43 protein-coding genes and 2 pseudogenes (1 of these 45 only partly in view) are annotated in these 44,371 nt (G+C 64.0%); 19 read left to right on the top strand and 26 right to left on the bottom strand.

Going from position 1 to position 44,371, the window contains the following annotated elements; translation table 11 throughout:
• Positions 1–528: hypothetical protein (locus AU465_RS24500; protein ID WP_192254029.1), on the top strand; the 528-nt coding region annotated here is incomplete at its 5' end.
• Between the two features lie 166 nt (positions 529–694).
• On the opposite strand, the gene AU465_RS24495 is transcribed toward AU465_RS24500, so the two are convergent.
• The 4 genes from AU465_RS24495 to AU465_RS24480 all read right to left on the bottom strand — a co-directional run bounded on the left by AU465_RS24495 (position 695) and on the right by AU465_RS24480 (position 4,769).
• A complete protein-coding gene (locus tag AU465_RS24495) occupies positions 695–1,285 on the bottom strand; it encodes an ABC-type transport auxiliary lipoprotein family protein (RefSeq protein WP_192254056.1) in 591 nt (196 codons plus the stop codon).
• Between the two features lie 88 nt (positions 1,286–1,373).
• Positions 1,374–2,747, bottom strand: a complete 1,374-nt coding sequence (locus AU465_RS24490) for an MlaD family protein (protein ID WP_192254025.1) — start codon at positions 2,745–2,747, stop codon at positions 1,374–1,376.
• A gap of 14 nt (positions 2,748–2,761) precedes the next feature.
• The gene (locus AU465_RS24485; protein WP_192254023.1) at positions 2,762–3,580 is read right to left on the bottom strand and encodes an ABC transporter ATP-binding protein; all 819 of its coding nucleotides are present in this window, start codon (positions 3,578–3,580) and stop codon (positions 2,762–2,764) included.
• Position 3,581: 1 nt separating this feature from the next.
• Entirely contained in the window at positions 3,582–4,769 is a 1,188-nt protein-coding gene (locus AU465_RS24480; RefSeq protein ID WP_192254021.1) for an ABC transporter permease, read from the bottom strand.
• A 77-nt stretch (positions 4,770–4,846) separates the two neighbouring features.
• Between AU465_RS24480 and dgcA the strand changes: the two genes are divergently transcribed.
• The gene (gene dgcA / locus AU465_RS24475) at positions 4,847–5,830 is read left to right on the top strand and encodes an N-acetyl-D-Glu racemase DgcA (RefSeq protein ID WP_192254019.1); all 984 of its coding nucleotides are present in this window, start codon (positions 4,847–4,849) and stop codon (positions 5,828–5,830) included.
• Here dgcA and AU465_RS24470 read toward each other — a convergent pair.
• Positions 5,801–7,015 (bottom strand): MFS transporter, encoded by a 1,215-nt coding sequence (locus tag AU465_RS24470; RefSeq protein ID WP_192254018.1) that lies wholly within the window; start codon positions 7,013–7,015, stop codon positions 5,801–5,803. The two genes, dgcA and AU465_RS24470, sit on opposite strands and share 30 nt — an antisense overlap.
• Positions 7,016–7,164: 149 nt before the next feature.
• Complete coding sequence (locus tag AU465_RS24465; protein ID WP_192254055.1) at positions 7,165–7,962, bottom strand: UDP-2,3-diacylglucosamine diphosphatase; 798 nt, start codon at positions 7,960–7,962, stop codon at positions 7,165–7,167.
• Positions 7,963–8,113: 151 nt separating this feature from the next.
• Between AU465_RS24465 and AU465_RS24460 the strand changes: the two genes are divergently transcribed.
• The 4 genes from AU465_RS24460 to AU465_RS24445 all read left to right on the top strand — a co-directional run bounded on the left by AU465_RS24460 (position 8,114) and on the right by AU465_RS24445 (position 13,191).
• Positions 8,114–8,893: an SDR family oxidoreductase gene (locus AU465_RS24460; RefSeq protein ID WP_192254016.1), complete on the top strand. Its 780-nt coding sequence runs from the start codon at positions 8,114–8,116 to the stop codon at positions 8,891–8,893.
• 174 nt (positions 8,894–9,067) lie between these two features.
• Positions 9,068–11,392 carry an NADP-dependent malic enzyme gene (locus tag AU465_RS24455; protein ID WP_192254012.1) on the top strand — a complete coding sequence of 775 codons (2,325 nt, stop codon included), beginning with the start codon at positions 9,068–9,070 and terminating at the stop codon, positions 11,390–11,392.
• A gap of 121 nt (positions 11,393–11,513) precedes the next feature.
• On the top strand, positions 11,514–11,924 hold the full coding sequence (locus AU465_RS24450) for an MAPEG family protein (RefSeq protein WP_192254010.1): 411 nt from the start codon (positions 11,514–11,516) through the stop codon (positions 11,922–11,924).
• A gap of 49 nt (positions 11,925–11,973) precedes the next feature.
• Positions 11,974–13,191, top strand: coding sequence for a DUF2865 domain-containing protein (locus tag AU465_RS24445; RefSeq protein WP_192254008.1), 1,218 nt, complete (start codon positions 11,974–11,976; stop codon positions 13,189–13,191).
• Here AU465_RS24445 and gltX read toward each other — a convergent pair.
• A complete protein-coding gene (gltX, locus tag AU465_RS24440; RefSeq protein ID WP_192254006.1) occupies positions 13,109–14,482 on the bottom strand; it encodes a glutamate--tRNA ligase in 1,374 nt (457 codons plus the stop codon). The genes AU465_RS24445 and gltX overlap by 83 nt on opposite strands.
• Positions 14,483–15,204: 722 nt before the next feature.
• Here gltX and AU465_RS24435 point away from each other — a divergent pair.
• The 4 genes from AU465_RS24435 to AU465_RS24420 are packed head-to-tail and all read left to right on the top strand — an operon-like array spanning position 15,205 to position 19,862.
• On the top strand, positions 15,205–18,996 hold the full coding sequence (locus AU465_RS24435) for a vitamin B12-dependent ribonucleotide reductase (RefSeq protein ID WP_192254004.1): 3,792 nt from the start codon (positions 15,205–15,207) through the stop codon (positions 18,994–18,996).
• Positions 18,997–19,003: 7 nt separating this feature from the next.
• Positions 19,004–19,207 (top strand): type II toxin-antitoxin system HicA family toxin, encoded by a 204-nt coding sequence (locus AU465_RS24430; RefSeq protein WP_376774893.1) that lies wholly within the window; start codon positions 19,004–19,006, stop codon positions 19,205–19,207.
• A gap of 1 nt (position 19,208) precedes the next feature.
• Entirely contained in the window at positions 19,209–19,415 is a 207-nt protein-coding gene (locus tag AU465_RS24425; protein ID WP_192254002.1) for a type II toxin-antitoxin system HicB family antitoxin, read from the top strand.
• Positions 19,416–19,475: 60 nt separating this feature from the next.
• The gene (locus AU465_RS24420) at positions 19,476–19,862 is read left to right on the top strand and encodes a VOC family protein (protein WP_192254000.1); all 387 of its coding nucleotides are present in this window, start codon (positions 19,476–19,478) and stop codon (positions 19,860–19,862) included.
• Positions 19,863–20,047: 185 nt separating this feature from the next.
• On the opposite strand, the gene AU465_RS24415 is transcribed toward AU465_RS24420, so the two are convergent.
• The 3 genes and pseudogenes from AU465_RS24415 to AU465_RS37855 form a co-directional block, all read right to left on the bottom strand.
• Entirely contained in the window at positions 20,048–20,590 is a 543-nt protein-coding gene (locus tag AU465_RS24415; protein ID WP_192253998.1) for a DUF2314 domain-containing protein, read from the bottom strand.
• Positions 20,591–20,937: 347 nt separating this feature from the next.
• Positions 20,938–21,795: pseudogene (locus AU465_RS24410) on the bottom strand (glycoside hydrolase family 25 protein); the annotation flags it as partial.
• Between the two features lie 140 nt (positions 21,796–21,935).
• Positions 21,936–22,077: pseudogene (locus AU465_RS37855) on the bottom strand (glycoside hydrolase family 25 protein); the annotation flags it as partial.
• A 317-nt stretch (positions 22,078–22,394) separates the two neighbouring features.
• Between AU465_RS37855 and AU465_RS24405 the strand changes: the two are divergent.
• Positions 22,395–23,366: a Tim44 domain-containing protein gene (locus tag AU465_RS24405; protein ID WP_192253994.1), complete on the top strand. Its 972-nt coding sequence runs from the start codon at positions 22,395–22,397 to the stop codon at positions 23,364–23,366.
• Positions 23,367–23,429: 63 nt separating this feature from the next.
• Here the strand turns inward: AU465_RS24405 and AU465_RS24400 are convergent, their stop codons facing one another.
• Together AU465_RS24400 and AU465_RS24395 are read right to left on the bottom strand one after the other, a co-directional pair.
• A complete protein-coding gene (locus AU465_RS24400; protein ID WP_192253986.1) occupies positions 23,430–24,221 on the bottom strand; it encodes a phosphodiester glycosidase family protein in 792 nt (263 codons plus the stop codon).
• Between the two features lie 56 nt (positions 24,222–24,277).
• Complete coding sequence (locus tag AU465_RS24395) at positions 24,278–25,150, bottom strand: undecaprenyl-diphosphate phosphatase (RefSeq protein ID WP_192253984.1); 873 nt, start codon at positions 25,148–25,150, stop codon at positions 24,278–24,280.
• A gap of 200 nt (positions 25,151–25,350) precedes the next feature.
• Between AU465_RS24395 and AU465_RS24390 the strand changes: the two genes are divergently transcribed.
• Positions 25,351–26,262 carry a hypothetical protein gene (locus AU465_RS24390; protein WP_192253982.1) on the top strand — a complete coding sequence of 304 codons (912 nt, stop codon included), beginning with the start codon at positions 25,351–25,353 and terminating at the stop codon, positions 26,260–26,262.
• A 19-nt stretch (positions 26,263–26,281) separates the two neighbouring features.
• On the opposite strand, the gene AU465_RS24385 is transcribed toward AU465_RS24390, so the two are convergent.
• The 3 genes from AU465_RS24385 to AU465_RS24375 form a co-directional block, all read right to left on the bottom strand.
• Positions 26,282–26,494, bottom strand: coding sequence for a hypothetical protein (locus AU465_RS24385; protein WP_192253981.1), 213 nt, complete (start codon positions 26,492–26,494; stop codon positions 26,282–26,284).
• Between the two features lie 129 nt (positions 26,495–26,623).
• Positions 26,624–27,019 (bottom strand): GFA family protein, encoded by a 396-nt coding sequence (locus AU465_RS24380; protein WP_192253979.1) that lies wholly within the window; start codon positions 27,017–27,019, stop codon positions 26,624–26,626.
• A gap of 131 nt (positions 27,020–27,150) precedes the next feature.
• Positions 27,151–27,399, bottom strand: a complete 249-nt coding sequence (locus AU465_RS24375) for a ParB N-terminal domain-containing protein (protein ID WP_192253977.1) — start codon at positions 27,397–27,399, stop codon at positions 27,151–27,153.
• Between the two features lie 144 nt (positions 27,400–27,543).
• On the opposite strand from AU465_RS24375, the gene AU465_RS24370 reads away from it, so the two are divergent.
• The 4 genes from AU465_RS24370 (at position 27,544) to AU465_RS24355 (ending at position 32,312) form a co-directional block, all read left to right on the top strand.
• Positions 27,544–29,184 (top strand): N,N-dimethylformamidase beta subunit family domain-containing protein, encoded by a 1,641-nt coding sequence (locus AU465_RS24370; RefSeq protein WP_192253975.1) that lies wholly within the window; start codon positions 27,544–27,546, stop codon positions 29,182–29,184.
• A 1-nt stretch (position 29,185) separates the two neighbouring features.
• On the top strand, positions 29,186–30,568 hold the full coding sequence (locus AU465_RS24365; RefSeq protein ID WP_192253973.1) for an aminotransferase family protein: 1,383 nt from the start codon (positions 29,186–29,188) through the stop codon (positions 30,566–30,568).
• Between the two features lie 212 nt (positions 30,569–30,780).
• On the top strand, positions 30,781–31,287 hold the full coding sequence (locus AU465_RS24360; protein WP_192253971.1) for a GNAT family N-acetyltransferase: 507 nt from the start codon (positions 30,781–30,783) through the stop codon (positions 31,285–31,287).
• Complete coding sequence (locus AU465_RS24355) at positions 31,284–32,312, top strand: histone deacetylase family protein (protein ID WP_192253969.1); 1,029 nt, start codon at positions 31,284–31,286, stop codon at positions 32,310–32,312. The genes AU465_RS24360 and AU465_RS24355 overlap by 4 nt, the downstream gene beginning before the upstream one ends.
• On the opposite strand, the gene AU465_RS24350 is transcribed toward AU465_RS24355, so the two are convergent.
• The 3 genes from AU465_RS24350 to AU465_RS24340 form a co-directional block, all read right to left on the bottom strand.
• A complete protein-coding gene (locus AU465_RS24350; protein ID WP_192253967.1) occupies positions 32,309–33,577 on the bottom strand; it encodes a cysteine desulfurase-like protein in 1,269 nt (422 codons plus the stop codon). The genes AU465_RS24355 and AU465_RS24350 overlap by 4 nt on opposite strands.
• A gap of 38 nt (positions 33,578–33,615) precedes the next feature.
• On the bottom strand, positions 33,616–34,683 hold the full coding sequence (locus AU465_RS24345; protein WP_192253965.1) for an aldo/keto reductase: 1,068 nt from the start codon (positions 34,681–34,683) through the stop codon (positions 33,616–33,618).
• A 340-nt stretch (positions 34,684–35,023) separates the two neighbouring features.
• Positions 35,024–35,542, bottom strand: a complete 519-nt coding sequence (locus AU465_RS24340; RefSeq protein WP_192253963.1) for a hypothetical protein — start codon at positions 35,540–35,542, stop codon at positions 35,024–35,026.
• A gap of 334 nt (positions 35,543–35,876) precedes the next feature.
• On the opposite strand from AU465_RS24340, the gene AU465_RS37515 reads away from it, so the two are divergent.
• Positions 35,877–36,041: a DUF1127 domain-containing protein gene (locus tag AU465_RS37515; protein ID WP_082954041.1), complete on the top strand. Its 165-nt coding sequence runs from the start codon at positions 35,877–35,879 to the stop codon at positions 36,039–36,041.
• Positions 36,042–36,091: 50 nt separating this feature from the next.
• On the opposite strand, the gene AU465_RS24330 is transcribed toward AU465_RS37515, so the two are convergent.
• Positions 36,092–36,595 carry a DUF1993 domain-containing protein gene (locus AU465_RS24330; protein ID WP_192253961.1) on the bottom strand — a complete coding sequence of 168 codons (504 nt, stop codon included), beginning with the start codon at positions 36,593–36,595 and terminating at the stop codon, positions 36,092–36,094.
• A gap of 144 nt (positions 36,596–36,739) precedes the next feature.
• On the opposite strand from AU465_RS24330, the gene AU465_RS24325 reads away from it, so the two are divergent.
• A complete protein-coding gene (locus AU465_RS24325) occupies positions 36,740–37,789 on the top strand; it encodes a DUF1176 domain-containing protein (protein WP_192253959.1) in 1,050 nt (349 codons plus the stop codon).
• Here AU465_RS24325 and AU465_RS24320 read toward each other — a convergent pair whose 3' ends face one another.
• The 7 genes from AU465_RS24320 to AU465_RS24290 form a co-directional block, all read right to left on the bottom strand.
• Positions 37,790–38,680, bottom strand: a complete 891-nt coding sequence (locus tag AU465_RS24320) for an alpha/beta hydrolase (RefSeq protein WP_246506354.1) — start codon at positions 38,678–38,680, stop codon at positions 37,790–37,792.
• Between the two features lie 32 nt (positions 38,681–38,712).
• Entirely contained in the window at positions 38,713–40,335 is a 1,623-nt protein-coding gene (locus AU465_RS24315) for an NTP transferase domain-containing protein (RefSeq protein ID WP_192253957.1), read from the bottom strand.
• A complete protein-coding gene (locus AU465_RS24310) occupies positions 40,332–41,036 on the bottom strand; it encodes an XdhC family protein (protein WP_192253955.1) in 705 nt (234 codons plus the stop codon). Before AU465_RS24310 ends, AU465_RS24315 begins: the two co-directional genes overlap by 4 nt.
• A 6-nt stretch (positions 41,037–41,042) precedes the next feature.
• The gene (locus AU465_RS24305; protein ID WP_192253953.1) at positions 41,043–41,381 is read right to left on the bottom strand and encodes an XdhC family protein; all 339 of its coding nucleotides are present in this window, start codon (positions 41,379–41,381) and stop codon (positions 41,043–41,045) included.
• Between the two features lie 70 nt (positions 41,382–41,451).
• On the bottom strand, positions 41,452–42,702 hold the full coding sequence (locus AU465_RS24300) for a vWA domain-containing protein (RefSeq protein ID WP_192253951.1): 1,251 nt from the start codon (positions 42,700–42,702) through the stop codon (positions 41,452–41,454).
• A gap of 5 nt (positions 42,703–42,707) precedes the next feature.
• Positions 42,708–43,631, bottom strand: coding sequence for an AAA family ATPase (locus AU465_RS24295; protein ID WP_192253949.1), 924 nt, complete (start codon positions 43,629–43,631; stop codon positions 42,708–42,710).
• 29 nt (positions 43,632–43,660) lie between these two features.
• The gene (locus AU465_RS24290; protein WP_192253947.1) at positions 43,661–44,155 is read right to left on the bottom strand and encodes a flavin reductase; all 495 of its coding nucleotides are present in this window, start codon (positions 44,153–44,155) and stop codon (positions 43,661–43,663) included.
• 179 nt (positions 44,156–44,334) lie between these two features.
• Between AU465_RS24290 and AU465_RS24285 the strand changes: the two genes are divergently transcribed.
• Positions 44,335–44,371, top strand: the 5' portion of a protein-coding gene (locus AU465_RS24285) for a branched-chain amino acid ABC transporter substrate-binding protein (protein WP_192253940.1). Its footprint extends 1,028 nt past the window's final position; 37 of the gene's 1,065 nt are visible here — the first part of the coding sequence; it begins with the start codon at positions 44,335–44,337; the stop codon falls past the right edge of the window.

Raw genomic sequence — 44,371 nt, 5'->3', positions numbered from 1 at the left:
ACGCTGCGCGGCACGCTCGATGTCGAGCGCCCCGCCGAAGCCCCGCGCCGCGATCCGAACGGCCGCACGCCGCAGGGTGGCTGGGTGCGTGATCTCCTGACCAACGCCTCGCGCGAGGAAGAGCTGAAGCCGGCGGCGCCCGCGGAAGCGCCGCGCGCGACCCCTGCCCAGCGCTCGCCGCTGCATGTCATGGAATCGCTCAACTCGCTGTCCGTCGACATCGCGCGCGCCATCGACCATGACGCCTCGATCGAGCTGTGGAACCGCTATCGCCGCGGCGAACGCGACGTGTTCACGCGCCGGCTCTACACGCTGAAGGGCCAGCAGACCTTCGACGAGATACGCCGCAAGTATCAGGCCGAGGCCGAGTTCCGCGCCGCCGTCGACCGCTATTGCGACGATTTCGAGAAGCTGCTCAAGGATGTCTCGCGCAACGACCGCGACAACATCATGGCGCAGACCTATCTGACGTCGGACACCGGCAAGGTCTACACGATGCTTGCCCACGCCAGCGGCCGCCTGCACTGAGCGGTCGTTAGGCGAGTAACAAAATGGCGGGACACGTTCCCGCCTTTTGTTTTATCCGAGCGGGCCGGCGCCGACGTTTGTTAGTCCAGCTTGTTGCCCAGCATCCTGTTCCGGCTTGGCGCGGAGATCGCTGTGGTTCGGGCAACGTGCCCCCAGCGGGCGACAATCAGATCACCGAGTCCGTCCAGCGGACGATGTCCTTAGCTGCCTGGCCAAACGCGTTGTCCAGCGCGCCGACATAGGCGGCGTTGCCGCTGCCCGAGACCGGCGCGCTCGCCGTGAAGCTCTTCGAGGCGCGCACCTCGCCGTTGCGGTCGTTGAGGATGCGCACGAACAGGTCGACGTCGGCATGCGCGCCGCCATTCACCCGGACTTCGAAGGACCGCACCTCGACGATGATCTGGTAATCGATCGCCAGCCCCTCGCCCGGCTTGCCGACGCCGGCAAAGCTGCCCGAGCGCTGGAAGGTCTCGGCGAGCCTTGCCTGCACGATCAGCGGCAGGCGGTCCGCCCATTGCGCGCCCTTGAGGAACTGGATCGACTGGTCTGACGGCCTGATGACGATGTTCTGGCTGTCCAGCGCCTTCAGCGCCGAAGGCTGGGCGATCAGGATCTGGCGGCGGCTATGGCCGTGCATGTCGACCGAAGGCGCGGAAAGCTCGAACGTATCGAGCGGCGCCGGCTTGCCTCCCAGCGCCGCGCAGCCAGCGAGCGTCAACACGAGCGCCGCGGCAGCGACCGACTTCAACCCTCTCACTGACTTCACGCGCGATCCCCGTTGTCCCCGGACCTTACGATCAACCTACAGCTGCAACCCATCTTCTTGGCGTTCGCGGCAGCCGAAGTCAACGCCGCGCCCTGCCGTCAAACTGACGGACCTCTCCCTCGCCGCCCGTCAGTATGCGTTGCGGGTTGCGGCTGAGATCGGTCACCGCCTCCTCGATGCGGTTGATCGAGCGCCGGCTGTCCTGCACCAGCGCCTCCACATTCTGCAGCCCCGAACCGGAGAAGCGCGCCAGATTGTCGGTGATGGTGCCGAGGCGGGCGTTCAGCGTATCGGCGACCTGCTTGAAGGATTTCAGCGTCGCTCTCGCATCGGCTATCACGCCGTTGGCCTCGCCGGATCCGAGCAAATGGTCGACCTTTTCGAGGATGTCATCGACGCGCACCGAGGCATCGTTGAGGCGCTGCGCGAGCTGGCGGGCATTCTTGATGGTGTCGTTGATGTCGTCGGAGCGGTTGGCGATCTTGTCGGTGACCTTGGCGATGTCGGCGGCCGCCTTGTTGGCGCTGTCGCTGGCCTTCTGGATGTTGGCCAGCGCCGTGCGCACTTCAGCCGGATCGATGCCGTCGAGCACGCCATTAACCTTGGCCAGCGTGCCTTGCGTCTGCTTGGCGAAATCGTTGATCGAGTTGACCGCCGTGTTGACGTTGTCGATGGTGGTATCAAATTGCTTGCTGGTTTCCTTAAGGTTCGCCGTAACCGTGTCTACATTGGCGACGATGCTCTTGATCCGGTCTTTGTCGACGGAGTTCAGCAAGCCCTCGGCCGCCGCTAACGTGCTGTCCAGCCTGCCGGAAACGGCCTTCAACTGGTCCGAAAGCGAACTTACGGCGGACAGGAACTTGTCGATGCCATCCGAATTCTTGGCCAGCGCGTCGGAGAAGGTCTCGACGTTCTTGACGGTCTGCGTCAGCGGACCGCGAACGTCCTTGGTGAAGCCCTCGAGCTCTGAAAGCACCTTGTCGGCACGGGTGAAGATGTTCTGCGCCGTCTGCAACAGGTTGGTCACGGCCGACGGATTGGCGACGATCTCCGGCACCCTGCCTTCTTTCTCGGCCTGGTCGAGCAGCTTCACTTCCTTGGGATCGGCGCCTTTCAGCTCGATATTGGCCTGGCCGGTAAGGCCGGCAAGCCCGATATCGGCCTGCGTCGATTTGGTGATCGGCGTCATACGGTCGATCTCGGTGTCGGCGATGGCGACGGTCGGATTGTCGACGTCGATATAGACCCGTTTGACGTCGCCCACCTTGACGCCGTTGAAGAGCACGAAGCTGCCTCGGCCGAGGCCGGAAGCCGAGCCCGGGATGCGCACACGCAGAAGAGTCGTCTCGCCCCGCTCGCCGATTGCGGCCGTCCAATAGACGAAGGCGAAGGCCGCGAGGATCGCGGCCAGCGTGAAGATGCCGACAATTACATAGTTGGCTCTGGTTTCCATTGCCCCACTTATGGCTATGCGCGCGCCGCAAGATCAAGTTGGCGGGCGCGTTTTCCGCGGAAATAGGATTTGACCCACGGCTCTTCGCTCTTCAGCATGTCGTCGATCGTGCCTTCGACCAGCACCCTCTTCTTGCCGAGCACCGCCACGTGGTCGCAGGCGGTGAACAGCGTGTCGAGGTCGTGCGTGACCATGTAAACCGTCAAATCCATCGTATCGCGCAGCTTGACGACCAGCTCGTCGAACTCGGCGGCACTGATCGGATCGAGGCCGGAGGTCGGCTCGTCGAGAAAGACGATGTCCGGATCTAGCGCCAGCGCGCGCGCCAGCGCCGCGCGTTTGATCATGCCGCCAGAAAGCTCGGAGGGGAATTTCTGCGCCGCGTCCGGCGGCAGCCCGACCAGCTCGACCTTCAGCATGGCGAGCTCGTCCATCAGCGCCTTCGGCAGGTCCAGATATTCGCGCATCGGCACCTGCACGTTCTCCAGCACCGTCAGCGCCGAAAACAGCGCGCCGTGCTGGAACAGGACGCCAAGCCGCATATCGATGCGCAGGCGCTCGACCTCGCTTGCCTTGTCGACGTCGACGCCGAACAGTCTGATGGTTCCGGATTGCTTAGGCATCAGCCCGAGGATGGTGCGCAGCAAGACCGACTTGCCGGCGCCCGAGGCGCCGACGAAACCCAGGATCTCGCCACGCTTGATGTCGAGCGAAAGCTTGTCGAGGATCAGCTTGTCTTCGATGGCGACGGTGACGTCCCGGACCGAAAGCACGATTTCGCTTTCATCCGCGTTTTGCGTCGTCTCGACCCCATTGCCGCTTGCGACTGCCATCTCAGAACTCGATCGCTGCGTAGAACATGGCGAAAAGCCCGTCGAGGATGATGACGACGAAGATCGACTTCACCACCGAGGCGGTCACATGGCGGCCGAGCGATTCGGCGCTGCCGCCGACCTTCATGCCTTCGACCGACGCGATGGTGCCGATGATCATGGCCATGAACGGCGCCTTGATCAGCCCGGCAAAGATAGTGCTGAGGTCGATGGCGACACGCAGCCGGTCGATGAACGCAGCCGGCGGAATGTCGGAATAGAGCCATGCGGCGATGATGCCGCCGCCAAGCGCGGCGAAATTGGCGATGATCGTCAGGCATGGCAGCGCAATCACCAGCGCGACGAGCCGCGGAAATACCAGCACGCCGATCGGGTTGAGCCCGATCACCTTCAGCGCATCGACCTCCTCGCGCATCTTCATCGAGCCGATCTCGGCGGTGATGGCGCTTCCCGAGCGGCCGGCGAGCATGATCGCCGTCATCAGCACGCCGAGCTCGCGCAGGATCAGCACGCCGACGAGGTCGACGACGAAGATGTCGGCGCCGAAATAGCTGAGCTGATAGGCGCCCTGCTGGGCGACGATGGCGCCGACGATGGCCGACATCAGCACCACCACGGGAATGGCGCCGACGCCCATGCGGTCGATCTGGTTGAAGATCGCGGCCGGATTGACCGCATGGCCGCGGCCAAGCTTCATCTGCGCGCCGCGGATGGTGGCGCCGAGGATGTTCATCGAGGCGAGGAAGTCGTCGCGCATCTCGTAGACGCGGCGGCCGACCAGCTCCAGCGCGCGCAGGATGATGTTGGGCGGGCCGGCCGGTCCCGATTCGGGCTCGCGCCGCACCGCCTCGCCGACGGCGCCGAGCAGGATCGAGGCGATCTCGCTCTGCCCCTGCACATGGACCTCGACGCCCTTCTTCTCGAAGGCGCTGGCCAGCCGATCGATCAGCCAGGCGCCGGCCGTATCCAACTTCTCGATCTTGGAAAGATCGAGCATCAGTGTCTTGGCGCCGTTGCGCTTTTCGATCTTGCGCATCTCGGCGTCGACCGATGCCACGGTCCGCGTCGTCCAGACACCGGAAAAGGCGCAAGCCAGCACGTCGCCTTCCTCGCCGACGGCGATGCGCGGCTGGTGATTGGCCTCACCGGCGGGCGTGCGGCTTGCGTCGCGTTTGCGGATGGTCAACATGGCGTCCTGTTTAGCGTGACGGGACTGGCGTGTCGATTTGCCGGCAGACCGGTGTCGCACAGCCGGAGAAGAAAAATATGGCGCGTGTCATTTCGGTCGAGGCCGAGCGATTCCCGATCGCGGGCACCTTCACCATCTCACGCGGATCGAAAACCGAGGCCGAGGTCATCACCGTGACGATCGGCGAGAATGGTCATGCCGGGCGCGGCGAATGCGTTCCCTACAAGCGCTACGGCGAGACCATGGAGGGCGTGCGTGCCGCAATCGAGGCGATGCGCGGCCAGATCATCGGCGGCATCGGTCGCGCCGCCCTGCTCGCGGCCATGCCGGCCGGCGCGGCACGCAACGCCGTCGACTGCGCCTTGTGGGGCCTCGAGGCCAAGCTGAGCGGCAGGCCGGTGGCGGACGCGATCGGCGCTGTTTCGCCGAAGGCGCTGGAAACCGCCTACACGCTGTCGCTCGCCGAGCCTGAGGCGATGGCCGCGCAGGCACGAGCCAATGCATCGCGGCCACTGCTCAAGGTCAAGATCGGCGGTGACAACGACACGGCAAGGATCCGCGCGGTGACGGAAGCCGCGCCGCAAAGCCGTATCATCCTCGACGCGAACGAGGGCTGGACGGATGACAACATCGCGGAAAACCTTGCCTTTGCCGCCGAGCACGGCATAGCGCTCATCGAGCAGCCGCTGCCCGCCGGCCGCGACGCCATCTTGCGCAAGATCGCGCATCCGGTGCCGATATGCGCCGACGAAAGCGTGCATGAGGCGAAGAACCTCGAAGCGCTGGTCGGCCTCTACGACGCCGTCAACATCAAGCTCGACAAGTCTGGCGGCCTGACCGAAGCGCTGATCCTTCGCGACCGCGCACGAGAACTGGGTTTCGGCATCATGGTGGGCTGCATGGTCGGCACGTCGCTTGCCATGGCGCCGGCCGTGCTGCTGGCTCAAGGAGCCGACTTCGTCGACCTCGACGGGCCGTTGCTCTTGGCGCGTGACCGCGAGCCCGGCCTGGTCTACCAGGGATCGCTGGTGTCACCCCCTGAGCGGGCGCTGTGGGGCTGAGCGCGCGGCAAGGCCGATCAGCACCAGGCCGATGATCGCGATCGGGATCATCGCCAGGAACCCGTCAACACCGAGACGGTCATAGAGCGGTCCGGAGGCAAGCGTCACCGCGGCCATGAAGAAGCCGTTGAAGAAAAAGGCGATGCCTTGCGCCGCGCCCGTGCGCTCTTCGGACACCGTTTCGCCGATCATTTTCTGCAAGCCGATCAGCACCATCGCCACCGACACCGAATGCAGCGCCTGGACGCCGAAGAAGCCGGCGATTCCCAGGCCGAGCGGCCAGACCAGTGGAAAGGCGATCCATCGCACGATCGAGCCGATGCCGGCGAGCACCATGACCCTGACGACCGAGACGGAAGCGAAAATGCGGTTGAAGAACACAAACATGCAGACCTCGGAGACCACACCCCAGGCCCACAGCAGCCCGACGACGGAATCGCCGATGCCGATCGACTTCCAGTAGATCGACACGAAGCCGTAGAGAAAGGCGTGGCTGGCGGTGATGATGCCGACGCCGAGCGTGAAATAGAGGAAATAGGCGTTGAAGAGGCTCGGGGCGGAATGCTGGATGTCGGTCGCCGACAACGGCGACGCCTTGCGGGGCTTGCCCATGCGCGGCGCCCACAGTCCCGCGACAAGGGCCGCGGCAAGGGCCACGAAGATGATCGCCGGAACAGCTTGAGGGCCCGTGGCTGCCAGGATGAAGCCACCCACCACATTGGCGCAGAGATAGGAGATCGAACCCCATTTGCGCATGGCGGTGTAGTTGGAGCCGAAGCGGCGCACGCCCGACAGCGCCAGCGAATCGGCCATCGGCGAATGCGGTGTCCAGGGGATCGTCAAAAGCAGCGAGATGGCGAGCACGATCGCATAGGTGGCCGGCAGGAAGTAGCCGGCTGAAAGGATCATCGATGCCGCGACCAGCGCGATATAGACATCGGCCCGATCCTTCGCCCGGTCGGCAAGCGCGGTGAGCATCGGCGTCGTCACGACGCGCAGGAACATCGGCGCGGCCAGGATGACGGCGATCTGTTCGGCATGAAAACCTTTTGCCTGCAGCCAGAGCGGAAAATAGGGCAGATGCGTCCCCTGCGACACGAACAATGTCGCGAAGATCAGGCTCATGCGCAGTTCGAAATGGGCGGGCTTGACGAGTTGTTCAGGCGATAGCGGCGGCAGCGACATGAATCGATCCAATTACGCTGCATTCCACGACCCGCAACGCGTTTCGATCCCTAACATGAGGCAAGGCGCGGCGGAACTGCCTGGACCAATCGATCAGGCTAAAGCTGTTGAAAGACAAGGAGCCTCGGCCCGAGAAGGCGCAAAGGCGCTCAGGCTGCCTTGACCGCCCTGCCCTTGAGATCGACGATATCGACGGGCACCGGCGCATCCTTGCCGGATGCAACCTCGGGCAGCACATGCGCCCAGGTCAGGATTTCCATGCGGCCGTCGAAATGCTCGACCACAGCCGTGCAGCTTTCCACCCAGTCGCCGGTGTTGATGTACTGCACGTCGCCATAGTTCTCGATCGCGGCATGGTGGATGTGGCCGCAGATGACGCCGTCGACATGCGAGCGCCGCGCCTCCTCGGAGAGCACCGTCTGGAACGAACCGATGAAGTTCACCGCCTTCTTGACCTTGACCTTGGCCCAGGACGAGAACGACCAGTAAGGCAGGCCCAGCAGATGGCGCAGCTTGGTCACGACCCGATTGACCAGCATTGCCGTGTCATAGGCATAGTCGCCGAGATAGGCGAGCCAGCGCTGGTTGTGCACCACCGTGTCGAACTGGTCGCCATGGATGACGAGCAGCCGCCTGCCGTCGGCGGTCTCGTGGACGGCGCGGTCGGCAACGACGATGCCGCCGAAATGCACGCCCTGGAACTGGCGGGCGAACTCGTCGTGGTTGCCGGCGATGTAGGTGATCAAGGCGCCCTTGCGCGCCTTGCGCAGCAATTTTTGCACCACGTCGTTGTGGCTCTGCGGCCAATGCCAGCTGCGCCGCAGGCGCCAGCCGTCGACGATGTCGCCGACCAGATAGATGGTATCGGCGTCGTGGTGGCGCAGGAAATCGATCAGGAAATCGGCCTTGGCCGCTTTCGAGCCGAGATGCACGTCGGAAATGAACATGGTGCGAAAAGTGCGGGGCTCTGGACCGGACATCGCGATTTCCACCTTTCTTTCGCGTGCCTATGCCTCGATTCATGCAACAACCGTATGACGGTTGCGGTTGGTCCAGCCCAGGCGGTAGCTTGCCGGCCTCAAAAAAGGAGAAACCACCATGGATCTCGGCATTCGCGGCAAGAAGGCCATCGTTTGCGCTTCGAGCAAGGGACTTGGGCGCGGCTGCGCCATCGCGCTGGCCGAAGCCGGCGTCGACCTCGTCGTCAACGGCCGCAACGCCGAGCTGCTGGCGAAGACCGCGCAGGAAATCCGCGAAAAATTCGGCGTCGAGGTGGTCGAGATCGCCGGTGACGTCTCGAAGCCGGAGGTGCAGAAGGCGCTGCTCGCCGCCTGCCCTGACCCGGCCATCCTGGTCAACAACAATGGTGGCCCGCCGCTTCGCGATTTCCGGGAGCTCGACCGCGCAAAGATCCTCGAAGGCGTGACGCAGAACATGGTGACGCCGATCGAGCTGATCCAGGCGGTGATCGACGGCATGGCCAAGCGCGGCTTCGGCCGCATCGTCAACATCACCTCGCTGTCGGTCTATGTGCCGATTCCGGGGCTCGACCTGTCATCGGGCGCCCGTGCCGGCCTGACCTCGTTCCTTGCCGGCGTGGCGCGCACGGTGATCGACCGCAACGTCACCATCAACAGCCTGTTGCCCGGCAAGCTCGACACCGACCGGCTGCGCGGCGCGCATGAGGCCGGGACGCCGGAAGACCCGGCGGCGGCAGCCGCGCGGAAGGCCCGCATCAGCGCCGATGTGCCGGCAAAGCGTCTCGGCACACCGGAGGAATTCGGCCAGATCTGCGCCTTCCTGTGCTCGGTCCACGCCGGCTATCTCACTGGACAGAACATCCCGGTTGACGGCGGCCTCTATGTCAGCGCGTTCTGACCGGGTCGGTCCCGCGGCTGCCGCCAAAACCAGAGGACCTTGCCTCAAACGGCTGAAATAACTCGCCTATTTCAGCTTCGGCAATGTGAACGCCGACAGAGTGATTTGGCGTCGCGAAGAATCGCCGCCGCGTGCTAAAAGGCTCGAAAGCAGGAAGCGCAGGGAGGGCCGCGAATGGACGGCGAGAGCAAGAAAACGGCCCGATCGGACCTCGACGAGGCCGCGCTCTTCTTCCACAAGTACCCCACCCCGGGAAAGCTCGAAATCCAGGCGACGAAGCCGCTCGGCAACCAGCGGGATCTCGCGCTTGCCTATTCGCCGGGCGTGGCCGCCCCTTGCCTCGAGATACGCGACGACCCGTCGACCGCCGCCGACTACACGGCGCGCGCCAACCTGGTCGGCGTCGTCTCCAACGGCTCGGCGGTGCTTGGGCTGGGCAATATCGGCCCGCTCGCCTCCAAGCCGGTGATGGAGGGCAAGGCGGTGCTGTTCAAGAAATTCGCCGGCATCGACGTCTTCGACATCGAGATCGACGCGCCCGAGATCGAGCGCATGGTCGAGACCGTCGCCGCGCTCGAGCCGACCTTCGGCGGCATCAACCTCGAGGACATCAAGGCGCCGGAATGCTTCGAGGTCGAGGAGCGGCTGAAGGCGCGCATGAGCATTCCGGTCTTCCATGACGACCAGCACGGCACGGCGATCATCGTCGCGGCGGCGGTGCTCAACGGGCTCGAATTCGCCGGCAAGACGATTGCCGACATCAAGATCGTGACCTCCGGCGCCGGTGCCGCGGCGCTCGCTTGCCTCAACCTCTTGGTCTCGCTCGGCGCCAAGGTGGAAAACATCTGGGTCACCGACCGTTTCGGCGTCGCCTACAAGGGCCGCGTCGAGGAGATGGATCGCTGGAAAGACCCTTATGTGAAGGACACGGAAGCGCGCACGTTGGCCGATGTCATCACCGGCGCCGACGTCTTCCTCGGCCTCTCCGCCGCCGGCGTGCTGAAGCCCGGGCTCCTGCAGCACATGGCGCCGAAGCCGCTGATCCTGGCGCTCGCCAACCCGACGCCGGAGATCATGCCGGAGGTGGCAAGGGCGGCCCGGCCGGACGCCATGATCTGCACCGGGCGCTCCGATTTTCCCAATCAAGTCAATAACGTGCTGTGCTTTCCTTACATCTTCCGCGGCGCGCTGGACTGCGGCGCGAGCGCCATCAACGAGGAGATGAAGATGGCCGCGGTCAGGGCGATCGCGGCCCTCGCCCGCGAAGAGCCTTCGGATGTCGCCGCGCGCGCCTATTCCGGCGAGACGCCGGTGTTCGGCCCGGACTTCCTGATCCCCTCGCCCTTCGACCCGCGCCTTATCCTGCGCATCGCGCCGGCGGTGGCGAAAGCCGCCTGCGACACCGGCGTCGCGACGCGGCCGATCGCCGATTTCGCCGCCTATATCGACAAGCTCAACCGCTTCGTCTTCCGCTCCGGCCTGGTGATGAAGCCGGTGTTCTCGTCGGCCAAGACCTCGAGCGCCAAGCGCGTCATCTACGCCGATGGCGAGGACGAGCGCGTGCTGCGGGCGGCGCAGGTAGTGCTGGAGGAAGGCATCGCCGAGCCGATCCTGATCGGCCGCCCGCATGTCGTGGAGGTGCGGCTGAAACGCTACGGCCTGCGCATCCGGCCGGGCGTCGATTTCGGCCTGATCAACCCGGAAGACGATCCGCGCTACCGCCACTATGTCGATCTCTTGATCGAGCTCGCCGGCCGCCGCGGTATCACGACGGAAGCCGCCCGCACCATGGTGCGCACCAACAATACGGTGATCGCCGCGCTGGCGCTGAAGCGCGGCGATGCGGATGCGATGATTTGCGGGCTCGAAGGCCGCTTCGAGCGGCATCTGCGCAATGTCACGCTGATCATCGGGCCGCGTCCCGGCATCAAGGACCGCGATCTCTCGACGTTGTCGATGCTGATCTCGCAGCGCGGCATCATCTTCCTCACCGACACCCATGTCTCGGTCGATCCGACGGCGGAGGAAATCGCTGAGATGACCGTGCTGGCGGCGGAAGAGATCCAGCGCTTCGGCATCGAACCGAAGGCAGCGCTTCTGTCGCATTCGGATTTCGGCTCGCGCGATTCGCCCGGCGCGCTGAAGATGCGCCAGGCGGCGTCGATCCTCGCCCGCATCGCGCCGGATTTGCAGTGCGATGGCGAGATGCATGCCGACTCCGCTCTTTCGGAGCATCTGCGCCAGCGCGTCTACCCGCATTCGCGGCTGAAAGGGGAAGCCAATCTCCTGGTGTTCCCGAACCTCGATTCGGCCAACATCACGCTGACGGCGCTGCGCGCCATGATGGACGCGCTGCATGTCGGGCCGATCCTGCTCGGCACCGACAAGCCCGCGCACATCCTGACGCCTTCGGTGACCTCGCGCGGCGTCGTCAACATGACGGCGCTGGCGGTGGTGGAAGCCGCGCACAAGGCGCAGGCGATCGCCAATCTGGGTTGAGGACCACTTTGGCCGTAAACACCGATGGTGCTTCATCGTAAGTTGGTGGCGGCCATCGCGGCCACACTGTCACGTTTCGATATTCAAGCGCGAAAGACGAATGGGCAGGTGCGAGGGTTGAATGAGCTTCGAACTAGCCATGCTCGCCGCAAGTTGCGTGCTCTGTTTCGTTCACATTGTTCTCGCCTCGCATTCGGCGAGCTTCCAGCGAGGTTACCGCTGGACGGCCAGCGCCCGAGACGCCGAAGTCCCTCCGCTCACAGGGATAGCGGGGCGCCTGGAAAGGGCACTGCGAAACTTCGTCGAGACATTTCCGGTGTTCGTGGCGGCGGTTTTTCTTGTCCACGCGGCTGGCCACGAGACCGCGCTCAGTAAGTGGGGAGCCGGACTCTATTTTTCGGCCAGGCTGGTCTATCTTCCGCTCTATGCATTCGGCGTTCCCCTGCTCCGCTCGCTCGTTTGGAACGTTGCGTTTGTTGGAATCGTCATGCTTTTGCTGGCATCGGTGTGGCCTTTACTAGGAAACAGTTAACCACGAACACGGTAGCCTTCCGGCCACAGGCAATCGGGGTTTCAGGCGAATGAAAGGCGCGGGGTTGAAGCTGACCCACCTTGCGGCGCTGCTTGCAGCGCTGGCGGGTTCAGCCGTGGCCGTGACCGAGCCGCAAGCAGCCTCCCGCACGTGCCGCCAACTCGAAGCCGAACTCGCCGCCGCAAGCGGGGGTGGGGGCGGCCCGGGCCTGATCCGCAAATATGACGACGCGATCGCCCGCCAGCGCGAGCAACTGGCGAAGGCGCGCAGCCGGGCAAGCGATGCCAATTGCGGCTTCACGCTGTTTTCGCGCAATGTCGGCCAATGCGCGGCGATCAATGCCTCGATCGAGCGCATGAACGCCAATCTCGACACCTTGCAGGCCAAGCGCGAGCGGCTGGCCGGCGGCGGCACCCGGCGCGACCGCAGCCGCATCCTTGCGGCGCTCGACGCCAATGGCTGCCGCGACGACGAGATCGCTCCGCGCCGCGCTCCTATTCAGGAGGCCGCGCGCGACAATGGCAACGGCAATCTCTTCGAACAGCTTTTCGGCCGCGGTCAGGAAACCGAGCCTCTCGAGTTGCCCGATGCATCGGAGGTGCCGTCCGACGATCCCAGCGTGCGCAACATCCGCCGCATCATCAACCAGCCGGACGGCCTGGACCTGCCGCAGCCCAACGGCGAATTCCATACGGTGTGCGTACGCACTTGCGACGGCTATTTCTTCCCGATGTCGAACGCCGCCTCCTACGGCGATTTCGAGCGCGACCAGAAGAATTGCGAATCGAGCTGCCCCGGCACCGAGATGCAAGTCTTCTACACGCGCGGCATGGACGACGATGCCGGGGCGATGACCTCGTCGGTGACCGGCCGCCCTTACAGCGAGCTGCCGACGGCCTACCTCTACAAGAGCGCGAACTTCTCGCGGTCGCCGCAATGCGGCTGCAACGCCCAGGCTGAAAACTTCTCGATCATCGCCGGTAATCCGCCCAATCCGGAACAGTCGCAGCCGGACAGCGAGGCCACGCCCTTCGTCCCGGTACCGGCCGCCAAACCCGATCCTGGCGCCGACCCCGAAACGCTCGCCAATGCCGAAGGCGGGCTCGACCGCGCAGCGATCAAGCGCCTGACCACCAAGGTGCCGGAGTCGCCGGTATCGGCGCTGCCGCCGGAACAGCGCAAGGTCAGGGTCGTCGGGCCAGCGTTCCTTCCCGACCCATCAGCGGCAATAGATCTGAAAGCTCGGGCCCCGAAGTCCGCCCGGTGAGCGCCAGCCGCAGCGGCATAAACAGCGGCTTGCCCTTGCGGCCGGTCGCTTCCTTGATCTTGCCGGTCCAGTCCTTCCAGACGGCGCCATTCCATGGCTCTTCCGGCAACAGGTCGAACGCCTGGTCGAGGAAGTTGCGATCCTCGCCGGAGAACTCCGCCGACTCCTGCGGCCCGTCACTCAGGATTCTCCACCAGGCGACAGCGTCCGACAAGCGGTCGATATTGCCGCGTACCGCCAGCCAGAAGGGCTCGGCCTTGTCGCCGGAAATGCCGAGCACGATCAGCCGGTCGCGCGCCTCCTCGAACGGCATTTGATGCATGAGCGTCCGGTTGAGCACGAACAACTCGTCGGGATCGAACTTGGCGGCGGACTTGGACGTCGCCGCCGGGTCGAAATGCCCGGCGAGCTCGTTGAGATCGTGCGCGGCCGTAACGTTCTCCGATGTGCCGACGAGCACGGCGAGCGAGGCGACCGCCATCGGCTCGATGCCGTCCTCGCGCAGGCTTTCGATGGACAGCGCGCCAGTGCGCTTCGACAGCCCCTCGCCCGAGACGGTGGTCAAGAGATTGTGGTGGCCGAACACCGGCGGCTCGGCGCCCAGCGCCTGGAACAAGGCGATCTGCACGCCGGTATTGGTGACGTGATCATCGCCGCGGATGACATGGGTGACGCTCATATCGATGTCGTCGACCACCGAAGGCAGCGTGTAGAGATAGGTGCCGTCCTCGCGCACTAGGACCGGGTCCGACAGCGAGGCGAGATCGACGGTCTCCTCGCCACGCACCAGGTCGTTCCAGTGCACCTCGGTGCGTTCGGGCTGCAGCGGGTCGCCGGTGAAGTTCGGCAGAAGAAAGCGCCAGTGCGGGCGGCGCCCGTCGGATTCGTATTCGGCCACCTGCTCCGGCGTCAGCGTCAGCGCCTCGCGGCCATAGACCGGCGGCAGGCCGCGCGTGCGGCGCACCTTGCGGCGCAGATCGAGTTCCTCCGGCGTTTCGTAGCAGGCATAGAGCACCCGCGCCGCCTTCAGCCGCTCGACCGCCGCGTCGTAGATCTCGACGCGGCGCGACTGGTATTCGGTGACATCCGGAAAAATGCCCAGCCAATGCAGGTCGTACAGGATGGAATCGGCGAATTCCTGGGTCGAGCGGGCAACGTCGGTGTCATCGAAGCGCTGGATGTAGCGGCCCTTATTGTTCATGGCGAACAGCCAGTTGAACAGCGCGGTGCGCGCGTTGCCGATATGAATGCGGCCGGTCGGCGATGGGGCGAAACGAACGGTAATGGTCATGAGCGGGGCGTAACGAATGCTTTTAGGCTTGACAAGACACGCCCCCGCGCAAGCGCAAGAGATAGTGCAAGCCAGCCAAAATGAAAAGCCGCTCGTCGGGCTCGGCTCCGGGCCACCCGGCGAACTCGTCCGCAACGATCGTCGAATCCAGGCTTTTGGAGGCCCCTTTCTGTCCCCGTTATCCACATATGTGACACACAACATATTGGGGTCACGAAAGCTACAAAAACGAATCCTTGACGGGTCAGAACGAGTCGCTTTTTATAGGCCATGCGCTCCTGTTGCGGGCGTGACCGGAGAGTTCAGAGGCCGGTCTTTTTCCCGGATTTTGTGCGTTTTTGCCCGCATTTCCGCCTGTTCACGAGGCCGGCGGGAGCGTTGGGATGTTGGGGCTTGGGTGGGCGAAAGGGAGAATTGTCGGCCTGGAAAAAATGATCTGTTAACACTATATTTAGTGTTTGCAGGCAGGCTCGACCCTAGATAGTGTGAACCTCCCTCGAACGAGGGAATCGACCAAAGTTTCAGTTAGGGACCCGCGGGGGTCGGCCTGCAGCCCGGGCAAATGCTTGGGCAAAGCGTTTTGCTGTCTGCACGGCGGCACCCGCGACGAGGAGAATGCCGGCATTGCTCGCGATGCCGGCAAACGGCGGACCGCGCTTTTAGCCATTGGGGCAGCAATCCCTGGGGAAAAGCGCTATATATAGATAAAAGGGACCGGACCAATGCGCATCGAGCGTCGCTTCACCAAGCCAGACCAAGCAGGTCAAGAAAGGGCTGCCTATGCGGAGATCGAATTCCGCAAGGCCCTGTCGGAGATCAAGAATCCCGATGGCTCGGTGGTGTTCCGCCTGGACAACATCGATGTGCCGGCCCAGTTCAGCCAGGTCGCGGCCGACATCCTGGCCCAAAAGTATTTTCGCAAGGCCGGCGTGCCCGCGCGCCTGAAGAAGGTCGAGGAGAACGACGTCCCGTCCTTCCTGTGGCGCTCGGTTGCGGACGAGACCGAACTTGCCAAGCTCCCGGAAGCGGAGCGCTATGGTTCGGAAACCGACGCCCGCCAGGTCTTCGACCGGCTGTCCGGCACCTGGACCTATTGGGGCTGGAAGGGCGGCTACTTCAAATCGGAAGAAGACGCGCGCGCCTTCCGTGACGAGCTCGCCTATATGCTGGCCACCCAGCGCGTCGCGCCGAACTCGCCGCAATGGTTCAACACCGGCCTGCACTGGGCCTATGGCATCGACGGTCCGAGCCAGGGTCATTTCTATGTCGACCCCTTCACCGGCAAGCTGACCAAGTCGAAGTCCGCCTACGAGCACCCCCAGCCGCATGCCTGCTTCATCCAAAGCGTGCAGGATGACCTCGTCAACGAGGGCGGCATCATGGACCTGTGGGTGCGTGAGGCGCGCCTGTTCAAATACGGTTCCGGCACCGGCTCGAACTTCTCGATGCTGCGCGGCGAAGGCGAGAAGCTTTCCGGCGGCGGCCGCTCGTCCGGCCTAATGAGCTTCCTCAAGATCGGCGACCGCGCGGCCGGCGCCATCAAGTCGGGCGGCACGACGCGCCGCGCCGCCAAGATGGTCATCGTCGATGCCGACCATCCCGATATCGAGGACTTCATCGACTGGAAGGTCAATGAGGAGCAGAAGGTCGCCTCGCTGGTGACCGGCTCGAAAATCGTCAAGAAGCACCTCGAAGCGATCATGAAGGCCTGCGTCAATTGCGAAGGCAATGGCGACGACTGCTTCGATCCGGCGCTGAACACCGCGTTGAAGCGCGAGATCAAGTTGGCCAAGCGGAACTCGGTGCCGGAGAACTATATTTACCGCGTCATCCAGTTCGCCCGCCAGGGCTACACCTCGATGTCGTTCAAGACCTACGACACCGACTGGGATTCTGACGCCTATCTAACCGTTTCCGGCCAAAACTCCAACAATTCGGTGTCGCTGAAGGACAATTTCCTGCGCGCCGTCGAGGCCGATGGCGACTGGCAGCTCACCGCCCGCAAGGACGGCAAGGTGCTGAAGACGCTGAAGGCACGCCACCTCTGGGAAAAGATCGGCTACGCCGCCTGGGCCTCGGCCGACCCCGGCCTGCACTTCAACACGACGATGAACGACTGGCACACCTGCGCTTCGGCCGGTGCGATCCGGGCCTCCAACCCGTGCTCGGAATACATGTTCCTCGACGACACGGCCTGCAATCTAGCCTCGATCAACCTTTTGCCCTACCGCAAGGAAGACGGCACGATCGACATCGCGGCTTACGAACACACCGTTCGTCTGTGGACCGTCGTGCTCGAAATCTCGGTGATGATGGCGCAGTTCCCGTCGAAGGAGATCGCCAAGCTCTCCTACGACTACCGCACGCTCGGCCTCGGCTACGCCAATATCGGCGGCCTGCTGATGACCTCGGGCATCCCCTACGACTCCGACGAGGGCCGCGCCATCTGCGCCGCGCTCACCGCGATCATGACCGGCGTCGCCTACTCGACCTCGGCCGAGATGGCTTCCGAGCTCGGCGCCTTCCCGGACTATGACCGCAACGCCCAGAACATGCTGCGCGTCATGCGCAACCACCGCCGCGCCGCTTACGGCGACAAGGACGGCTACGAGAAGCTCGCCGTCAATCCGGTGCCGCTGGTCGCGTCCGACCTCAAGCAGCAGGCGCTGGCCGAGCATGCCCGCGCTGCCTGGGACCGCGCCATCGAGCTCGGCGAGGAGCATGGCTACCGCAACGCGCAGGCGACCGTGATCGCGCCGACCGGCACGATTGGTCTAGTCATGGACTGCGACACCACCGGCATCGAGCCCGACTTCGCGCTGGTGAAATTCAAGAAGCTCGCCGGCGGCGGCTACTTCAAGATCATCAACCGCGCCGTGCCGGAAGCGCTGAGGACGCTGGGCTACTCCGAAAGCCAGATCGCCGAGATCGAGGCCTATGCGGTCGGCCACGGCAACCTCAACCAGGCGCCGGGCATCAATCCGTCGACGCTGAAGGCCAAGGGCTTCACCGACGAGAAGATCGCGGCGCTGAACGCGGCGCTGAAGTCGGCCTTCGACATCAAGTTCGTGTTCAACCAGTGGACGCTCGGCGCCGACTGGGTGAAGGAGACGCTCGGCTTCACCGACGAGCAGCTCTCCGACTTCTCCTTCGAGATGCTGCCGGCGCTGGGCTTCACCAAGAAGGAGATCGACGCCGCCAACATCCATGTCTGCGGCGCGATGACCCTTGAGGGAGCACCATTTCTGAAAGACCAGCACCTGCCGGTGTTCGACTGCGCCAGCCCTTGCGGCAAGATCGGCAAGCGCTCACTGTCGATCCAGAGCCACATCCTGATGATGGCCGCGGCGCAGCCCTTCATCTCGGGCGCCATCTCCAAGACCATCAACATGCCGAACGAGGCGACGGTCGAGGACGCCAAGAACGCCTACATGCTGTCCTGGAAGCTGGCGCTGAAGGCCAACGCGCTCTACCGCGACGGCTCGAAGCTGTCGCAGCCGCTCAACGCCTCGCTGCTCGCCGATGACGACGAGGACGAGGACGAGGCGGTCGAGCAACTGATCGCCGCACCGGCCGCCCAGCGCGCCGTGCAGGTGACGGAAAAGATCGTCGAGCGCGTCATCGAGCGGCTTTACCGCGACCGCGAGAAACTGCCGAACCGCCGCAAGGGCTACACGCAGAAGGCGGTCGTCGGCGGCCACAAGGTGTATCTCAGGACCGGCGAATTCGACGACGGCCGCCTCGGCGAGATATTCATCGACATGCACAAGGAAGGCGCGGCCTTCCGCGCGATGATGAACAACTTCGCCATCGCAATCTCGCTCGGCCTGCAATATGGCGTGCCGCTCGATGAATATGTCGAGGCCTTCACCTTCACCAAGTTCGAACCGGCCGGCATGGTGCAGGGCAACGACGCGATCAAGAACGCGACCTCGATCCTTGACTATGTGTTCCGCGAGCTTGCCGTCTCCTATCTCGGCCGCCACGACCTCGCCCATGTCGACCAGTCGGACTTCGACAAGACAGCGCTCGGCCGCGGCATCACCGAAGGCAAGGCGACACCCTTCTCGAAAGGCCTCTATCGCGGCGCCTCGCCGGTGAAGCTGGTGTCGGGCGTCGGCACCGAGCCCAAGGGTTTTGGCGGCTCGGCACCGACGACCACCCCTGCCCGCGCAGCACCGACCGCCTTCGCCGGTTCCAACGTGCTGGCGCTGAAGCCGGCGAGCGACGAGGCCCTAGCCTACAAGCGCGACTATGAGGACCGCGCCAGGGAACTGGCCGAGGAGATGGTGGAACAGGAAGCCGAGGCCGCCGGCGGCGCCGAAGCTCTGTTCACCGACGCCGCTGCGAACGAAGCGGCCGAGGCGAAGAAGCTCGCCGCGACCAGGCGCCAGCAGTCGCTGCTGCAGGGCTACACCGGCAACGAATGCTCCGAGTGCCACAACTTCACCATGGTGCGGAACGGCACCTGCGAGAAGTGCGACACCTGCGGTTCGACGAGCGGGTGCAGCTGAGATCTGGATGCCGCCTCGGCTGACGGTTCGCGAAGTCATTCGCCTACTGGAGGCCGACGGCTGGTATCTGGTTGCAACCAAGGGCAGCCATCGCCAATATAAGCACAAGACCAAAGCCGGCCGCGTCACCGTGGCCGGCAAGCCGTCTGAAGAGGTTGCCCCAGGAACGCTGAACAGCATCCTCAAGCAGTCCGGTCTGAAGGAGCGATGACATGCGTTACGCGGTGGTGATCGAAAAAGCCGGAGACAATTTTTCCGCTTATGTGCCGGACTTGCCGGGCTGCATCGCGACCGGCGCGACCGTGCCTGAGGTGGAAAACGAAATTCGCGGCGCAATACGTTTCCATATCGAGGGTTTGCGCGCCGACGGTTTGGAAATTCCTGAAGCCGTCAGCTTGGCGGAATATGTAGAGGCATAGAACCGTCGGGATTGCAGTACGATCAGTTGGCAATGCTGCCCTATACTGCGACGGTATCGAATGATCGACCACATCACCATCGAAGTGAGCGACCTCGAGAAGAGCAAGCTCTTCTACGAAAAGGCGTTCGCGCCGTTGGGATACAGCCTCTCTTTCGGCAAGGAAGGCGTGTTCTGGGCCTTCGATGTCGGCAATGGCTGCCTGTTCGAGATCCAGCGCACCGGCGAGAAACCGCCGCTCACCCATCTGCATGTGGCCTTCCGGGTAAAGAGCAAGGCGAAGGTCGATGCGTTCTATCGGGCAGCGCTCGAGGCACGCGTCGGGGACAATGGCGCACCCGGTCCGCTCCCGGATTATGCTCAGAATTACTACGCCTGCTTCGTGCTCGATCCCGATGGCTACAACATCGAGGCGATGATCAACGAGCCTTCCGCGTCGTCATTCTAGGGCGGAGCAAGGAGCGAAGCGACGCGGCGCAGACCCTAGAATCTACGCCGTTACATCAAGGCGTTGCAGCGGTTCAGAATTCTGCACCGTTGCGCCCTACGGCAATGGTCACATGGATCCTCGGGCCAAGCCCGAGGATGACGAAGCGCGAGGACGAGCGTCCACCTCTGCGTAGAAGATGCGCATCAATCCTTGAACGCAATCCCGTACTTCGCCGCCTGCTCCTTCGGCATATCGGCCAGCGCCTGGCGCACCGTGTAGCCGCCATAGACGTCGCCGCCGTTGCGGATCATCCAGTCCTCGACATCCGCCTCGGCCACCGTCATGCGGTCGCCCATCTTGTACTGGTTGCCGTTGACCGGCTTGTCGGCGAGAAGGCCGACGAAGTGGCCGTCGCTGTAGCCGGTAAGCTGCAGCCAGATGTGCTCGGTGGCGCCGTTCTGAGTAAGCGGGAACTTCACCGTGTAGGTGCCGGGCGTACGTGCGTCCATCAGCTCATGGAAGCGCGGCAGCGTCGAATGGCCCTTGGCCTTGGCGCCCTGCATCGCCTTGTCGCCAGTGTAATAGGCGACCACGTTTTCCTTCATTGGGCGCGGCGCGGTCGGCGAGGCGCCGGGCGCTGCCTCCGGAATGGCGGCCGGCTTGTTGCTCGCCATGTGGCCGAGCGCGTTGAAGAACCCGTAGCCAAGAGCGGCTGCGAAAACGATTGCCACAACTGGATTGCGCATAGACCCCTCCAAGACGCGATCACGAACACGTTACCGGAAGGGCGTTGCCGCACCGCTAAGGGACAAAGTGAGCGGATGATTAGCGAAATGCTGAAAATTGCCGCCAAGGCCGTGGATGTCGTTCAACCGCCAAACGGCAAATTGCCTGATCCAGGTCAAGGCGCTGCAGGGCGTCCTGTTGTCTCCTCGGCTGTTCTTGCGAGGAGATACCCATGCCCACCGAGACCTTGATCGTCATCGCCGTCGTTCTGGCCTATTTTGCGATCTTCATGGGCGTGCTCGCCTATGCGGCATTCACGGAATCACGTCCCCGGTCGGCCAAGCAGCCGAGGAAATCCGTAAGCGGATCAATCCGCGTCGGCCACCATCGGCCCGCCGCCGAGCCAGGCGCGCCATTGCCGCTCGTCGCCATGGAACACGTTGAGGTCGACGCGGCCGCTCACGCCGTGCGACAGGCCGGAGCCGGAATACTGCCAGAACAGCCACCTGCGGCCCGGATAGACCTTTGACGGGTGCGCGGCGACCGCGCGCAGCCAGAACGGATAGTCCTGGAAGGCGCCGCGCAGATTGTCGCGATAGAAGTCCGGCGACGTGTAGATGATGGGCCGCTGGCCGTAGTAGCGCTCCAGCTTGTCCATGAACACCTGCATCTTCTCCAGCACTTTTTCGCGCGAAGGCCGGCGCTGGCAGGAGGAATCGCCGTTCCACTCGACGTCGATCACCGGCGGCAGCCCGCCTTGGACCCGCGGCACGTTGCGGATGAACCAGTCGGCCTGCTCGCCGGCGGTGCGGCACCAATAGAAGAAATGATAGGCGCCGCGCTTCAGCCCGGCGGCGTCGGCGCCGCGCCAGTTCCTCATGAACATCGGATCGAGATGGTCGCCGCCATCGGTCGCCTTGATATAGGCGAAGTTGGCGCCCTGGGCGCGCAGCTTCTGCCAGTTGATGTTGCCCTGCCAGCGCGAGACGTCGACGCCGTGCACCGCAAGATGCCGGGGCGATGAGCGGCCGAAATTGATCGGCTTGGCATCGCGGAAAGCATAGCGGGTGACCGGGCTGGCGAGCATCGCCGGTGCTGCGCGCGACAGCCGCTTCGGCGGCGATACGAGCGCTGCCTCCTGAACCGGCGGCTCGACCGCGTCCGGCAGGTCGGTCGCCGGGAACGCCGCCGTCTCTTCCTCGGCCAGGCCGAAAGGACGCGAATTCCCGTCGTCGGGGCGTGCGTTCTCGTCGTCAAGACGCGCATTCTCGTCGCCAGGCAGCGGCGCCGGGGGCCTGATGCGCGCCGAGCCCGTCATCGACGCGGTCTGTACGGTTGTCTCGGTATCGGCCGCCCCCACGGCCTTCGCCACCGGCGCGCTCGGCCGCACGACGGAGCTCGTCGTCTCGCTGGACGGCACCTGCAAGGCATCGACGCCCGAGGTGGACGAGCAGCCGGCAAGGCAAAGCGCTGCGAGCACGAAACTGACGACGCCAAAAATCCGCATCTTGACCTGTACGCAAAACAAAACAGACCGAGGGCAGGAACGACGCCGCCGGAAGCGCCTTTCCTAATGAGAAATTACCAATAAAGTTTGAATCAAAATTTACTTTTGGTCCGGCCGGGCGATTCGCGATCGGCCCGTGCCGCCGTGAAGCCGGAAGCCAAAAGGCCCTGGTTGGATAGCCGCAGGCCCCCCGTTACAACCGACGTCTTGAAAGACAGGGTCTAACCCTGCCCCAATTCGTACCCATATAGGGGGCTCTCTAGATGCGTTCGAAACGCTCCGACCCCAAGGATTGTCACCCCAAGGATTTGTCACCGATGTCAAAATCACGGACGATCAAAGTTGCGTCGATCTTCCTGATCCTGCTCATGGCGCTTGGAAGCGCGTCTATCGGCACCGCCGAGGCGCGCATGGGCGGCAGTTTCGGCAGCCGCGGCAGCAGGACTTTCCAGGCCCCCGCCCCAACGAACACCGCGCCCTATACGGCACCTGTGAGGCGCTCGATGACGCCGAACACCACCCAGTCGATACCGCCGTCGCAGTCGTTTCCCGGCCAGGCGCGCCCGGGATTCTGGAACGGCTTCGGTGGAGGCTTGGTCGGCGGTCTGGTCGGAGGGCTGCTCTTCAACGGCCTGTTCGGCATGATGCTCGGCCATGGATTCGGCGGTATCGGCGGCGGCTTCAGCTTCATCTTCCAGCTGCTGCTGATCGGCGGCCTCATCATGTTGGCGATGCGGTTTTTCAGCCGCGACAATGCCGCGCCGGCCAATATGAGGAGTTCCGGCTTTCCTTTCGGCCAGCAAAGCTGGGGAGGCTCCCAACCCAGCTTCCCATCCCGCACGACGGGTTTGGGCGCGGCCGGCGCATCCGGCGCCGACGAAATCGGCATCACGGCTGCCGATCGGGACGCGTTCGAACGTATCCTCGGCGAAGTGCAGGCCGCGTTCAGCCATGAGGACCATCAGGGATTGCGAAGGCTGACGACCCCCGAAATGGTTTCCTACCTTTCGGAGGAGCTCGCGGACAACGCAACCCATGGCCTCAAGAACGACGTGACCGATCTTGAGCTGCTGGAGGCCGATATCGCGGAGGCATGGCGGGAAGGCTCGCGCGACTACGCCACGGCGGCAATGCGCTGGTCGGCGATCGATGTCATGCGCAACCGCCAGACCGGCGCCGTCGAAAAGGGCGATCCGAACAATCCGGTCGAAGCGACCGAAGTGTGGACCTTCACCCGCGAGGCCGGCGGGCCGTGGCTGCTGTCCGCGATCCAGGACGCGTCCAACTAAAGGCAAGGGCACTGCGGCCCTATCCGCTGATGCAGCTTTCCGCCGCTGATCGATAGCTGTTGCCTACCCGCCTCGTCTGAACACGCCGATCATCGGCCCGAGATTCCAGAAATCGTCGTTGCGGCCGATGGCCGGCGCATAGAGGCTGGAGATCGAGCCGTCGAGGAAGAGCGCGTTGGGACAGCCGAGCTCGTCGCGGAACAGGCGGGCGAACTCGTGGAAGGTCACGACGTCGTTCGAGATCGCGAAAACGGCGACGCCGTCGGCACGCACGCCGACGCCGTCGCGGATTTTTCGCGAAGGGCTGCCTGCCTGGAATTTCGGATGCAGCTTACCGTCGATGACCAGCATCGGTCCCGACTGGGTGGCATAATCCACTTTTGGGGGACGCTTCAGAAAATCCTTCGTCGCGCGAACGCCGGCCTTGCCGCCGCCGAGAAAGAAGATGCCGTTCGGCTGCATGGAGAAATTGCCGGTGCCGGTCCCGGTCTTCGCCGACGCGATCTGCTGCCCTCGCTCGACATAGAGCCCGACCGGCGCGAGATTGGGATGGTACATGCCGGCATTTATGCCGAAGAGCATGGTGCGCCCGGCAGCCTGCTGCGCATTTCGAAGATTGTGCAGCGACTGGTAGAGCTTGCCGTCGGGATCCTTCCAGAACAGCTCGATCGAATAGTGTTTCGGATCGGCCTCGCAGACGAGATAGGTCGCGCTCTCGAAGGTGTGGTCGCGGCAGGGCGGCAGCGCCGCCAGCCATTGGCCGGCGCCTAAGCCCGCGCCGACAGCGGCCGGCAGCGCCGATTTCACCAGCGTCGCCAGCAAGGGCACCGATTGCAGCAGCGTCGCAAGATCCATCAGCACACCCGAAGCGAAGGTTCAGGTGCCCGGTATAGCGGATTCGGTGAAAGCCTCTAAGTAAGCCAGCCAGTGGCGACGCCGATGAGAAGCACGACGCCGAGCAGGCCGCGATAGATGACGAAGGGCCAGGCGGAAAAGCGCTCGAGCACCCGCATCAGCCCCCATATGGCGAAGAAGGCCGAGATCGACGCGACGACGAGGCCGACGGCCAGGACCGACCAGCCATAGGCCCCGAGGTGGATCTTGTGCAGTTCCCAAAGCTCCTTGAGCCCAGCAAGCGCGATCGCCGGCAGTCCGAGCAGGAAGGAGAGCCGCGCCGCCTCCGGCCGGGCATAGCCAAGACCCAGCGCTGCCGTCAGCGTCGATCCCGAGCGCGACACGCCGGGAATGAGGGCGCCCACCTGGGCAACGCCGACGAGCAAGGCGTCGAGCACGGAGACCTTGTCGAGCGTCAGCCTGTGGCTGGCATAGATCTCGGAGAGCGCAAGCAGCACGGCCATGACGATGCAGGCCCAGCCGATCACGGCGATGCCGCGCAATGGCGAATTGCAGGCATTGAGCACGCCGGAAAGCGCGAGGCCGACTATGACGATCGGAACGGTTGCAAGCACGATGCCGACCGCCAGGCGAAAATGGCGGTTGGCATAATCGCGCCGCGCGAGCGCCGCCAGCGAACCCACCGCGACCTCTCTGACATCGCTCCAGAAATAGCTTATCACCGCAGCCAACGCCGCAAGCTGCATGGCGGCCGAAAAGGCGGAACCGGGATCCTGCCAGCCGAGCACGGCGGGCACGACGCGCATATGCGCCGTCGAAGAGATCGGCAGCAATTCGGTGATGCCTTGCACGATGCCGAGAAACGCCACCTTGGCATAACCCAGGCCGACAAAGCCGGTGTCCAGTCCCTGTGTGCAGACGTCGGTCATCCCAGTCCTTTCCCCAGAGTCCTTTTCAGGGCGAAGTGAATCGTCATTCCGGAAAGCCCCTCGAGGACAGGCTTAGCCTCACGATACCGTGAATCCAACTGACGGATTTGTAAGGTGCCGCTAATCCTGCTTGACAACAGACATCTCCATATTATCATCCACTAATCTTACGCTGTAAGGTAAATCGGAGGAGGATCAGCATGTCGATCGCCGCCCTCTCGGAACTGCAGCCAGTCGTGCCCCCGGAACCGCACGTTCCCGAAATCGCGATCGAGGAGGTCTCTCGCGATCTGAGCCGCGCCATCGAGCGCGCCGAGGTCAATGCCTGGCTCGATCTCTATGATGCCGCGCCCGCGGATTTCGCCGCGCGGCATGGCCTGTCGATCGCCCGCGACGGCGACCTCGTCTGGACCACCTGCACGACGATCCCGTTCATCCATTTCAACTGCGTGAAAAACATCGGCGTCGACAGCCCCGCCACAGAGGTCGAGGTCGACGCGCTGCTGGCGCACTATCGCGCGGCCGGCATCTTGCGGCCGTGGTTCTACACCAGCCCGCACACAGAACCGTCGCGGCTGAGATGTTGGCTGGAAGCGCGCGGGCTGCAGCATCAAAGCGGCTGGGAACGCATCTTTCGCGATGCGACGCCATTGGCCGCCGAGCCGGTCTTCCCGACCGACGGTGTATCGGTCGAGGAGGTCACGCCTGAAACAGCCACGGAATGGGCTTCCTTCATCGACGCCAAGTACAGGCTGCCGACGACACCTTGGCTCATGGCGCTGGTCGGCCGCAAAGGCTGGCGTCACTACATGCTGAAACGCGATGGCGCGTTGGCTGCGGTGCGTTCACTGTTCATCTCAGATGGCACCGCCTGGAGCGGCATCGACGCGCCGGTGCCGGGCATCATGGCGCCGAGCTTCGATCTCGACGCCATGCTTGGCGAAAGATTGGTCCGTGACGGCATCGCCGCCGGCGCGAAACTGTTCGTCGCCGATATCGAGGCGCCGCGCCCCGAACGCGACGGTCCGGCCTATCGCAACTACGCGCGGATCGGTTTCAGGATTGCCTATTTCCGCAGCCATTACAGCTATTTGCCGGCCCATTCGAGCTGATGGGAATGAGAGCACGGCTCTAGCGGTATAGCCATTGTTTCAGGCAGCTTCTGGCCACCACATGCGCTGGCGGCAGCATCGGCTGATCGATGCGGGAATCGTCGGCAGCCCTGTGGCGAGCCTTTTCCAGCAGCAGGCGAAGCTCGGCCGGGCGCACGCGGTCGCGCTCCATCACGAGTTGGATCATCGGGTCGTTCAAAAGCTCGTCCAGGGTGTTGATGCTCTCGCTCATCCGTCGCCTCCTCGATGCCTTCCCGCATGGCGCTTAGATAGGCAGCCAATGATGGCCCGCCAATGACGCTTTGCCGGCTATCTCGTGAATCGAAGATGAAATTTTTGTGCAGGCTTGGCCCGAAATGAGTCAGGCCGGAGGCGCGCCTTCATATTGCGGCAGACCGTCATCGAGATGCACCCACGGCTGCATGGAAGCGGTCCAGAAATGCATGTCGGGCTTGAACACGGACGGATCGTCGAGCGAGCCGGAGGTGATGCCGAGAATGTTCCTGGAGTCACGGCGCGAAAACATCGTCGTGCCGCAGGCCGGGCAGAAGCCGCGCTTGAGGTCCGGCGATGAATTGATCGTCGCGACAGGCCCCTCGACGGTCACGTCGTCAACGCGGAACAGGAGCCGCGCGTTGAAGGCAGCGCCGATCGCCTTCTGGCAGATCCGGCAATGGCAGACGCGTTCGTTGATCGGCTCGGCCTCGGCGCGATAACGCACCGCGCCGCACAGGCATCCGCCCTGGTATTTAGTCATCGCAAGCACTCGGTTTGTGAAAATGCCGGCACGGTAGCGGCCGGCATCCTATCGTCAATCAAAAAGCTTTGATGGGATGCGATCGCTTGCCGTGATGCAGGCGCCGACACGGCAATAAAAGTAGGCTGGAGTCAGTGCCGCCGCGCCTGCACCAGATAGGCGTCGATCTCGGTCTCGCCGAGCCATTTGGCGGCCTCGAGCCGATGCAGCCCTTCGACCAGGACATGGCGCTTACCGTCGTGCCGCACCTGGATTGGCGTCTTCATGCCGTTCTCAAGGATGTCCTCGGCGAGATGGCGCACGGTCTCCGGATGCAGCGTCTTGCGCCGCGCCGTCGGCACATAGATGTCGTCGACCTTGACCCTTTGCACGCGCAGCATCTTGGCTCCCGGTCCTGAAACATCGCCTCGGCATGACATAGTCCGTTTGCCGGATATGGCCAAGCGCTTGCTGGCCCGATCGTTTCCAATTGACGCTTGGCCGGCCAATGGTCTCAATGGCGGCCTCTTGGTTTCAGGTGTTCATTGACGCAGTTGCCCACCGAATTTCCCGATTTCGGACTGACGCCCGAGCAGCGCCGCGAGGCGGTGCGCGGCCACTATTACGAATGGCCGGGAATGGATGGCGAGCGCGGCGAGATCTGGTGCTACAGCGACCGCTTTTCCTATCGGCCGGGCGAGACTCTGACGCTGCATGTGAGCACCACGGCGCCGCAATTCAGCATTGCCATTGTCCGTGACGGAGCGGTCGAAACCAAAGTCTTCGAGAAGACCGGCTTGTCGGCGCGCTGGCAGGATACACCCGACCAATGCTCGGTCGAAGGCTGCGGCTGGGCGGCCTCGTTCGACTTCCGCATCGGCGACGACTGGCCGTCAGGCGCCTACCGCGTCACGGTTACCGCTGATGGCCGAGGCGGCAGGCCGATTGAGAGCCACCACCTGTTCATCGTCGCGCCCCTGCCCGGCCGCAAGCCTGGCCGCCTGCTGCAGGTCGCCGCCACCGGCACCTGGCTCGCCTATAGCACCTGGGGCGGCTCCAACCATTATCAGGGCATCACCGGTCCCAACCGCGACCAGTACGCCACGATGGTCTCGACGCAGCGCCCGTGGTGCCGTGGCTTCGTCGTACTGCCAAGGGACGCGCCGCGCGTGCCGCTGGAAGTCGCGGTGCCGCCAAAGACCGTACCGCGCTACCCGCATATGGAATGGGCCTTTGCCACCGGCCATTCGAAGAAATACGCCTCTTCCGGATGGGCAAGCTACGACAGCCATTTCTTCCGCTTCGCCGAACGCGCCGGTTATGCTGTCGATCTCGCCAGCCAGCACGATCTGCATTTCTCGCCCGAGATCCTCGACGGCTACGACTGCGTCGTCTTCGTCGGCCATGACGAATACTGGACCTGGGAGATGCGCGACGCGGTCGACGCCTATGTGACCCGCGGCGGCCATGCGGCGCGTTTCGCCGGCAATTTCATGTGGCAGACAAGGCTCGAGAACGAAGGACGCCGCCAGGTCTGCTACAAATACCGCGCCCGCGCCGAGGACCCGGCCTATCGCGGCGGCGACGTCACTCGCGCCACCAATTCCTGGGAAGCGCCCGAAATCGGCCGTCCGGGCAGCGCCACCTTCGGCCTCAACGCGACGCGTGGCGTCTATGCCGGCTGGGGCGGCTGCGCGCCGCGCGGCGTGCGCGGTTTCCCGGTCTACAGGCCCGAGCACTGGGCCTTCGCCGGCACCGGCATCTATTATGGCGACCTGCTCGGCGCCGATAGCCATGTCTATGGCTATGAGGTCGACGGGCTCGACTTCGAGATCCGCGGCGGCCTGCCCTACCCGACAGCAACCAGCGGCGCGCCGGACGGCTTGCAGGTGCTGGCCGTCGGTATGGCAAGCCAGGTCGAGGAAAGCGCCGACATCCCGATCGAGGACCAGTTCCTCACCGACGAGGACGGTCGCTTCACCGCCGAGACGCTGTACGGCGAGGCGAGCGACGCCAACCTCGACAAGGTCAAGCGCGGCAACGGCATGATCGTCAATTTCCCGCGCGGCAAGGGCGAGGTCTTCCATGCCGGAAGCTGCGAATGGGTCGCCGGCCTGCTAAGGCAGGACGCGATGGTCGAGCGCGTGACCAAAAATGTTCTCGACCGCTATCTTGGAAAGTCCTGACATGCCGAAACTGGAAGCGCAGCCCTCATCTCAGACTGAAGAGCGGCCGCCGTCGCACCTGTTCTACCTTTCCAGCCTGCGTCGGCCGCTCGTCGATCGCGCCGAGGGCATCTATTTCTGGACCAAGGACGGCCGCCGCTTCATCGACGGATCGAGCGGACCGATGGTCGCCAATATTGGCCATTCCAACCGCAACGTGCTCGACGCCATGAAGCGGCAGATGGACAAGACCACCTTTGCCTACCGGCTGCATTTCGAGAACGAACCGGCCGAGGAACTGGCTCAGGAACTCGCGAACAAACTGCCCGCCGGCATGGACCGCATCTTCTTCGTCTCGGGCGGTTCGGAAGCGACGGAGTCCTGCATCAAGCTCGCCCGGCAATGGGCGGTCGCCACCGGCCAGCCGAAACGCTGGAAGGTGATCACCCGCTTCCCCTCCTATCATGGCGGCACGCTCGGCTCGCTTGCCGTAACCGGCGACGATGCGCTCGCCGAGACCTTCACGCCGCTGATGCGGGTGATGCCGACGGTGCCGGCGCCGACCGCCTGGCGCGACCGCGACAACCTGTCGATGGAGCAGCGCGGCATCCGTTATGCCGACATGCTCGAGGAAAAGATCCAGGCCGAAGGACCGGAGAGCGTTCTCGCCTTCATCATGGAGCCGATTGGGGGCGCCGCGACGGCAGCGCTTGTCGCGCCCGACAGCTACTATCCGCGCATTCGCGAGATTTGCGACCGCTACGGGATTCTGCTCATCCATGACGAGGTGATGAGCGGCGCCGGCCGCACCGGCAAGTTCCTCGGCGGCGACCATTGGAACTGCAGCCCGGATATTGTCGCACTGTCGAAAGGGCTGGGCTCGGGCTATGCGCCGCTCGGCGCGCTGGCGGCACCAATGCGGCTGGTCGAGCCGCTGCTCGCCTCCGGAGGTTTTCAGCACGGCCACACCTATGCCGGCAATCCGCTTGCCTGCGCCGCCGGCCTTGCTGTGCTTAGCGAGATGGACCGGCTTGACCTCATCGCCAACGCCGCCGCCATGGGCGATGTGCTGATCGGCGAGTTGAAGGCGTTGCAAAAGCGCTTTCCCTTCATCGCCGACGTGCGAGGCAAGGGCCTGCTGCTCGGCGCCGAAATGGTCGCCGACCCGGAAACGTTGAAGCCGATCGACCCGGCCCGCAAGGCGACCCAGCGCCTGCTCGACCTTGCCTATGCGCGCGGCCTGATCATCTATGGCCGCAAGGTCAAAGGCGGCGTCGACGGCGACAATTTCATGGTGGCGCCGCCGATGATCATCACGCGCGAGCAGATCGGCGAGATGGTCGCCATCATCGGCGACTCGCTGGAAGCGCTGGCCGCGGAACTCGACCTGCCGGTAGAAGGCTGAGGCCATGGTGTTTTGAGACGTCCTGAGATGTTTGCGATCCTTCGCACCCCCCTCTGGCCTGCCGGCTATCTCCCCCGCAAGGGGGGAGATTGGCAGTTTTGGCCATGGCGCCAATTCTGCAACGTTGAAAATTGGCGAAAGCGAAAAACACAGCTGATCTCCCCCCTTGCGGGGGAGATAGCCGGCAGGCCAGAGGGGGGTGCCTGGGCGCCATGCCTGTCGTGAGTGCAGTTATTCTCCGCCCCGGCACCATCGACGACGTCGAAACCATACACGCCACCCTCCTGCGCCTCGGCACCCACATCAGTGCGCACCAGGAAATCACATCGACGCCCGATGACCTGCGCCGCTACGGCTTCGGTGAAAATCCGGCCTTCTCGACCTTGATTGCCGAGGTCGGCGGCGAGTTCGCCGGGCTCTGCCTGCATTTCCCGATCTTCTCGACTTGGATGGGCAGGCCCGGCGTCTACGTACAGGACCTCTATGTCGAGGACCGCTTTCGCGGCCGCCGCATCGGTGAAAAACTGCTGCGGCGCGTGGCCAGGGAGTGCCGCGCGGCAGGCGGCGTCTATTTGAGGCTTTCCGTCGATACCGACAACGAGACCGCCAAGGCCTTCTATGAGAGACTGGGTATCGGCTGGTCGAGCTACGAGCAGGTGCAGAAGGTCGTCGGCGACGCCTTCTTCGCCTTTGCCGACGCGCCGGAGGAAGAACGATGAAAGCCTTCTATGCCGAGGAACAGAAGCGCCACGACCCAAAGGCTTTCCTCTCCAGCGGCGCCCCCCAGCCCAACCCGGAAAAGCCGGAACGCGTCGAGAGACTGTTAGCCGGAGCAAGATCGGCAGGTTTGACGGTTGAACGGCCGAAGGACTATGGCCTCGGCCCAATCGCGGCGGTGCACACACCCGAATATCTCGACTTCCTCGAGCACATCTTCGCGCGCTGGCAGCGCATCGAAGGCGCCTCGCCGGAGGTCATCCCGAACATCCATCCGATTGCCCGCAACGGCTCCTATCCGGCGTCGGCGGGCGGCCAAGCCGGCTATCACATGGCCGATACCGCCTGCCCGATTTCGGCCGAGACCTGGAACAGCGCGCTGTGGAGCGCCTGGAGCGCGGTCGAGGCTGCCGAAGCAGTGATGGCCGGTGCGCCTTCGGCCTATGCACTCTGCCGCCCGCCGGGCCACCATGCCTTCGCCGACGTCGCCGGCGGCTTCTGCTTCATCAACAATTCGGCGGTCGCCGCGCAGGTGCTGCGCAGGAACGCTGCCCGCGTCGCCATCCTCGATGTCGACCTGCATCACGGCAACGGCACGCAAGGCATCTTCTACGCCCGGCCGGACGTGCTCACCGTCTCGCTGCATGCCGATCCGGTGCGCTTCTACCCCTTCTTCTGGGGCCATGCCGATGAGCGCGGCGAAGGCTGCGGCCTCGGCTACAATCTTAACCTGCCGCTGCCGCGAAAGTCCGGGGATGCTGCGTTCCTCGAAGCGCTGGCGGTGGCCTTCCAGCGCATCCGCGCCTTCGCGCCCGAGGCATTGGTCGTGGCGCTCGGGCTCGACGCCTTCGAAGGCGACCCGTTCGGCGGCCTTTCGGTGACGACACCCGGCTTCGCCCGCATCGGCGAGGCGATCGCCGGGCTCGGCCTGCCGACGGTCATCGTCCAGGAAGGCGGCTATCTCTGCGATGCGCTCGGCGACAATCTTACCGCTTTCCTGACCGGCTTCGGTGGCAAGAAGGGCTAGGAACGCTGCTGCCTCAGCATCGCGATAACGCGATGCACGCTGTCCAGCGTCTCGTCGATCTCGGCCCTCGTGTTGTAGTGCGCAATGCCGATGCGCACCACGCCCTGCTCCGGCGGGATGCCGAGCTGGCGGACGATCTCCCACGCGTAATTGTGGCCGGACCACAGAAAGATGTTTTCGGCATTCATCTGCCGCACGATCGTCTCCGGCGCGATACCCTCGACCGTGAAAGACACTGTCGGCACGCGCTCGCCGAGGCGCTCCGGATCGGTGATGCCGCGAATGGTCAGGCCCTTGATGTCCGACAGGCCTTCGATCAACTGCCGGGCCAGCGCGTTTTCGTACGCGATCGACACTTCGAAGGCTCTTGCGACCTGCTGCCGTCGCGAACCGCCCTCGCCGGCCGCGGCGCCGAGACCGGCGAAATAATCGACGGCAGCGGTCAACCCGGCCATTAGCTCGATCTGCGGCGTGCCGAGCTCGAACCGTTCCGGCAAGCTGGTGGACGAGCAGCGGCATTTGTAAGGTTTTAGCTCGTCAATGACCCCGCGGCGGCCCCACAATATGCCCATATGCGGCCCGAAGAACTTGTAGGCCGAGCAGACCAGGAAATCGCAGCCCAGGTCCTGCACGTCGATCAGCCCGTGCGGCGCGAATTGCACGGCATCGACATAGACCAATGCGCCGGCCCGCTTGGCGATCGCCGTCAGCGCCTTCACCCGGTTGATCGAGCCGGTCAGGTTCGAGGCATAGTTCAGCGCCACGAGCCGCGTCCTTTCCGAAAGCAGCGCCTGCAGGGCCGCTTCCTCGACCTGCCAGCTCCGCTCGTCGAACGGCAGGAAGCGGACGACGAGACCGAGGTCCTCGGCAAGCTGCAGCCAGGGCGAGACATTGCCCTCGTGATCCATGCGGGTGACAATGATCTCGTCGCCGGCCTTCATCGTCCGGCCGAGCGTGCGCGACATGTGGTAGGTCAGCGTCGTCATATTGGCGCCGATGACAATTTCCTCGACGCTTGCGGCGCCGAGAAAATCGGCCATCGCGGCATGCGCATCGTCGACCACCTGCTGCGCCGCGACCGTCGTTTCGAAGAAGCCGCCAAGATTGGCATTGGTCGCGAGCAGGCAGCGCGACACCGCATCGGCCACCGCTTGCGGCACCTGCGTGCCGGCCGGATTGTCGAGGTAGATGCGGCGGCGGCCTTTGTCCGTCAGCGAAAGCGCCGGGAACTTGCCGCGGACAGCCTCGATCGGAAAGTTCGCCATCGTCTCCATCCCTTTGTCGTTGGTCTATGATTTGCCGGTCACGGACACGGGTTGCCGGCGCGCTGGTGGATGGCGTCGACGGCCTTCTGCATCTCTTCCGCCCAGGTGACATCGACTGACGACAGCGCCATATCGAGCTGCGCGACGCTGGTGGCGCCGACGATGTTTGCGGTCACGAACGGCCGGCTCGACACATAAGCGTTGGCAAAAAGCGCCGGCTCCATGCCGAAGGAGCGCGCCAGCTCATTGTATTCGAGCAGCACTTCCGCGGCATTCGGCGTCTCGTAGCGCTGGCCGCGATTGAAGAGCTGCGAGCGCGAGCCTTGCGGCCGTGCGCCGTGATCGTATTTGCCGGTGAGGTAGCCCTGAGCCAGCGGCGAATAGGCAAGCAGCGATACCTGTTCGCGCTGGCAAACCTCGGCGAGATTCACCTCGAAGGTGCGGTTGACGAGGTTGTAGGCGTTCTGCAGCGAGGCGACGCGCGGGCCGATGCCCTTGTCGGATTCGGCGAGGAAACGCATGACGCCCCACGAGCTCTCGTTCGACAGGCCGAAATGGCGGATTTTTCCCGCCTTCACCAGTTCCTCGAAGACGGCCAGCGTCTCGGCAATCGGCGTCTCGCCCGCCGGCGCGCCGGCAGCGTCAACCCGCCGTGCCACCGCACCGACGCGTGTCGGGTTCGAGCCCCACGGAATGTCCCGATCCGGCCAATGGATCTGGTAGAGATCGATGTAGTCCGTGCCGAGCTTCGCCAGCGACTTCTCGATCGCATCGAAGATGTCGGCGCGCACGAGCTTCGACGGCCGGTCGCCGCGAAACCAGGTGTTGGCCGTACGACCGACCACTTTCGAGGCGATGATGACCTTGTCGCGGTTGCCCTTCGCCTTCATCCAACTGCCGATGATCCTCTCTGTCCACCCTTGCGTCTCGGCCTTGGGCGGAATCGGGTAAAGCTCGGCGGTGTCGATGAAATTGACGCCGCGCGAGAACGCCAGGTCCATCTGGGCATGGCCCTCGGCCTCGGTGTTCTGCTGACCCCAGGTCATCGAGCCCAGGCAGATTTGCGAAACAAGGAGATCGGTCCGACCAAGGCGGCGTTTTTGCATGGAATGTCTCCGGCGGGAGGTTTTGCGCGGGCTGCGCGGGGAGGAAATTCAAGCATAAAGCATAGGCCGGAGGTTCTCCAAGCCCTGTCGCCGCCGACTTCTCGCGAATTTCTCGGCCATCAAGGTCTGTTGAGATACAGCTCAGGCCGAGCCGAAAATGATGGGTTCCGAGAACCGGAGCGGAGCGTACTTTAAGTACGTGAGCACCGGCCTACGCCGGCTGTAGCCTTAACTGCCACGCCACTCCCATGTCCATGTCATGGATGCTTCGGCCGGCGAAGGCCGGAAGCGCAGGAAGCCGCCATCTGCAGGCCGGCCTCAGCTGAAATATCAGCAGACCTTAGCGTCGGGCGCCGGCCAGGGCCCGCCGCTTGGCCTCGTCGATCAGCATGTTGGCCACTTGCATTCGGATCATCGCGCGTTGGCGCAGATGCGGCGCGACACGGTCCGGATGGTTGGCGAAGGCGAAGTTGCGCCGCATGCGGCCGAAATCGGCATTCTTGCCGGGGTGGTCGAGGCCGAGCTCGCCGGCAATCGATTCGGGATCGATCGGCGGCAGCTTTTCCTCCGGCCGATGCTCCTCGCCGGCGAGCGCGAGCTTGGCCTGGTCGAGAAGCGCGGCGAACTCAGCGGCAAGGTCGGCGCCCGCCTCACGGTATTCGGCGGCAACGCTCTCGCCGGCAACCTTGATGCGGCCGGAGTGAAGCTCGTCTGCCACCGAAAGATAGTCGAACGGAATAGAGGGCCGAGCGCCCCCGTCCTCGCCCTTCTCCGAGGCGATGATCAGGTCGTCGAGCAACGAAGCGAAATCGAGCTTGTTCCCGGTGCCGATCTCAGCCTCCCTCTGTCGCGACAGCATTCATTGTCGCCGTCGACCATAGATCGCTCTCGTTAAAAATGAATGCCGGCGACGTTAACAATTGCGGGCATTCAGCTCCAAACGTCGGCCGGAAACAAAAAGCCGGGCTGCATTTTCGTGCAACCCGGCAAGGTCGCCAGGAGTGGCGAGGAAAAAGCCGGCCATATGCCAGCATGGGGCGTACGGTCGCGCTTCCGCAAAAGTTTCAGAAAAAATCGATTATGGCGGAAAAAAATTCGCGAGACACATGGCAGCTATGCGATTGCTGCACTGCACAATTGTAACAAATCACTTATATTCTGGGCGTGTGGAGGACAAATTAGGGGCCTGGGATATGGGGTTCTTCACTGAAATGTTTGCGCGGCCACGCCCGCAGGAACAGCAGCGTTATCGCTCGGCGCTCGCGCTTTTGAATGCGATGAGCAACGCCGACCGCGCCGATATCGGCATCAAGCCGGCGGATTTTCCGCGCATCGCCCGGGAAATGTCGATACGCTGATTCAACGATGAAAAGAGGTTTCTCCGCGGCGCGGGGAAACCTCTTGGTCTTCAGCGTCCCAGGAAAATCGACTTACCCAACGGAACGCCATTGTGCCGCAGGATGTCGTAGGCCGTGGTGATGTGGAAGTAGAAGTTCGGCATGGCGGCGTTGAGCAGATATTGCAGCCCGCCCATCGACACTTCGCGCCCGGCAAGCCTGAGTTCAATCGTCCGCGCCTCCGACCCGTTCAGATCGGCGGCCGAGAACGTCGCCAGATGATCGAGCGTCTTGGCGATTCGGGCGTGAAGCTCTTCGAAGCTTGACTCATTGTCCTCATATTTGGGCACCTCGCGGCCGGCGAGCCGCGACGGCGCGCCCTTGGCATGGTCGGTGGCGATCTGCACCTGCCGGGTTAAGGCGAACATGTCGGGCGCGAGCCTGGCGGTCAGGAACACCTGCGGGTCGATCTTGCGGTCGGCCGCGTTCTGTTCGGCCAGCGACAGCACGCTGGCCAGCGCCTTCAGCCGGGCTGAAAAGACGGCCACGGAAATGTCGTACATGGATATGGTCACGTGAGTAATCTCCCCAGGCGGCCTAAGCGCCGCGAGCCGTGAGCTAGCGCCTCTGCCTTCGATTCTTCAAGCAGTCCTGCCCCCGCGTCACCGCGACGCCGCAATCGCCGTGGTAGTATTTTCGTTATCGAGCGGAGATTCCCGATGAGACGCGCCCTTCTCGCAGCGACTGCCTTGTTCTCCCTTGCCGGTATCGGCCAACCGGCGCTTGCGGCCGAAGCGCCCTATATCGACGACCGATCCAGCGCCGAGGCGGTCGTCCGCTCGCTCTACAGCGCCATCAACCGGCATGAATTCGCACGCGCCTGGGGTTACTACGGAGATACAAAGCCGGCAAAGGATTTTGCCACATTCGTCAAAGGCTATGACGGCACCGACACAGTGGATGTGAAAACCGGCGGCGTATCCGACGAGGGTGCTGCCGGCAGCATCTATTACAGCGTTCCGGTCGCCATCCAGGCGACCGACAAGAAGGGCGAGGCCAAGGTCTTTGCCGGCTGTTACACGCTGCGGCAGGTCAACGCGCAGATCCAGGAACCGCCGTTCCAGCCGATCTTCATCGACAAGGGCGCGCTGAAACCGTCCACCTCGGATTTCGAGGACGCCCTGCCGGCCAGCTGCGGCGACGGCCCACCGCCGCCGAAGAAGGACGAAGCGCTGGAACAGGCCAGGAAGGCCTTCCTCGCCACCTATGGCGAACAGTGCGACAAGGAGAATCCGGAAGGCAAACCGGTCGGCGAGCCGGACGCCTACTCTATTCACTACAAGGACAAGGAGGCCGCAGCCGACGAGCCGGAGCGCGAGACGCGGCTTTTCCGATTCTTCTGCTCGATGGCCGCCTACAATGAAAGCGCGGTCTATTACATCTATGACGATGTTTCAGGTGTCCGCCAATTGCAGTTCGCCTCGCCGGAGCTCGACATCGGCTACGAGAACAACAACAGCGAAGGCAAGGTCGAGGGCATTCACATCATCGGCTTCCAGACCGACGACCAGTTGGTCAATTCCGACTATGACGACAAGACCAAGACGATCACCTCGATGAACAAATGGCGTGGCGTCGGCGACGCCTCGTCGACCGGCACCTATCTGTTCCGCAACGGCAACTTCTCGCTGGTGCAATACGACGTCGACGCATCCTATGACGGCGAGATCAACCCCGAAACCGTCCTGGACTACAACACGCCGCCTTGATCACGGCGCTTTGCTGAGCATCCAGTTGAGCGTCCCGCGCCAGTCGACCATGCGGATCGGCGTGCCGTGCGTGCCGGTCTCGAAACGCGCGAAGCGGGTCGGATAGGCTTTCGATTTGGCGAGGATCGAGCGGAAGAATGCCTCCTGCTTCGCCACGGCAAACACCACGTCATGGCTGCCCTGGCCGAAAAACACCGGCACGCGGCGCTTGAAGGCCGGGCTGGTCAAAAAGCTTTCGTCCCAGAGCGAGCCGAGCAGCAGCAGTCCATCGATGCGGCCGCCCGTGTCCTTGCGGTCGGCCAGTTTCCAGCAGAGGATGCCGCCCATCGAGCCGCAGGCAACGAAGATTTTGGCGCCGGGCGATTTCTCGGCATAATGGACGATCAGCGCCGCCACTTGCGCGGCGCCTTTGTCGCCGAAGTCGGGAAAGTCCGGCGAAAGATAGAGGCCGTCATTTTCGGCCATCAGATTCTTGAGGCGGTTGAAATTGCCGCCGAAGGTGAAGTCGTCGACGCCCTGCTTGCGGCTGCCGCCCTGCCCGTGCAGGTAGATCACGATGATGGCGGCACCTTCCGTCTTGCCGACAGCGACATGCCTGACATCGCCGGCATCGGTCTTCAGCATCAGATCCTGCTGCACCCTGCGCACGCCGGGATCGGTATACTGCGCATGCACGCGCTTTTCCGGCACCTCGTCGCGCTGGTTGATATCGCGCATCTCGCGATAGTCGAGGACCGTGTAGGCGCCATTGTCGCCGGTCGACAGTGCCGCGGGATAGGCGAAGAGATCATCCTTGAAGGGTTTCAGCGATAGCGTCTGCCCCTTGGCGGCTGATAGCGAGATCGCTGTTGCTGTGAGCAGGGCGAGGAAAAATCGGAAGCGCAAAGACATTCCGAAGCCATGCGAAATTCGACTTCGGTTTGTCAATCCTGCAGCACGCCGCCCGCCCCTTCCAGCGCCTCGCGCGTGTCGACGTCGATCGAGGCGCCCTGTCCGATCTCGACATCGATGACGTCGAGCCCCTCGGCCTCGACCAGATGCCGCGCACCGGTATCGCCCTCGAGATGCGCGACAGCGGCAAACAAGGAACGCGGCAGCAGCACCGGGTTGCCGCGTTTTCCGAGATGCGCGGCACGCACCACGGCGCGGCCGCCCGACCTTCGGAACGCATCGATCAGGCTGTCGAGATCCTTCGAGGAAACGCCCGGCATGTCACCGAGCACAATCATGGCGCCGGCCGCGTCGGGCGCGACCCGCGCGATACCCGCCTTCAGAGACGAGGCCAACCCGTCGGCGAAGTCCGGATTGTCGGCAAGCCTCACATCGAGGCCGGAGAGCGCGGAGCGGACGCGCTCGCGCTGATGTCCGGTGACGACGATGGTGCTGGCGGCTTTCGACCCGAGCGCCCGCTCGGCGGTTCGGCGCACCAGTGGTTCACCGTCGAACAACGCCAGGAGCTTGTTCGGTCCACCCATCCGGCTGGAGCGGCCGGCGGCGAGAAGCACGACGTCGACCCGAGGTTCCGATCTTGCCGACTGCGGTTCCGGCAGCGGCTCGCGTGGCTGCGGCCTGGACGGGATTTCCATCAGGAGGCCCCCGACGCCCATGCGGGCAATGTCGCCTGCCGTCACGTCGAGCCCGGCGATCAGCCGGTCCAGCACCCAGTCGAAACCATTCTCCTTCGGGCTGCGGGCACAGCCGGGCGCGCCGATCACGCGCTTGCCGTGGAGCGTTCCAAGCACCAGGAGATTGCCGGGATCGACCGGCATGCCGGCGCGGATGACTTTGCCGCCCGCCTTCTCGATCGCCGCGGGGATGACATCGCCGAAGTCGGCCAACGCCGAGGCGCCGAAGATCACCACCATATCGTTACCGCGCGCCAGCGCGGCCGCGGCCTCCGCGACCGGTGCGACGTCATGCGGCGTGCGCCGCTCCGCGGTCAGCCGGCCGCCGGAGCGCGCCAGCCGCGCCTCAGTGACGCGCAACGTCTTGTCAAGCACGCTCTGCTTCACGCCGGGCAGCGTCGTCTGGATGACGCCGACATTTACCGGACGATAGGCATTGACGGCAAAGATCTCACCGCCGGCGCAGATTTTGGTCACTGCATCGACCAGGCTTGCTGCGACGGCAAACGGGATGATCTTGACCGTCGCCACCATCTGGCCCTTCTCGACCGGCGCGTGCTGCGCCAGCGTGGCGATGGTGATGGCCGGATCGACGGCGTTGATGGCGTTGACCATTTTTGCGTCGACGGTGAAGACGCCCGCGGTTTCGGCGTGCAGGTTTACGCGTCCGGTCGCGGCGGGCTTCGTCTCGACGTTGCGATGGATCATGCTCAACGCGATCTTTTCGGCCGCGGCATCCTCGCCGAGGTCGTCGGGAGCCAGGACGGCCACGACGACTTGGCTGATACCAGCAGCCTTCAGCGCCGCGACGTCGTCGCAGCTCAGCCGATGCGCCTTGCGGAACCGCCGCTCGCCGGCCGCCGTTGCATGCGCCAGCACCGCCCCTTCAGCCTGCTCGATCGGAACCGGACCGAACTTCACGCCACAGCGCCCTTGCTTTCCAAGCCACGAGAACGAAAGGCATGGATGGTCTGTGCCAGCACCGCGACGGCGATCTCGGCCGGGCTGGCGGCGCCAATGTCCAGCCCGATCGGCGCGTGGATGCGGGCAATCTGGTCGGCGCTCACGCCCAGTGCCAGCAGGCGCTCGACCCGCTTGGCATGGGTCTTCCTGCTGCCGAGCGCCCCGATATAGAAGCACCTGGCATCGAGCGCTGCCTTCAGCGCGAAATCGTCGATCTTCGGATCGTGAGTGACGGCGGCAAGTGCCGTATAACTGTCGAGCGGCTCGCGCTCCAACACATCTTCCGGCCATTCGGCATGCAGCGCCACATCCGGAAAGCGTTCCGGCGTGGCGAAGGCAGTGCGCGGGTCGATGATCTCGACCGGATAACCGGCGATCCTCGCCATAGGCGCCAGCGCCTGGCTGATGTGGACCGCGCCGATTACCACCAGGCGCGGGCGCGGCAGATGCGCGTTGAGGAAGAAGGTCCGCCCCTCCGCCTCCACCGATCCAGAGTTACCGGTGCGGAACGCGCTGGCGATCGCTTCGCCGAGAACGCCCGCAACATGGTCGCCCTCACGCACGATGCGGTCTCGGCCGTCGCCGAGATCGGTGACCAGCACCGCCGCGCGCCGGGCGCGGCGGTGCTCATTCAATGTTTTGAGAACGTACGGATCCATCCGTAGTCAACCTAATCGCTCGACATAGACCTTGATGCGGCCGCCGCAGGATAGCCCCACCTGCCAGGCGGTTTCGTCGGCGACGCCGAATTCCAGCATCCTGGCCTTGCCTGAGCCGATAACATCGATCGCCTCTGTCACCACCGCGCCCTCGACACAGCCGCCGGAGACCGAGCCGTGGAAATTCCCTTCGGCGTCGATGACCAGATGGCTGCCGGCCGGCCGCGGCGCCGAACCCCAGGTCTCGACCACGGTTGCGATGGCGACATCCTTGCCGTCCTTCATCCAGCCTTCCGCGATGATCAGAGGATCGCGGGCTTCATCGAGATAAATGCTCTCGTCCATCGTCGCTTCTCACAAAGTCTGTTTTCCCCGAGGAACACCCCCGAGAAATATACGGCTGCGAAACATATGGCTACGCGGCGCGTCTCCCGCCAGCTTGCAGCCAGTGGCGCGGGTCGACCGCAGCCGCCGGCCGCCGGTCGAGCGAAGCGCAAAGATCGGCCAGCGCATCGAGATTATGCACGGCGCGGAACTCGTCGACATGCGGCAGCATCGCCTTCACGCCGCGGGCGCGCGCCTCGAACCCGTCGAAGCGCAAAAGCGGATTGAGCCAGATCAGCCGCCGGCAGGATTTATGCAGCCGCTCCATCTCCTCCGACAGGCCGGTGACGTCGTCGCGCTCCAGCCCGTCGGTGATCAGCAGCACCACGGCGCCCTGCCCGAGCACGCGGCGCGACCACAGCCGGTTGAATTCGGCGAGCGCATCGCCGATGCGGGTGCCGCCGGACCAGTCCTTCACGGCTGTCGAGCATTCGGCCAGCGCCTCATCGGGATCGCGGTGGCGCATCTGGCGGGTCAGGTTCGTAAGTCGCGTGCCGAAGACGAAGGCATGCACGCGCCGGCGCTTTTCCGTCAGCGCGTGCAGGAAGTGGAGGAAGATGCGCGTATACTGGCTCATCGAGCCGGAAATGTCGGCAAGCACGACCAGTGGCGGATGCACTTCGCGGGCAGAGCGGAATTTCGGCAGGATCAGCGCGCCGCCGGTGCGCGCGGCGGACCGCATCATGGCGCGCGGATCGATGCGCCGCCCTTGCGCATCCGGCTTGAAGCGGCGCGTATGCACCAGATCGAAGGGCAACCGCAAGGCCGCGATCGCCTTCTTGGCCTCGGCCATCTCGGCTGCATCCATCTGCGCGAAATCCCTGCCGCGCAGCACCTCGTTGCCGGAGAAGGTGAACCGCGCATCGACCTCGATCTCGGGCACTTCCCGTACCGGCTGGTTCTTGTGGTGCCCTTCGAACATCGCCTGGCTGATGCGGTTCTCGGCCGCCCGCGGCTTCTGCTTTTCGCGATCGTCGGGCGCAACCGGCGAAAACATCGCCAGCAGTTTCTCGATCAGCTCGCGCGACTTCCAGAACAGGCGGAAGGCTTCGTCGAAGACGGGATGATCCTCGTGCCGCGAGACCAGCACCGCATGCAGCGTCCAGTAGAAATCGTCGCGCGAGCCGATGCCGGCGGCGAGCACCGCCTCGATAGCGTCCTTGACCGAGGCCGGTCCGACACGCATGCCGGCCTTGCGCAGCGTCCGCGCGAAATAGACAATGTTGTCGGCGATGCGCCCTTCCGCTGTCGCCTCTTTGGGTTCCGCGCGTGGCGATGGCATGGCGCCTACTCCGCGACCGAAAGCTCGGCCTTCACCTCGTTGAGGATACGCCGGCCTTCGCCCTCACCGATGCGGGCAATGTCGTCCTGGTATTTCAGAAGCACGCCGATCGTGTCGGACACAGTCTCCGGGTCGAGCGCCACCTTGTCGAGTTCGGTGAGCGCGCCGGCCCAGTCGATGGTTTCGGCAACGCCGGGCGCCTTGAACAGCTCGACCTGGCGCAGCTTCTGGATGAAGGAGACCACCTCGGCGGACAGCCGGCTATTCGCCTGCGGCACCTTGCGGCGCACGATCTCCAGCTCGCGCTCGGCGTTCGGATAATCGACCCAGTGGTAGAGGCAGCGCCGCTTCAGTGCGTCGTGGATCTCGCGCGTGCGGTTGGTGGTGATAATGACGATCGGCGGCTCTTCAGCCTTGATCGTGCCGAGTTCCGGAACCGTCACCTGGAAGTCCGACAGGATCTCGAGCAGGAAGGCCTCAAACGCCTCGTCGGTGCGGTCGAGCTCGTCGATGAGGAAGACCGGCGCCGCCCCTGCCTTTCCGGTCAGCGCATCGAGCACGGGGCGGCGGATCAGGTATTTTTCGGAAAAGACATTGCGCTCCATGTCGGAGCGCACGACCTTGCCGGCCGCCTCCTCCATGCGGATCTCGATCATCTGAGCCGCGTAGTTCCACTCGTAGACGGCGGAGGAGACGTCGAGCCCTTCGTAGCATTGCAGGCGGATCAGCCGGCGGCCGAGCGCATCGGCCAGCACCTTGGCGATCTCGGTCTTGCCGACGCCCGCCTCGCCTTCGAGGAACAGCGGTCGTTTCATGCGCAGCGACAGGAACAGCACCGTCGCCAGCGAGCGATCCGCGACATAGTCCGCGCCGGTCAGGAGATCGAGCGTCTCGTCGATCGACTTCGGCGCGGGCCGCGGCGCGGTCATCTTGTCTCCGTGGATGCCGCGCACCCGTTTCACAGAACGTGGTAGCCGCGGTTGTGATAGATCAGCGGCCGCAAATTATCGCCGATGCGCAGGCCTGTCACCTTGCCAAAAAGCACACGGTGGGTGGCCAAATCCTTGGTATCGATGATCTGGCAATCGAAGACGGCGAGCGCGCCTTTCAGCGTCGGCGCGCCGGTCGAGATCACGTCCCATTCGCCGAGCGCGAAGCGCTCTTCCAACGGCAGGCCGGTCATGCCGGAAAAGCCGGCCGAGAGCGCCTCCTGGTCCGAGGCGAGCGTGTTCAGTGCAAAGTTACCGTTCCTGATGAAGGCTTCGTTCTTCTGATTTTCGCGGTTGAGGCAGACAAGCACGGTCGGCGGCGTGTCCGACACCGAGCAAGCGGCGATCACCGTGGCGCCCCTTTTGCCCGCTGGGCCGTCGGTGGTCACCACATGCACATGGCCGGCAAAATGCGCCATCGCATCGCGATAGTGTTGCGGCCCGATGTCGTTGATCTTCAGCACCTGCTCATCCACCTGTCAGAAAACCAGCCCGTTATATATGGCTACATATTGCATGCCACAAGCGAAGTGCTTGACCGCAATCCTGAAATTCGCGTGTTGCGCCAGGATTAGCCAGCCTTTAGGTCTTTGCTGGAATAGTGCCGGACTGTAACTCTGGCACGGAGGACCTCTTCACTCGAATGCGCCTTCTCATGACGACTTTAGCCGCGCTGCTTT

Source organism: Mesorhizobium silamurunense, assembly GCF_014843905.1.
GTDB classification, from domain to species: Bacteria; Pseudomonadota; Alphaproteobacteria; order Rhizobiales; family Rhizobiaceae; genus Mesorhizobium; species Mesorhizobium silamurunense.
Note: the sequence above shows the minus strand (reverse complement) of the source record. Positions and strands in the feature narration are given on the sequence as shown.

What these genes read in the sequence shown, in the direction of transcription:
- AU465_RS24490 (WP_192254025.1), bottom strand. Translation starts at nt 2,747, where the DNA reads ATGGAAACCAGAGCCAACTATGTAATTGTCGGCATCTTCACGCTGGCC.
- AU465_RS24485 (WP_192254023.1), bottom strand. Translation starts at nt 3,580, where the DNA reads ATGGCAGTCGCAAGCGGCAATGGGGTCGAGACGACGCAAAACGCGGAT.
- AU465_RS24480 (WP_192254021.1), bottom strand. Translation starts at nt 4,769, where the DNA reads ATGTTGACCATCCGCAAACGCGACGCAAGCCGCACGCCCGCCGGTGAG.
- dgcA (WP_192254019.1), top strand. Translation starts at nt 4,847, where the DNA reads ATGGCGCGTGTCATTTCGGTCGAGGCCGAGCGATTCCCGATCGCGGGC.
- AU465_RS24470 (WP_192254018.1), bottom strand. Translation starts at nt 7,015, where the DNA reads ATGTCGCTGCCGCCGCTATCGCCTGAACAACTCGTCAAGCCCGCCCAT.
- AU465_RS24465 (WP_192254055.1), bottom strand. Translation starts at nt 7,962, where the DNA reads ATGTTCATTTCCGACGTGCATCTCGGCTCGAAAGCGGCCAAGGCCGAT.
- AU465_RS24460 (WP_192254016.1), top strand. Translation starts at nt 8,114, where the DNA reads ATGGATCTCGGCATTCGCGGCAAGAAGGCCATCGTTTGCGCTTCGAGC.
- AU465_RS24455 (WP_192254012.1), top strand. Translation starts at nt 9,068, where the DNA reads ATGGACGGCGAGAGCAAGAAAACGGCCCGATCGGACCTCGACGAGGCC.
- AU465_RS24450 (WP_192254010.1), top strand. Translation starts at nt 11,514, where the DNA reads ATGAGCTTCGAACTAGCCATGCTCGCCGCAAGTTGCGTGCTCTGTTTC.
- AU465_RS24445 (WP_192254008.1), top strand. Translation starts at nt 11,974, where the DNA reads ATGAAAGGCGCGGGGTTGAAGCTGACCCACCTTGCGGCGCTGCTTGCA.
- gltX (WP_192254006.1), bottom strand. Translation starts at nt 14,482, where the DNA reads ATGACCATTACCGTTCGTTTCGCCCCATCGCCGACCGGCCGCATTCAT.
- AU465_RS24435 (WP_192254004.1), top strand. Translation starts at nt 15,205, where the DNA reads ATGCGCATCGAGCGTCGCTTCACCAAGCCAGACCAAGCAGGTCAAGAA.
- AU465_RS24430 (WP_376774893.1), top strand. Translation starts at nt 19,004, where the DNA reads ATGCCGCCTCGGCTGACGGTTCGCGAAGTCATTCGCCTACTGGAGGCC.
- AU465_RS24425 (WP_192254002.1), top strand. Translation starts at nt 19,209, where the DNA reads ATGCGTTACGCGGTGGTGATCGAAAAAGCCGGAGACAATTTTTCCGCT.
- AU465_RS24420 (WP_192254000.1), top strand. Translation starts at nt 19,476, where the DNA reads ATGATCGACCACATCACCATCGAAGTGAGCGACCTCGAGAAGAGCAAG.
- AU465_RS24415 (WP_192253998.1), bottom strand. Translation starts at nt 20,590, where the DNA reads ATGCGCAATCCAGTTGTGGCAATCGTTTTCGCAGCCGCTCTTGGCTAC.
- AU465_RS24405 (WP_192253994.1), top strand. Translation starts at nt 22,395, where the DNA reads ATGTCAAAATCACGGACGATCAAAGTTGCGTCGATCTTCCTGATCCTG.
- AU465_RS24400 (WP_192253986.1), bottom strand. Translation starts at nt 24,221, where the DNA reads ATGGATCTTGCGACGCTGCTGCAATCGGTGCCCTTGCTGGCGACGCTG.
- AU465_RS24395 (WP_192253984.1), bottom strand. Translation starts at nt 25,150, where the DNA reads ATGACCGACGTCTGCACACAGGGACTGGACACCGGCTTTGTCGGCCTG.
- AU465_RS24390 (WP_192253982.1), top strand. Translation starts at nt 25,351, where the DNA reads ATGTCGATCGCCGCCCTCTCGGAACTGCAGCCAGTCGTGCCCCCGGAA.
- AU465_RS24385 (WP_192253981.1), bottom strand. Translation starts at nt 26,494, where the DNA reads ATGAGCGAGAGCATCAACACCCTGGACGAGCTTTTGAACGACCCGATG.
- AU465_RS24380 (WP_192253979.1), bottom strand. Translation starts at nt 27,019, where the DNA reads ATGACTAAATACCAGGGCGGATGCCTGTGCGGCGCGGTGCGTTATCGC.
- AU465_RS24375 (WP_192253977.1), bottom strand. Translation starts at nt 27,399, where the DNA reads ATGCTGCGCGTGCAAAGGGTCAAGGTCGACGACATCTATGTGCCGACG.
- AU465_RS24365 (WP_192253973.1), top strand. Translation starts at nt 29,186, where the DNA reads ATGCCGAAACTGGAAGCGCAGCCCTCATCTCAGACTGAAGAGCGGCCG.
- AU465_RS24360 (WP_192253971.1), top strand. Translation starts at nt 30,781, where the DNA reads ATGCCTGTCGTGAGTGCAGTTATTCTCCGCCCCGGCACCATCGACGAC.
- AU465_RS24355 (WP_192253969.1), top strand. Translation starts at nt 31,284, where the DNA reads ATGAAAGCCTTCTATGCCGAGGAACAGAAGCGCCACGACCCAAAGGCT.
- AU465_RS24350 (WP_192253967.1), bottom strand. Translation starts at nt 33,577, where the DNA reads ATGGCGAACTTTCCGATCGAGGCTGTCCGCGGCAAGTTCCCGGCGCTT.
- AU465_RS24345 (WP_192253965.1), bottom strand. Translation starts at nt 34,683, where the DNA reads ATGCAAAAACGCCGCCTTGGTCGGACCGATCTCCTTGTTTCGCAAATC.
- AU465_RS24340 (WP_192253963.1), bottom strand. Translation starts at nt 35,542, where the DNA reads ATGCTGTCGCGACAGAGGGAGGCTGAGATCGGCACCGGGAACAAGCTC.
- AU465_RS37515 (WP_082954041.1), top strand. Translation starts at nt 35,877, where the DNA reads ATGGGGTTCTTCACTGAAATGTTTGCGCGGCCACGCCCGCAGGAACAG.
- AU465_RS24325 (WP_192253959.1), top strand. Translation starts at nt 36,740, where the DNA reads ATGAGACGCGCCCTTCTCGCAGCGACTGCCTTGTTCTCCCTTGCCGGT.
- AU465_RS24320 (WP_246506354.1), bottom strand. Translation starts at nt 38,680, where the DNA reads ATGTCTTTGCGCTTCCGATTTTTCCTCGCCCTGCTCACAGCAACAGCG.
- AU465_RS24310 (WP_192253955.1), bottom strand. Translation starts at nt 41,036, where the DNA reads ATGGATCCGTACGTTCTCAAAACATTGAATGAGCACCGCCGCGCCCGG.
- AU465_RS24305 (WP_192253953.1), bottom strand. Translation starts at nt 41,381, where the DNA reads ATGGACGAGAGCATTTATCTCGATGAAGCCCGCGATCCTCTGATCATC.
- AU465_RS24300 (WP_192253951.1), bottom strand. Translation starts at nt 42,702, where the DNA reads ATGCCATCGCCACGCGCGGAACCCAAAGAGGCGACAGCGGAAGGGCGC.
- AU465_RS24295 (WP_192253949.1), bottom strand. Translation starts at nt 43,631, where the DNA reads ATGACCGCGCCGCGGCCCGCGCCGAAGTCGATCGACGAGACGCTCGAT.